General features: G+C 61.4%; 47 protein-coding genes and 1 pseudogene (2 of these 48 cut by a window edge). 24 read left to right on the top strand and 24 right to left on the bottom strand.

Annotated features, from left to right (window positions below; all coding sequences use genetic code 11):
* The 10 genes from LC531_RS05645 to LC531_RS05600 all read left to right on the top strand — a co-directional run.
* A protein-coding gene (locus LC531_RS05645; protein ID WP_223649337.1) for a methylmalonyl-CoA mutase family protein crosses the window boundary here: on the top strand, positions 1–1,535 show its 3' portion. 271 nt of this gene lie to the left of the window's left edge; only the last 1,535 of its 1,806 coding nucleotides appear in the window; its start codon lies beyond the left edge, outside the window; its stop codon occupies positions 1,533–1,535.
* Between the two features lie 25 nt (positions 1,536–1,560).
* Entirely contained in the window at positions 1,561–2,073 is a 513-nt protein-coding gene (locus LC531_RS05640; RefSeq protein ID WP_223649336.1) for a hypothetical protein, read from the top strand.
* Between the two features lie 3 nt (positions 2,074–2,076).
* Complete coding sequence (gene scpA / locus LC531_RS05635; RefSeq protein ID WP_223649335.1) at positions 2,077–4,248, top strand: methylmalonyl-CoA mutase; 2,172 nt, start codon at positions 2,077–2,079, stop codon at positions 4,246–4,248.
* Between the two features lie 35 nt (positions 4,249–4,283).
* Complete coding sequence (locus LC531_RS05630; RefSeq protein ID WP_223649334.1) at positions 4,284–4,664, top strand: hypothetical protein; 381 nt, start codon at positions 4,284–4,286, stop codon at positions 4,662–4,664.
* A 24-nt stretch (positions 4,665–4,688) separates the two neighbouring features.
* Positions 4,689–4,892: a hypothetical protein gene (locus tag LC531_RS05625; protein ID WP_223649333.1), complete on the top strand. Its 204-nt coding sequence runs from the start codon at positions 4,689–4,691 to the stop codon at positions 4,890–4,892.
* On the top strand, positions 4,879–5,241 hold the full coding sequence (locus tag LC531_RS05620; protein WP_223649332.1) for a DUF1304 domain-containing protein: 363 nt from the start codon (positions 4,879–4,881) through the stop codon (positions 5,239–5,241). Before LC531_RS05625 ends, LC531_RS05620 begins: the two co-directional genes overlap by 14 nt.
* Positions 5,242–5,598: 357 nt before the next feature.
* Entirely contained in the window at positions 5,599–6,405 is an 807-nt protein-coding gene (locus LC531_RS05615; RefSeq protein ID WP_223649331.1) for a hypothetical protein, read from the top strand.
* Between the two features lie 294 nt (positions 6,406–6,699).
* Entirely contained in the window at positions 6,700–9,486 is a 2,787-nt protein-coding gene (locus tag LC531_RS05610; protein WP_223649330.1) for a TonB-dependent receptor, read from the top strand.
* Between the two features lie 11 nt (positions 9,487–9,497).
* Positions 9,498–10,661, top strand: a complete 1,164-nt coding sequence (locus LC531_RS05605; RefSeq protein ID WP_223649329.1) for a DUF4249 domain-containing protein — start codon at positions 9,498–9,500, stop codon at positions 10,659–10,661.
* Positions 10,662–10,714: 53 nt separating this feature from the next.
* Positions 10,715–13,147, top strand: coding sequence for a hypothetical protein (locus tag LC531_RS05600; RefSeq protein ID WP_223649328.1), 2,433 nt, complete (start codon positions 10,715–10,717; stop codon positions 13,145–13,147).
* 45 nt (positions 13,148–13,192) lie between these two features.
* Here LC531_RS05600 and LC531_RS05595 read toward each other — a convergent pair whose 3' ends face one another.
* From LC531_RS05595 to LC531_RS05585, 3 genes are all read right to left on the bottom strand, one after another.
* Entirely contained in the window at positions 13,193–13,687 is a 495-nt protein-coding gene (locus LC531_RS05595) for an ankyrin repeat domain-containing protein (protein ID WP_332874845.1), read from the bottom strand.
* 33 nt (positions 13,688–13,720) lie between these two features.
* Positions 13,721–15,184 carry a M20/M25/M40 family metallo-hydrolase gene (locus LC531_RS05590; RefSeq protein ID WP_223649326.1) on the bottom strand — a complete coding sequence of 488 codons (1,464 nt, stop codon included), beginning with the start codon at positions 15,182–15,184 and terminating at the stop codon, positions 13,721–13,723.
* Positions 15,185–15,327: 143 nt separating this feature from the next.
* On the bottom strand, positions 15,328–16,497 hold the full coding sequence (locus tag LC531_RS05585; protein ID WP_223649325.1) for an NAD(P)/FAD-dependent oxidoreductase: 1,170 nt from the start codon (positions 16,495–16,497) through the stop codon (positions 15,328–15,330).
* Between the two features lie 322 nt (positions 16,498–16,819).
* Between LC531_RS05585 and LC531_RS05580 the strand changes: the two genes are divergently transcribed.
* Entirely contained in the window at positions 16,820–18,661 is a 1,842-nt protein-coding gene (locus LC531_RS05580) for a glycoside hydrolase family 2 protein (RefSeq protein WP_223649324.1), read from the top strand.
* Between the two features lie 230 nt (positions 18,662–18,891).
* Here LC531_RS05580 and LC531_RS22860 read toward each other — a convergent pair whose 3' ends face one another.
* From LC531_RS22860 to LC531_RS05570, 3 genes and pseudogenes are all read right to left on the bottom strand, one after another.
* On the bottom strand, positions 18,892–19,059 hold the full coding sequence (locus LC531_RS22860) for a helix-turn-helix domain-containing protein (RefSeq protein ID WP_332874892.1): 168 nt from the start codon (positions 19,057–19,059) through the stop codon (positions 18,892–18,894).
* Positions 19,060–19,074: 15 nt separating this feature from the next.
* Positions 19,075–19,809: a helix-turn-helix domain-containing protein gene (locus tag LC531_RS05575; protein WP_332874846.1), complete on the bottom strand. Its 735-nt coding sequence runs from the start codon at positions 19,807–19,809 to the stop codon at positions 19,075–19,077.
* A 117-nt stretch (positions 19,810–19,926) separates the two neighbouring features.
* Positions 19,927–20,688 (bottom strand): annotated as a pseudogene (locus tag LC531_RS05570) (SDR family NAD(P)-dependent oxidoreductase).
* A 356-nt stretch (positions 20,689–21,044) separates the two neighbouring features.
* Here LC531_RS05570 and LC531_RS05565 point away from each other — a divergent pair.
* From LC531_RS05565 to fahA, 3 genes are all read left to right on the top strand, one after another.
* Positions 21,045–22,151, top strand: coding sequence for an Mrp/NBP35 family ATP-binding protein (locus LC531_RS05565; protein WP_223649323.1), 1,107 nt, complete (start codon positions 21,045–21,047; stop codon positions 22,149–22,151).
* Between the two features lie 102 nt (positions 22,152–22,253).
* A complete protein-coding gene (locus LC531_RS05560; protein WP_223649322.1) occupies positions 22,254–22,481 on the top strand; it encodes a NifU family protein in 228 nt (75 codons plus the stop codon).
* A gap of 156 nt (positions 22,482–22,637) precedes the next feature.
* A complete protein-coding gene (gene fahA / locus LC531_RS05555; protein ID WP_223649321.1) occupies positions 22,638–23,942 on the top strand; it encodes a fumarylacetoacetase in 1,305 nt (434 codons plus the stop codon).
* A 17-nt stretch (positions 23,943–23,959) separates the two neighbouring features.
* Here the strand turns inward: fahA and LC531_RS05550 are convergent, their stop codons facing one another.
* The 10 genes from LC531_RS05550 to LC531_RS05505 all read right to left on the bottom strand — a co-directional run bounded on the left by LC531_RS05550 (position 23,960) and on the right by LC531_RS05505 (position 39,253).
* Entirely contained in the window at positions 23,960–25,072 is a 1,113-nt protein-coding gene (locus LC531_RS05550; RefSeq protein ID WP_223649320.1) for a phytase, read from the bottom strand.
* 156 nt (positions 25,073–25,228) lie between these two features.
* A complete protein-coding gene (locus LC531_RS05545) occupies positions 25,229–26,614 on the bottom strand; it encodes a hypothetical protein (RefSeq protein WP_223649319.1) in 1,386 nt (461 codons plus the stop codon).
* Between the two features lie 190 nt (positions 26,615–26,804).
* Complete coding sequence (locus LC531_RS05540; protein WP_223649318.1) at positions 26,805–29,558, bottom strand: TonB-dependent receptor; 2,754 nt, start codon at positions 29,556–29,558, stop codon at positions 26,805–26,807.
* A gap of 349 nt (positions 29,559–29,907) precedes the next feature.
* A complete protein-coding gene (acs, locus tag LC531_RS05535) occupies positions 29,908–31,821 on the bottom strand; it encodes an acetate--CoA ligase (protein WP_223649317.1) in 1,914 nt (637 codons plus the stop codon).
* A gap of 159 nt (positions 31,822–31,980) precedes the next feature.
* Positions 31,981–32,352, bottom strand: coding sequence for a response regulator transcription factor (locus tag LC531_RS05530; RefSeq protein ID WP_223649316.1), 372 nt, complete (start codon positions 32,350–32,352; stop codon positions 31,981–31,983).
* Between the two features lie 70 nt (positions 32,353–32,422).
* Positions 32,423–35,233 (bottom strand): sensor histidine kinase, encoded by a 2,811-nt coding sequence (locus LC531_RS05525; RefSeq protein WP_223649315.1) that lies wholly within the window; start codon positions 35,231–35,233, stop codon positions 32,423–32,425.
* A gap of 83 nt (positions 35,234–35,316) precedes the next feature.
* Positions 35,317–35,568, bottom strand: a complete 252-nt coding sequence (locus tag LC531_RS05520) for a hypothetical protein (RefSeq protein ID WP_223649314.1) — start codon at positions 35,566–35,568, stop codon at positions 35,317–35,319.
* Between the two features lie 57 nt (positions 35,569–35,625).
* On the bottom strand, positions 35,626–37,113 hold the full coding sequence (locus LC531_RS05515; RefSeq protein ID WP_223649313.1) for an MFS transporter: 1,488 nt from the start codon (positions 37,111–37,113) through the stop codon (positions 35,626–35,628).
* Between the two features lie 69 nt (positions 37,114–37,182).
* Positions 37,183–38,694 carry a hypothetical protein gene (locus LC531_RS05510; RefSeq protein ID WP_223649312.1) on the bottom strand — a complete coding sequence of 504 codons (1,512 nt, stop codon included), beginning with the start codon at positions 38,692–38,694 and terminating at the stop codon, positions 37,183–37,185.
* 139 nt (positions 38,695–38,833) lie between these two features.
* Positions 38,834–39,253, bottom strand: coding sequence for an IS1/IS1595 family N-terminal zinc-binding domain-containing protein (locus LC531_RS05505; RefSeq protein ID WP_223649311.1), 420 nt, complete (start codon positions 39,251–39,253; stop codon positions 38,834–38,836).
* A gap of 251 nt (positions 39,254–39,504) precedes the next feature.
* Between LC531_RS05505 and LC531_RS05500 the strand changes: the two genes are divergently transcribed.
* On the top strand, positions 39,505–40,425 hold the full coding sequence (locus tag LC531_RS05500; protein WP_223649310.1) for a flavin reductase family protein: 921 nt from the start codon (positions 39,505–39,507) through the stop codon (positions 40,423–40,425).
* Between the two features lie 3 nt (positions 40,426–40,428).
* On the opposite strand, the gene LC531_RS22985 is transcribed toward LC531_RS05500, so the two are convergent.
* The 6 genes from LC531_RS22985 to lpxK form a co-directional block, all read right to left on the bottom strand.
* Positions 40,429–40,941, bottom strand: coding sequence for a carboxypeptidase-like regulatory domain-containing protein (locus LC531_RS22985; protein WP_223649309.1), 513 nt, complete (start codon positions 40,939–40,941; stop codon positions 40,429–40,431).
* Between the two features lie 28 nt (positions 40,942–40,969).
* Positions 40,970–42,196: an alanine dehydrogenase gene (locus LC531_RS05490; RefSeq protein ID WP_223649308.1), complete on the bottom strand. Its 1,227-nt coding sequence runs from the start codon at positions 42,194–42,196 to the stop codon at positions 40,970–40,972.
* Between the two features lie 99 nt (positions 42,197–42,295).
* Complete coding sequence (gene tsaE / locus LC531_RS05485; protein ID WP_223649307.1) at positions 42,296–42,748, bottom strand: tRNA (adenosine(37)-N6)-threonylcarbamoyltransferase complex ATPase subunit type 1 TsaE; 453 nt, start codon at positions 42,746–42,748, stop codon at positions 42,296–42,298.
* A gap of 211 nt (positions 42,749–42,959) precedes the next feature.
* Positions 42,960–43,556 carry a MiaE family protein gene (locus LC531_RS05480; protein WP_223649306.1) on the bottom strand — a complete coding sequence of 199 codons (597 nt, stop codon included), beginning with the start codon at positions 43,554–43,556 and terminating at the stop codon, positions 42,960–42,962.
* Positions 43,557–43,806: 250 nt separating this feature from the next.
* Entirely contained in the window at positions 43,807–45,789 is a 1,983-nt protein-coding gene (locus LC531_RS05475) for a putative porin (RefSeq protein WP_223649305.1), read from the bottom strand.
* A 57-nt stretch (positions 45,790–45,846) separates the two neighbouring features.
* Positions 45,847–46,968, bottom strand: a complete 1,122-nt coding sequence (gene lpxK, locus LC531_RS05470; RefSeq protein ID WP_223649304.1) for a tetraacyldisaccharide 4'-kinase — start codon at positions 46,966–46,968, stop codon at positions 45,847–45,849.
* A gap of 160 nt (positions 46,969–47,128) precedes the next feature.
* On the opposite strand from lpxK, the gene LC531_RS05465 reads away from it, so the two are divergent.
* Positions 47,129–47,815 (top strand): uracil-DNA glycosylase family protein, encoded by a 687-nt coding sequence (locus tag LC531_RS05465; protein ID WP_223649303.1) that lies wholly within the window; start codon positions 47,129–47,131, stop codon positions 47,813–47,815.
* Between the two features lie 24 nt (positions 47,816–47,839).
* Here the strand turns inward: LC531_RS05465 and LC531_RS05460 are convergent, their stop codons facing one another.
* On the bottom strand, positions 47,840–49,381 hold the full coding sequence (locus tag LC531_RS05460; RefSeq protein WP_223649302.1) for an FAD-dependent monooxygenase: 1,542 nt from the start codon (positions 49,379–49,381) through the stop codon (positions 47,840–47,842).
* A 27-nt stretch (positions 49,382–49,408) separates the two neighbouring features.
* On the bottom strand, positions 49,409–50,227 hold the full coding sequence (locus LC531_RS05455) for a helix-turn-helix domain-containing protein (protein WP_223649301.1): 819 nt from the start codon (positions 50,225–50,227) through the stop codon (positions 49,409–49,411).
* A 179-nt stretch (positions 50,228–50,406) separates the two neighbouring features.
* Here LC531_RS05455 and LC531_RS05450 point away from each other — a divergent pair, with 179 nt between their 5' ends.
* The 8 genes from LC531_RS05450 to LC531_RS05415 all read left to right on the top strand — a co-directional run.
* The gene (locus tag LC531_RS05450) at positions 50,407–51,516 is read left to right on the top strand and encodes a Nif3-like dinuclear metal center hexameric protein (RefSeq protein ID WP_223649300.1); all 1,110 of its coding nucleotides are present in this window, start codon (positions 50,407–50,409) and stop codon (positions 51,514–51,516) included.
* Entirely contained in the window at positions 51,506–52,279 is a 774-nt protein-coding gene (locus LC531_RS05445) for a zinc ribbon domain-containing protein (RefSeq protein ID WP_223649299.1), read from the top strand. The genes LC531_RS05450 and LC531_RS05445 overlap by 11 nt, the downstream gene beginning before the upstream one ends.
* 64 nt (positions 52,280–52,343) lie before the next feature.
* Positions 52,344–53,885 carry a tetratricopeptide repeat protein gene (locus tag LC531_RS05440; RefSeq protein WP_223649298.1) on the top strand — a complete coding sequence of 514 codons (1,542 nt, stop codon included), beginning with the start codon at positions 52,344–52,346 and terminating at the stop codon, positions 53,883–53,885.
* Positions 53,886–53,895: 10 nt separating this feature from the next.
* Positions 53,896–55,173, top strand: coding sequence for an anthranilate synthase component I family protein (locus tag LC531_RS05435; RefSeq protein ID WP_223649297.1), 1,278 nt, complete (start codon positions 53,896–53,898; stop codon positions 55,171–55,173).
* 141 nt (positions 55,174–55,314) lie between these two features.
* Positions 55,315–56,748, top strand: coding sequence for a tRNA (N6-isopentenyl adenosine(37)-C2)-methylthiotransferase MiaB (gene miaB, locus LC531_RS05430; protein ID WP_223649296.1), 1,434 nt, complete (start codon positions 55,315–55,317; stop codon positions 56,746–56,748).
* Entirely contained in the window at positions 56,745–57,011 is a 267-nt protein-coding gene (locus tag LC531_RS05425; protein ID WP_223649295.1) for a type II toxin-antitoxin system HicA family toxin, read from the top strand. Before miaB ends, LC531_RS05425 begins: the two co-directional genes overlap by 4 nt.
* A 14-nt stretch (positions 57,012–57,025) precedes the next feature.
* Positions 57,026–57,247, top strand: a complete 222-nt coding sequence (locus LC531_RS05420) for a type II toxin-antitoxin system HicB family antitoxin (protein WP_223649294.1) — start codon at positions 57,026–57,028, stop codon at positions 57,245–57,247.
* A 25-nt stretch (positions 57,248–57,272) separates the two neighbouring features.
* A protein-coding gene (locus LC531_RS05415; protein ID WP_223649293.1) for a sigma-54 interaction domain-containing protein crosses the window boundary here: on the top strand, positions 57,273–57,671 show its beginning. The gene runs 927 nt beyond the window's last position; 399 of the gene's 1,326 nt are visible here — the first part of the coding sequence; it begins with the start codon at positions 57,273–57,275; the stop codon falls past the right edge of the window.

The raw sequence follows: 57,671 nt of genomic DNA, 5'->3' as shown, positions 1-57,671 counted from the left end.
GCCGCCTACAAATAGCGCAAGGGGCCGACGCGCTGGCGCGCGGGGCCGATGGGTTGCACTTCATCCTGCACGGCGACTCTACCCCCTTCGGCGTGGCCGACCTGGCTGCGCGCCTACCCCTGGCCGGCACCTGGCTGAGCTACACCGTGGCGCAAGGCCCCGAGCTGCTGCTGGCCCGGCTAGCTACCGCCGCCGAAGGCAATCCGCTGCGGGGTTTTTTGCGCTTCATACCGCCGGCTGGACCCGAGGGGGCCGAGCTGCTGGCCTTTCGGCAGGCGCTGCGCCAGTGCGTGGAGCTGGCGCGGGCGTGGCCAGATTTTTCGGCACTGGCCGTGAACGGGACGTTTTTTGGTAATCGCGGGGGCACGCTGACCCAGCAACTAGCCTTCAGCCTAAGCACCGCCGCCGCTTTGCTTACCGAGCTGCCGGCTGAGAACGGGGCTAGCCCCAGCCTGGCCGACGTGGCGCGAGCCCTGCACCTGGAGGTAGCCGTGGGCCCCAGCTACTTTCCCGAAATAGCCCGGCTGCGGGCCACGCGCCGGCTGTGGGCCACGCTGCTGCACGGCTATGGCCTACCCCCCGCCGGGGCGGCTACGCTACCCATTCACGCCAGCACCAGCACCTGGACCCAAACCACCCTCGACCCGCACACCAACCTGCTGCGCCACACCACCGAGGCCATGAGCGCGGTGCTCGGCGGCGCCGACTCCGTGCAGGTCGCGCCGTTTGATTGTCTCTACCAGGCCCCCAACGAGTTTAGCGCCCGGCTGGCCCGCAACCTGCCGGTGATTTTGCAGGAAGAAGCCCACCTCGACTGGGTAGCCGACCCGGCGGCGGGCTCCTATTTTATCGAGACGCTGACCGACGAGTTGGCCCGCGCCGCCTGGGCCGAGTTTCAGGCCCTGGAGGCGCAGGGCGGCATGGCCATCGCCCGCGGCCGCGCCCTGGAGGCCGTGAGCCAGGCCGGGCTTGATAAGTTTAAGCGCATTGCTACCGGCCAGGACGTGGTAGTGGGTACCAACCGCTTCCAGAATTTCCAGGAGAAATTCGATTTTCAGCCCAAGCAATTGCTGCGCTCGGGCGATTTTGATACGACCCGCGCCACCTACCCCAGCGAGGTGCTGCGCCTGGCCACGGCCCTGCACTTTGAGCGCCGCGCCAACCAGGACAAGCAAGCGACGCTGGTGCTGCTCGGCGATTCCCGCGTGAACGAGGACATCGCCGAGGCGTTCTGGCACTTGCTGCACCCCGGCGCACCGGTCCAGCCACCTATGCCCGATATCGCGCCCGACTCGTATTCCGTGCTGTTTTCCAAGCCCGACGCAGCCACCCTCATGTACGCCCGCCCCGCGCAGTTCGACCAGCTAGCGCGGGTGGTGCAGCAGGTGCCCAGCGGCCACGTTTTCGAGATTCCCTCGCTCATTACCTCTGATTTAGCTACGCTATTAGAGGCCGTGCGGGTATTTGGGTTCCAGGAATTCGTGGTGGAAGGGCACCACACGGAGGAAGTGCTGGCGCGGTTGCAGGGGCGGTAACGTTTAATAATTAGCCGTTTATCCGATGAAAGCAGGTGGCAAAATAATAGTTGGGCTGCTAATGCTACCTCTCGGCCTAGCTTTTATCTATTCATACTCTCAGCGCAAGCCCGAAAAGCTAAGATTTTATTTTGAAGATAATTTAGAATCCGATGTTTGGCGTGTTCCCATTATTGAGCCTTATCAGCTCATCACAACGGATGGCGTTAATAATCATCAAGCTGGTTATAGCAGGTGGACTTTTCAGGAACCAGATTTCCAAGAATACTTTCACCCAGACTCCATTAATTATCAGCCCGGATTCATCACTTTCCACGACACTTCCCAGCACAGCTATGGCTTTTGTGATATCACTCATAAAAGTATCAACTATTGCAACGATTATCAGCAATTTCGGAAGCTTGCGATTACCAAGGGTCTGTCGAAATTTTTATACAGTACTGAAATGGTTTACGAAGGCTGGTCTCAAACCAGACTATTACCCTGGGCGAAGGATATTTTAATGCAGCGGTGGGGCTTAACCAATAAAAACAACTAAATAATGCGTCCCGATTTTTCCACTATTCCCTACGACGCGGCGGCGCTTCCTACCCCACCCAAGCCGGCCGACTACCCCACCAATGGCCCAGCCGTGTACACGGCCGCCGACGTGGCGCACCTGCCGCACCTGGGCTTCGGGGCGGGCATAGCGCCTTATCTGCGAGGGCCTTACGCCAGCATGTACGTGCGCTCGCCCTGGACCGTGCGGCAGTACGCGGGCTTCTCGACGGCCGAGGAGTCGAACGCTTTTTACCGGCGCAACCTGGCCGGCGGGCAGAAAGGGCTGAGCGTGGCCTTCGACCTGGCCACGCACCGGGGCTACGACTCGGACCACCCCCGCGTGGTGGGCGACGTGGGCAAGGCCGGCGTAGCCATTGATACGGTGGAGGATATGAAGATTCTCTTCGACCAGATTCCGCTGGGCGAGATGTCGGTGAGCATGACCATGAACGGGGCGGTGCTGCCCATTCTGGCTTTTTTTATCGTGGCAGCCGAGGAGCAGGGGGTAGGGCCGGAGCAGCTGACGGGCACCATTCAGAACGATATTCTGAAGGAGTTTATGGTGCGCAATACCTACATCTACCCGCCCGCACCGAGTATGCGGCTCATCGCCGACATCTTCGCCTACTCGGCCGAGTTTATGCCCAAGTTTAATAGCATCAGCATCTCGGGCTACCACATGCACGAAGCCGGCGCCACCGCCGAGCTGGAACTGGCCTACACCCTGGCCGACGGCTTGCAATACGTGCGCGCCGGCCTGGCGGCGGGCCTGAAAATCGACGATTTCGCGCCGCGCCTATCCTTCTTCTGGGGCATCGGCATGAACCACTTTCTGGAGATTGCCAAGCTGCGCGCCGGCCGCCTGCTGTGGGCTAAGCTTATTCAGCAATTCAACCCGCAGAGCCCTAAGAGCCTGGCCCTGCGCACCCACTGCCAGACCTCGGGCTACTCGCTCACGGCCCAGGACCCGTTCAACAACGTGGCCCGCACCACCGTGGAGGCCCTGGCCGCTGCCCTCGGCGGCACCCAGAGCCTGCACACGAATGCGCTGGATGAGGCCCTGGCCCTACCCACCGATTTTTCGGCCCGCATCGCCCGCAACACCCAGCTGTACTTGCAGCACGAAACCGACATCACCAAAGTCGTGGACCCCTGGGGCGGCTCGTACTACGTGGAAAGCCTCACCGCCGACCTCGCCAATCAGGCCTGGGCTCTTATGGAAGAGGTCGAAGCCCTCGGCGGCATGGCCGCCGCCATCGAAACCGGCCTGCCCAAGCTCCGCATCGAGGAAGCCGCCGCCCGCAAGCAGTCGCGCATTGATACCGGCCAGGAAGTCATCGTGGGCGTTAATAAATACCTGGCCCCCGAGGGCGAAGCGCTGCTGGACGTGCTGCAAATCGACAACGACGCGGTGCGCGAGAGCCAGGTGGCGCGCCTGAAACAAGTGCGTGCCACGCGCGACAATACGGCCGTGCAAGCCGCGCTAGCGGCCATCACCGCCTGCGCGGTTAGCTACAATCTGCCCTCGGAAAGTATCACGAATGAGCCTGCCCCCACCGCCGACGAGCCAGGCCCTACCCCCCAGGGCAACCTCCTCGCCCTGGCCGTAACCGCCGCCCGCGCCCGCGCTACCCTCGGCGAAATCTCGGACGCGCTCGAAGCGGCCTGGGGCCGCCACCAGGCCACCAGCCGCACCGTGCAGGGCATCTACCAGCAGGGCATGACCGACAACGCCGACTTCGCCCAGGCCCGCCGGGCGGCCGAAGACTTTGCCGCCCGCGAAGGCCGCCGCCCCCGCATGCTGGTGGCCAAAATGGGCCAGGATGGCCACGACCGCGGTGCCAAAATCATCGCCACCAGCTTCGCCGACGTGGGCTTCGACGTGGACCTGGCCCCCCTCTTCCAAACCCCCGCCGAAGTAGCCCACCAGGCCGTCGACAACGACGTGCACGTGGTGGGCGTGAGCAGCCTTGCCGCCGGCCACAACACCCTACTCCCCCAGCTCATCGCCGAACTAAAACAGGAGGGTAGGCCCGATATCCTCGTCATCGCCGGCGGCGTCATTCCGCCCCAGGATTATCAGCAATTATATAACGCAGGCGTGGTTGGGATATATGGGCCGGGCACGGTGATAGCCAAGGCCGCACTGGAGATTTTGGGGAAGCTAGTTTAGGGCAGGCTGATAAGTAATGATTATTACACCTCCACATGGCCCGGCAAGTTTATATATTTCATAAACGGGGTAATTTATTTTACCTGGAAATGTCACTACTAGGCTTTGGCACGGGCTACGCAGCGCTGTTTGGCCTGCACTGGCACTGGCTATGGAGTGGGCTGGCGGCTATCGTTGTGCCACTGGTCGTTGCCTATCTGTTTGTCAGCTATCGGGTAGTCATGTACGTGTTATCGGTTGTCCTTTCTTTGGGCTGGGGGGCGATGGTCTACTACGTGGCGCAGGCGTTTGCTCATGCCAGCACCCTCGTAAGCGGACTATTGGGAGCCCTGACTATTGGGCTTAGTCTGTGGTCACACAAGAGCACGTATAATGCACAGCAGGACAACAGCATAGAAGTGCTAAGAGAACTGTAACTTATGCCCATAGCCCAACAGCTAATGCTCCTCTTTTCCACCCTCGACCGCCTGCGCGCTGACCTCGATACCCTGCGTCCGCTCACGCCCGAACAGGAGGCGCGGGCGCTGCAAAAGTTTCGGCTGGAATGGAATTACAACTTCCGTTATTCGGCGGGCCTAGTTGCTACTCAGTACCTTTCTTTGGAGCAACTCAACCTTGCAGCTTCCTACCATGCACCTGCTTAGCCAGCTACTCATTAGCCTAGTGGCCCTTATCCACGCTTACATCGTGTGGCTGGAAATGTTTGCTTGGACCGCGCGCGGACCGCAGGTATTCAAGTCTTTTCCGGCTGAACTATTTGGGCCGACGAAGGCGATGGCGGGTAATCAGGGGCTGTACAATGGTTTTCTGGTGGCGGGGCTGGTATGGGCGCTGCTCATCACCGACCCGCAGTGGCACCGCCATGTGGGGACGTTTTTTCTGGGCTGCGTGGCGGTAGCGGGCCTCTATGGTGCGGCCACGGCGGGCCGAGGTATTTTACTGGTGCAAACGGTGCCCGCCGCGCTGGCACTGGCGGCGTTGTGGCTGGCATAAGCAGCTGATTGTTCGGCAAAATCAAATTACCTACGCTACTGGCTTGGGGCCGAACTAATTTCCTCATCCCCTACCCTCCTCACAGACCCCGGACTCACGCAGCCGACTACGCTCCTCTACGGGTTCTGCGGCGGGCATTGGTGGCGTGGTGCGCAGTAGGTGAGCTAGCCGCTGCCGCCCGCTTGAGAGCAGGCTGGTAGGGTAGCACGAAGTAAGCTGAAAGCAGGATTTATTAGGGAGTAAGCTGTTGGTGGATGGCTAATTAGCCCGCTACCTATCTACAAGGCAGCAGGTAGTTACTTTGTGGGTTATCCGTTCCTATATTTGAAGCGTTTTGTTAGCTGGAAATTCCTGCGTATGCGCTTCATTTCATCTTTTCTGGCGCGCTGCTCGTGGCCGCTGCGGCTTTGCCTAGCTAGCCTCTGCCTGCTCTTGCTACCCGGCCAGCGCGCGTGGGCCCAGGTGCCCGCTGCCGACTCTAGCCTGGTGGCGGCGGCGATGAGCAGCCTGGGCCAGCACTACGCCCGCGGCCTAGGCGAAGAGTCGCGCCTGTACAGCGGCCCCGAATATGTGAACTACCTACGCCGCGACACCAAGGGCCACCAGTTTTTTGGGACCGAAGAAGCGCAGCCAGCCACCATCGACTACGCGGGCACTACTTACCCCAACGTGCCGCTGCGCTACGACCTGGTGCGTGGGCAGCTCGTGTTGCGGGCGCGGCTGGTGGGCCTGGAGCTGAGCCTGGTGAACGACAACGTGACGCGCTTCCAACTGGGCAGCCACTCGTTTATCCGCCTCGTGGCCGACTCGGCGGGCAGCTCGCCGGTGCATACCGGCTACTACGAACTGCTGGTCGATGGCCCGGTGCGGGTACTCGGGGCCTACGCCAAGCAGTATGAGGAGCGCGCCACGCCCATCGGCCTTGAGAGCGAGGTGAGGGCCAAAAAAGACGAGTACTTCGTGTACCAAGCCGGGCACTACACCCGGATTACCAAGGCCGGCACGCTGCTCGACCTCTTCCCGCAGGACAAGGCGGCGCTCCGCAAATTCAGCAAAGCCAATAAGCTGAAATTCAAGGGTGACCGCCGGGGCGCGGCTATTGCCGCGCTGGTACGCTATCAGGCCAGCCTAGCCCTGCCGGCCCCGGCCGGGCCAGCTCGCTAGCTTAGCGCAGCTTCGGCATCGATGGGCCTTTTTAAGGCGAATTCAAAACGAAAAGCTACACACCTTCTAAAGTGTCGTTATAAGTAGGCGTTTAAAAATGAATGAGTTATTAGCTGTTCGTTATTATCTGTTAGTCAGCATTTTATCTCCATGCTAACAAATGATAATGAACAGCTGACAACCAATGACTGACGGCTTGACTCTTCACTTTTAACTCACCATTCCTGCGCGAAAACTGCGCTGGAGCCAACGCTATTTTCAAAATTTTCTGCCTACCCCCCCTCCCGCCTTTATATGAAGCTACTCTACCGGATGGTGCTGCTACTACTGCTGGGCGTGGGCGGCAGCCTGCGCGGCTACGCCCAGGGCGCGGCTCCGCTCATCACGGGGCGCTTCGAGCACCTGAGCCTGGAGCAGTTTGCGCGGCAGTTGAGGGCGCAGGTGCCCTACCGCTTCTACTTCGACACGGCCGCCGTGCGGGGCCTCACCGTGACGGTGCAGGCGCAGGCGCAGCCGCTGGCCAGCGTGCTGCAGCAGGCGCTGGCCCCGGCGGGCTTGCAGTTTGCGATAGATGAGGAGCGCAACGTATTCTTTTTTAAAAGCGGCAGTTTGTCTACGGCGCTGCCCAGCGACTTCTTTCAACCGGCCGGGCTAGCCAGCGGCGCGGCCCCGCCAGCTAGCCCGGCCACGGGCACGGCGGCGGGACTGGCCGGTGGAGCCGCGCCGCCAGCCCGCGCGGCCAGCCCTAGCCAGGTGTACGAGATTGGTACGGCGCGGGCGGGTGCCAGGCGGGCCACGGTGTCGGGCATTATTCGGGAGGCAAAGTCGGGCGAGCCGGTGCTGGGGGCTTCGGTCTACGTGGAGGCACCCGCTGTGGGCACGACCACCGACCAGTTTGGCTACTACGTACTTACGCTACCGTTAGGGCCGCACGTGCTGCACGTGCGGGGCATTGGCATTAAAAATACCCAGCGCCGGATAGTGCTGAACGGCGATGGCAAGCTCGACCTGGCAATAGCCGAAGACTTCGCCAATCTGAAGGAAGTGCTGATAGAAGCCGAGAAGGATAAGAACGTGACCAGCCTGCAGATGGGCGTCGAAAAGCTCGACATCAAAACCATGAAGCAGGTGCCCACGGTGTTTGGCGAAACCGATATTTTGCGGGTCGTGATGACGCTGCCGGGCGTTAAAACCATCGGCGAGGGCAGCACCAATATCAGCGTGCGCGGCGGCGGCACCGGCCAAAACCTGATACTTTTCAACGACGCGGTGGTGTACAGCCCCTCACATTTGTTCGGCTTCTTTTCGGCCTTCAACTCCGACATGCTGAAGACGGTGGAGCTGTACAAAAGTGCCATTCCGGCGCGCTACGGCGGGCGGCTGGCCTCGGTGCTCGACATCACAACCCGCGACGGTAACAACAAGAAGCTGGCCGGGGCGGGCGGCATTGGGCCGCTCACCAGCCGCCTCACCCTGGAGGGGCCAATTATTAAGGATAAAAGCTCGTTTATCATCGGCGGGCGCGTCTCGTACTCCGACTGGCTGCTGCACGCGCTGCCCGACCGCAGCCTGAAGCAGAGCGCGGCCTCGTTTTATGACGTGAGCGCGCACATCACCCACCAGTTCGACGATAACAATACGCTCTACGCCACCGCCTACCTGAGCCACGACCATTTTAAGCTCTCGGCCGACACCTCGTATACGTATCGCAACACGGCCGCCAGCCTCAAGTGGAAGCACACCTTCGGCCCCAAGCTCTACGGCGTGCTCACGGGCACGGGCAGCCAGTATACGTACCAGATTGCGAGCGAGCGCAACTCCGTAACTGCCTCTAGCTTAGCGTTTGGCATTACGCAGTTTGGCGGGCAGGCCGATTTTAGCTACTTCCACAGCGCGGCGCACACCCTCGACTTTGGCGTGAGCAGCCTGCGCTACCGCACCGCGCCGGGCAGCCTGGCCCCGCTGGGCAGCGAGTCGCTGATAACGCCCAATGCCCTACCTGCCGAGCAGGCCCAGGAAAGCGCCCTCTACCTGGCCGACCAGTGGACCCCTACCCCCCGACTGGGGCTGTCGCTGGGCTTGCGCTACTCGCTGTTTAATGCGCTGGGTCCGCGCGACGTGAACGAGTACCAGCCGGGCGTGCCGCGCACGGAGAGCGGCATTATCGGCATCACGCACTACGGGGCGGGGGCCAACGTGGCGACCTACCACGGCCCCGAATACCGGGCTTCGGTGAAGTACTCGCTCACCGATAACTCGTCGGTGAAGGCGAGCTACAACCGCACCCGCCAGTACGTGCATCAGCTCTCGAACACGGCCTCGGTGTCGCCGGCCGATACCTGGAAGCTGAGCGACGCCTACGTGCGGCCGCAGGTGGGCGACCAGGTGTCGGTGGGCTACTACCGCAACTTTCGCAACAACACCATCGAAACGTCGGTCGAAACTTATTATAAGAAGCTGCGCGACTTTGTGGACTACACGAGCGGGGCCGTGCTGCTGCTCAACCACCACCTCGAAACCGACCTCGTGAATGCCCAGGGCCGGGCCTACGGCGTGGAGTTTTCCATCCGCAAAGCCACGGGCAAGATAAATGGCTGGCTGAGCTACACCTACTCGCGCTCCCTGGTACGCGTGCCGCCCGGCGCTACCCCCGAACTCATCAACGGCGGCAATTACTACCCCAGCAATTTCGACAAGCCCCACGACGTGAGCCTGGTGGGCAACTACCGCTTTAGCCGGCGCTTTAGCACTTCGCTCAATTTCAACTACAGCACCGGCCGGCCCATCACGCTGCCGCTGGCTTTGTACGATATCGGCGGCACGGCGCGGGTGGTGTACTCCGACCGCAACGCCTACCGGATACCCGACTATTACCGCGTCGATATCGGGCTCAACATCGAGGGTAGCCACAAGGTGCAGAAGCTGGCCCACAGCTCCTGGACGGTGGGCGTGTACAACCTCACTGGCCGGCGCAACCCCTACTCGGTCTATTTTAAGTCGCAGGATGGTAAAATCATGGGCTACCAGCTTTCGATTTTTGGCCAGCCCATTCCCACGGTTACCTACAATTTCAAGTTTTAAGCCCCGGCCCTATGACCCGCTGGAACCCTTACGCGGCGGCTAGCTGGCTGCTAGCCAGCCTGGCCCTACTGCTGGCCGGTTGCGTTGACCGCTACCTGCCCCCGGTCATCAGCAGCCCACAGACCTACCTCGTGGTGGATGGCTTCATCAACCTGCGCGGCGTGACCACGGTGCGGCTCTCGCGCAGCCGCAGCCTGAGCACGCCTACCTCGCCCGTCGAAATCAATGCCAGCGTGAGCATTCGGGATGAAACCGGGACCAGCTACCCCCTCTTCGAGCAGGGCGGCGGCATCAGCACCGGCACTGGCACTTACATCTCGGACTACCTCACGCTAAGCCCTACCCACCAGTACCAGCTGCGGCTGCGCACGGCGGCGGGCCGCGAATATGCCTCCGACCTGGTGGCCGGCAAGCTCACGCCCGCCATCGACCAGCTCTCGTGGGCCTCCGAACTCAATGGCGTGCAGGTGTATCTCGATGCCCACGACCCGGCCGGGGCCACGGGCTACTACCGCTGGACCTACCAGGAAACCTGGGCATTCCACTCCGAGTACCAGTCGGGCTACGAGTACGTGAACAATCAGGTACAGCTGCGCTACGAGGACATTTACCACTGCTGGCGTTCCGAAAACTCGACTGCCATCAAGCTGAGCACCACCACCGGGCTGAGCCAGGACGTGGTGGCTAAGTTTCCGCTCACCCTGCTGCCGGGCAACTCTGAGAAGCTGGGCACCCGGTACAGCATCCTGGTGCAGCAGTACGCCCAAACCCCGGAGGAATACGCGTACTGGGATAACCTGCGCAAGAACACCGAAAGCCTGGGCACGCTTTTCGACCCGCTGCCCAGCCAGCTTTCGGGCAACGTGCACGGCCTGACCGATGCCAGCGAGCTGGTGCTGGGCTACGTGGGAGCCACCTCCGTCACCGAGCGGCGGCTGTTCATCGACCGCAGCGAATTGCCGGCGGCCAACCATTTTTTGACGGGCTACGAAAACTGCCTGCCGCTCGACACGGTGCTTCTCAAGAACGTGCCATTTTACTTCTCCTTCCAGGGCTCGCTGCCCGTCTATGCCATTTATGGTATAGGCGGCGGGCTGCTAGGCTACACGGGGGGGGCGACCGACTGCGTGGACTGCCGCAGCCGGGGCACCAATGTGCGGCCCAGCTTCTGGTAGCAGCCGGCCCGTTGGCTCTCTTTTCATCCCTGCTTTTCCTTACCGTTTTGCGCATGTTTCGTCGCTGCTTGCTACCCGTTGGCCTACCCGGCCGCTTGCTTCGGAAGGCCGCCTGGCTGGGGCTGGCCGCGCTGCTGGGGCCGGGCGCGGCCCGCGGGCAAAGCGCCGACTCGCTCGCGGGCATCGGCCGGCGCTTTGCCCAGTATAGCCAGCGCGTGCCCACCGAGAAGCTCTTTGTGCACCTCGACCGGCCGTGCTACCTGAGCGGCGAAAGCCTGTGGTTTAAGCTCTACGCCGTGGAGGGTACCACCCAGCGCCCGCTGGCCGCCAGCAGCGTGGCCTACGTGGAGGTGCTCGACCCGGCGCAGGTGCCGGTATTGCAAGTCAAAGTCAAAATGGCGCACGCCACCGGCCAGGGCTCGCTGGTGCTACCCCCCGAATTACCCTCGGGCCGCTACACGGTGCGGGCCTACACCAGCTGGATGCAGAATTTTGGGCCGGAATACTTCTTCCAGCGCGTCATTACCGTCGTGAATACCCGCGCGCCGCTGCCGCTGGCTGGCCCGGCGGCCCGCCCGGCACCGGCCTACGACCCGCAGTTTTTCCCCGAAGGCGGCTACCTGGTGCAGGGGCTAGCCAGCAAAGTCGGCTTCAAGCTAACGGATAGGACCGGCCGGGGCGTAGCCGCCGAGGGCCGCGTGCTCGACCAGACCGGCGCTACCGTGGCCCGGTTTAAGACGCTGCGCTTTGGCCTGGGCAGCTTCGATTTCACCCCGGCCCAGGCCGGCGCGGCCTACAAGGCCGTTATGGAAATAGCTGACCAACCGCCAATTACCTGCGCTCTACCGGCCGTGCGCGAGCAAGGCTACGTGCTGCGCCTCGAAGACCTTGGCCCCGAGCAGCTGCGCGTAGTGGTGCAAGCGCGCGGCGCGGCGCTCGCCGCCGAAAACCTGTATTTGCTGGGCCACGCCGGGCAGCGGGTGGCCGTGGCGGCCAGCGCGCAGCTGCAAGCGGGCCAGGCGGTGTTTGTGGTGCCCAAGCAGCAGCTGGCCGCGGGGGTGTCGCATTTCACGCTCTTCAACAGCCGCCGGCAGCCGGTATGCGAGCGGCTGTATTTTCGGCCGCCCCCGACTACGCTGGCCCTCCGCGCGCAGGCTGATAAGCGCCAGTACGCCGCCCGCGAGAAGGTAACCTTGCAGCTGGGCAGCGGGCCGCAGCCCGCCAACCTGTCGGTGGCGGTATACCAGCTCGATTCGCTGGCGGCCGGCGGCGAACCCGGCATCACGAGCTACCTCTGGCTGGCCGCCGACCTGAAGGGCCAAGTCGAAAACCCCGATTACTATCTGGCCAGCCCTACCCCCGAAACCCAGGCCGCCACCGACAACCTGATGCTGACGCAGGGCTGGAGCCGCTTTAGCTGGGCGCAGGTGCTGGCCGAGCACCCCGATTCGCTGGCGTACCTGCCCGAGCTAAATGGCCCCGTGCTGCGCGGCCGCGTGGTAAGCACCCGCACGGGCGCCCCGGTGACTGGCGTGGGCACTTACCTGGCCAGCCCCAGCCGGCGCATTCAGTTCTTCAATTCGTTTAGCAAAAAAGATGGCAGCATCCAGTTTGAGCTGCCCGATTTTTACGGAACGCGCCAGCTCATCGTTCAGCCCAACTCCCAAAGAGACAGCCTATGTACGGTAGAGCTATTCAGCCCTTTCTCGCCGCGCTATGCAGCCAACCCGCCAGCGCCGCTTACGCTCGCGGAGGGCGTGGCGGCCAGCCTGCTGCGGCGGCACGTGCAGGCCGAGGTGCAGCAGCAGTTCAGCGATGGCCACCCGGCCCGCTACCTCGCGCCGCTGCTCGATAGCACGGCTTTTTATGGCAAGCCCAGCGAGCAGTATTTCCTCGATAAATACACCCGCTTTAAGGTGATGGAGGAGGTGATGCGCGAGTACGTGCCGGGCGTGCTGGTGCGCATTCGCAAAGACGGCTTTCACTTTTTGGTGCCCGACGACAACAGCCGGGAAATGCTGGAAAGCCCGCTGGTATTGCTCGACGGGGTGCCGGTTTTCAATACCAACCGCATCATGGCCTTCGACCCGTTGAAGGTGCAAAAGCTCGATGTGCTAACGTCCCGGTACTCGATGGGCCAATTTCTCTACGAGGGCGTGGTGAGCTACACCACCTACAAGGGCGACTTGGCCGGCCTGGAACCCGACCCGCGCGCCCTGCTGCAAGCCTACGAGGGCTTGCAGGGCCAGCGCGCGTTTTACGCGCCCCGCTATGAAACGCCCGCCGCCGCGCAAAGCCGCCTGCCCGACTTTCGCAACCTCTTGTACTGGAACCCTGAACTCCTCAGCCCGCCCGGCGGCGGTACCCAGACGAGCTTCTACACCTCCGACCAGGTTGGCAGCTACCGGGTGGTCGTGCAGGGCCTCTCCCCCACCGGGCTGACCGGCAGCACCAGCTTCACTTTTGAAGTGAAGGCCGCGTTATAAATAAAGCAAGCCTGGTGGCCTACCCCCCCATTGCCAGCCAAGTAGTTAGCTCTCGTTTTCCGCCTCGCCGCCGAGCAGCTTCCAGGCCTCTTCATTGCCTTGCTGGCCGGCGAGGTGCAGGGCGGTAAGGCCGCGAAAGTCGCGCAGGGATGCATCGGCCCCGGCTTCGAGCAGGATTTTGACCAGCTCATTGCGGCCGAAGAGGGTCGCAAACATGAGGGCCGTGCCGCCGTTGCCGTTGGTGAGGTCGAGAGCCGCGCCGCGCGCAAGGAGCAGGCGGGCGCTATCGGCGTAGCCCTTGAAGCTGACGCCCATCAGGGCCGAATTGCCGCTGGCGTCCTGCACGTTGGGGTCGGCCCCAGCATCGAGCAGGGCGCGGGCGGCGTCGAGGTGGTCGTCGTAAGTAGCCAGGATGAGGGCGGTGTAGCCCTTACCATTTTGGGCATTGAGGGCGAGCTGCGGGTCTTGCAGCAGCTGCCTGATGGCGGGCACGTCGCCGCGCCGGGCGGCATCGTGGAGCAAGTCTAGGGAGGAGGACATAGCCATTTTTTGAGCCTTACTACGAAAGGGGGCCTACCCCATGTTGCGAATCAGGGCGGCGTAGAACCGAATTAAAGTTAAGTAGGCGGCCGGGCGCAGCCGCTCATTGGTGCCGTGCAGGCTTTCGATAGCGGCCTGGTCCATCAGCACCGGCATGAAGCGGTAGGTGGCCTGCGGGCAGAGGGCGGCGTAGGCGCGGGCATCGGTAGCGCCCACCACCACGTAGGGCGCTACCAGCGCCGCCGGAAACACGCTTTTAATGGTGCGATGCAGGGCCGCAAACGCCGCGTTGTCGGTGCCCGACACGGGCGAGGCGGCGCGGTCCTCGCCGAGCGTTGTTACTTGAATCTGGGGGTCGTTGATAATTTCCCGGACCCGCCGCAGCACCGCGCCCACCGAGTCGCCGGGCAGCAGCCGAAAGTTGACGGTGGCCGTGGCGAGGGCCGGCAGCACGTTGTCTTTATCCCCGCCCCGCATGATGGTGGGCGCGGTGGTAGTGCGCAGGGCGGCGTTGCCGGAGGGGGTAGCAGCCAGCGACTTTTTAATTAAACTACCAAACAGCCACTGATTGGCAAAAACCAGGCGCTTGCCAAACGGCACGGTCGGGGCCAGGTAGGCCAGCAGGCCGCTCACGCCGCCATCGAGGCGGGCCGGAAACGGCTGAGCCTCCAGCCGGGCCACGGCGGCGGCCACCCGGCCCACGCTGGTGAGCGCGGGCGGCATCGACGAGTGGCCGCCTGCCCCGGTGGCCGTCAGCTCCAGGCTGAGGTAGCCTTTTTCACTCACGCCCACCAGCGCCACGGGCTGCGCGAGGCCCGCTACTCCGTCGCTTTTGACGAGGCCGCCTTCATCAAGCACCATTTCTAGGCGGGGGTAGCGTTTCTGGATGAGCGCGGCTAGGGCGGCGGCCCCGCGCCGGCCCTGGGTTTCTTCATCGTGCCCGAAGGCCAGCAGCACCGTGCGGCGGGGCTGGTAGCCGGTACGCAGCAGCGCCTCCACGGCTTCGAGCTGGCCCAAAAGGTTGAGCTTATCGTCGAGCGCACCGCGGCCGTAGAGGTAGCCGCCCGCCTGCTGCCCGGCGAAGGGCGGCCGCGCCCACTGGCCCGCGGTGCCGGGCAGCACGGGCACCACATCCTGGTGGGCCAGCAGTAGCAGCGGTTTCAGCGAGGAATCGGTGCCGGGCCACTCGTAGAGCCGGGCGTAGTGATTAACGGTCTGCAATTTAAGCCGCTGATGCACCAGCGGGAACGTGCGCTGCAAATACGCCGCCAGCTGGTCGAAGGGTAGGGAATCCGTTTCGGCGTACACCGTGCGCGACACGGTAGCGATGCGCAGCGCGCTCGCCAGGTGCGCCGTCATCGAGTCGGGTACGAGGGGTAGGGCCGGGGCGGGCGGCACCGCGGCTAGCTGGTGATTGGGCAGGCGCAGAGTATTGGCGAGTAGCACGGCCGCCAGACCAAGGGCTACAAACAGCAGCAGTAGTAGAAAACGGCGCATAGGCTAGCGTTTTTGCGTTTGCAAGAACGTCAGGAAAATAGAATGCTAGTAGAACCCATTTATCCTTGCCGCGCTGCGCTCGCAAGGATAAATGGGTTCTACGCAATTCCTAATTCTTCCTTCAAATTCTAAATTTAAAGCCCCTACCCCACCAGCCGCTGCGCCCAGCGGCCCAGGCCGGGTAGCCGGGCCAGGCTCACCCCTACATTCATCAGCCAGGGCCGGGTGCCCAGTAGCCGCATGAGGCGGTAGCTACGCGCCAGTTGCGGCCCCAGCTGCTGCTGCAAATCCGCGTCATATCGCGCCATGAACTCAGCGCTAAAATCTTGTTTTTCAAGACAAAGGCTCACCTGCCCGGCCGCCAGAATACCGCTGCGAATGGCCAAATCTATGCCGTGGCCCTGCAAGGGGTCGATGAGCGAGGCAGCGTCGCCGCACAGCAGGAAGCGCGCGCCGCTGGCCGGCCGCTGCCGCCCGCCCCCAATGGGCAGCCCGAAGCCGCGCACCGGCCCCAGCTGCCGCGCCCCGGCAAAGCGGCCAGCCAGCGCGGGGTGGGTAGCAAGATTGTCGAGCAGCAGTTGGCGCAGGTCAATCTTGTGCTGCGAAACCAGCTCTGACAGCATGCCCAGGCCCACGTTGTAGCGGCCCGCGCCCACCGGAAACAGCCACAGGTAACCCGCCAGGTGGCTGCGGCTGAAGAAAAACTCGGTGGTACCGGATTCGCTACCCCCCACGTTTTCAAAGTAGGCGCGCACGCCGGCGCAGTGGTGGGCGCGGGCCAGGCGCGGCTCGGGCAGCAGCCGGCGGCCCACCACCGACTGCGCGCCGTCGCAGCCCACGACCAGGCGGCTGGTAAGTTGGCGGCCGTCAGCCAGCATCAGGCGGGCACAATCGGCGGTGATTTCTACATTTTTGAGGGCCGCGTTTTCCCGAACTTCGGTGGTCGTGTGCTGGCGCACCAGAGCCAGTAATGCCGCGTCGAAGTTGAGGCGGGGGCTGTTGAAGGTGGGCAGCTTCCAGTGCAGGTAGAGACTGCCGCCACCGGGGGCCACCAGGCGGCTGCGCCGCACGTCGTCGCGCGGGTGCAGCTGCCAGAGGGCCTCCATATAAGCTGGGTCGAGCTGGCGTAGGGCCTTAAGGGCGGGGCCGGGGATGGCATCACCGCAGATTTTATCCCTTGGAAAAATCGCTTTGTCGAGCAAAATAACCCGATAGCCGCGGCCGCGCAGGGCCAACGCGCAGGCCGTGCCGGCCGGTCCCGCGCCCACGATGGCCACGTCGTATTCAGGCAAGAAAGTTGCAGGAGGCAGCACGGAGCAAAGGTAGGTTACTGCTGGTTGGGGGGGGTAGGGACTAGGGATTACGCAAAACTGCTCATCATTGCGAACAACGCGAAGCAATCGCACCAGAACGAAATCGTTTGGTTGTCGTGCCGATGCGATTGCTTCGCATTGCTCGCAATGACAAACGGATTTTACGCAGATTCCATACCGCTCGCTTCCAGCTTTTCAAGTCCGCCGAAGCTACATTTGGCCCACCCCAAACTCAACTGTATTCCTTATTACCGCGTATTTTTTTTCCTTCTTATCCTGGCTGGCACCCCCGATACCCCCGGCCGGCCGTTATCCTTATCCAATGGACGATTTCACCCCCGCCAACTACGGCCTTTCGGCAACCCCCGAAGCCGAATTAGCCCAGGAAACTAACAACGAGCTGCCCCGCGCCGTGCTGCGGCCGGGCCATCACTTCTTGCTCGACGGCACCTGGCGCTTCGCCATCGACCTCGACGATATTGGCCTGACCGAAGACTGGGAGCAAGGCTACGACTACCGCCTCAGCGCGCAGTGGCCCGGCTCGATTGAGGAGCACTTGGTGGCCGCCCACGCCGGCGGCCCCACGGCCTGGCAAGACAAGATAGTGGCCTGGTATGAACGCGAATTTACCCTGCCCGAGGTGGCCGAGAATAAGGACCGGACGCTCTTCCAGCTCACGTTCGGGGCCTGTGGCTACGAAACACGGGTCTGGCTCAATGGCCAGCTGCTCACCACCATTGAGGGCGAGGCCGTGCACTACGGCGAGTACACGTCCTTCACCTACGAGCTGCCCGAGGAGCACCTGCGCGCCACTAACCGCCTTACGGTGCGCATTGCCGATACAATGGACGCCGAAACGACCCGCGGCAAGCAGGAATCGCACGTGTACAAGCGCGGCGGCATCTGGTACCAGACGCAATCGGGGGCCGTGCGCTCGGTGTGGCTCGAAACCGTGGAGCGCAACCGCCTGCGCTCGCGGGTGGGGGTAGTAAGCACGATTGAGGACTGTCTGGTGCGCTTCAACCTGACGCTGCGCATCCACGATGCGGGCGACTACCTAGTGCGCCTGCAGGTATTCGGGACCGATGGCGCGGCCGCCACCGCGCCGCTGGCAGTTTCCGATTTTCCCCTACCCCTGGCCGAGGGTCAGCACGAGCAGCGCCTGAGCCTGGAAGTGCCGGGGGCCGAAGTCTGGTGCCCCGAACACCCGCACCGCTACCGCCTAGTGGCCCAATTGATTGACAACACCGGCTATGCGGCCCAGATTGAGGCGCGCTTCGGGCTGCGCAAAATCGAGTCACGCGGCCGCAAGGTGTACCTCAACAACGAGCCGATTTACCTCGACGGCATCCTCTACCAGCCCGGCACGGCCACCTACGCCGAGATGCGCCGCCACATGCATGCCATGAAGGCGCTGGGCTGCAACCTGGTGCGGGTGCACATTGCCGGCATCGACCCGCGCATCTACAACCTGGCCGACGAGCTGGGCCTGCTGCTGTGGGTAGAAGTGCCCAGCCCGCACAGCAGCACGCCCCGCAGCCGCGAAAACCACCGCGCCGAGCTGCTACGCATGCTGAGCCTGATGGAAACCCACCCCAGCATCGTCATCTGGAGCCTCTACAACGAGGACTGGGGTGCCCAGGACATTGCCACTAACCCGGCCACCCGGCGCTACATCGTGCAGATGTACCACTACATGCAACTGTCGCACCCGCAGTTTCTGGTGATTGACAACGACGGCTGGCACCACATCTCCCACCAGGGCCAGTTGAAATCGGACCTGCTCACGGCCCACCTCTACACCCCCGACCTGGGCCGCTGGCGCGAACTGCTCGACCGCCTCATCCACGGCGAAATGCAGGGCACGGCCGCCTTCCCGCTCGTGGTCGGCGACCCCTACTTCTACCGCGGCCAGCGTCCGCTATTGGTGAGCGAATGGGGCGGCTTCGGCTTCTCGGACTATGGCGGCCCGCAGGATGCCGAGGCCCGCACCAACAGCATCCGCGACTTCAAGCGCGAGCTGCGCGCCCGCCCCATCGCGGGCGATGTGTACACCCAAGCCACCAACATTGAGGACGAGCGCAACGGGCTAATTGGCTTCCACTCGGGCGAGTTGGAGGTGCCGGCGGGGCTGCTGCACTCGGAGCCGGGGCAGCCGGGGTAGCGATTGGCAGCAGGGAGTAATAAAAGAAACGCCGTAGTACCTGCTACGGCGTTTCTTTTGTTAGTGAAATTGTGGGCTAATGCTTTGTATGAATATGGAAATCAGGAAACGTCCGCTCAGCCAGTGTTAAAAAGCAAATTAAAAACTCACGAAGAGTGAGACTTCGTTCATCAGTCCGCTATAATACAAAGCTAACAATAGCAGTGGTAATTTTATCCATACGCTATCTGTTAATTGAAAGATTGTCTAAATTCCAGCGGTGAAAGCTTCGTTTTTGCTTTAAATAATCTACTAAAAGACTGCGAATATTCAAAGCCTAACTGGTAGGCAATTTCAGCAACAGTTAATTCGGTGGTAGATAATTTTTCTTTTGCTTTTTCAATAAGTCTATTGTGTATGTGCTGCTGGGCATTTTACCCCGTAAGAGAACGCAGCATATCACTTAAATAGCTTGGCGACATATTCAATTGTTCAGAAAGATATTGGACGGTTAGCAGCCCCGGAACTGATGCGTTTTTATTATTAAAATAAATATTCAGAATTTCTTCCAGTTTTTGTAACAGGTCATTATTCAATACTTTTCGTGTGATAAATTGTCGCTTATAGAAACGATTAGAGTAATTTAATAATAATTCGATTTGCGAAACAACTACGTCTTGGCTAAAATCATCAATTCTACTTAGCAATTCAGTATTCATTATTTTAAAAATTGAAATAATTATTTTCTTTTCACCATCCGATAGATGCAACGCTTCGTTAGCAGAATAAGAAAAGAACCCAAATTGCTTGATTTTCTTTGCTAAAGGATAGCTAATAAAAAAGTCGGGATGAACGAACAAAGTATAGCCCGAATGATTTCCATTATCGGTATCACTTGCTACTAGTTGATTGGGGGAAACAAAAAATAATCCTCCTTCATCAAAATCATAAAAATTTTGACCATATCTAACTGTTCCTTGAAAATCAGGCTTATACGAAATTTTGTAGAAAATAGAAACAAGTGTAGTGGGTAGCTTACTTGTTTCTATTTTATTATCGGTATTATCTATCAAACTTATCATCGGGTGCAAAGGCTTTGGTAAGCCCAGCACCCGATGTAAATGGGATAAGGATTCAAACTTATAAGGAATATTTTCTTCCTTTTTCATTTTTCAATTTGATAGGTATCGTCGTTTGTGAATAGTATAATAATCCGCATGACGACCTGCAATTACTAATTTTACTATTCACGAACAACGCTGTCAACTATTCCTACTGATGCTACCTTACCAAGGGATTATTTTATTTTCCCACATGGTGAACGTACCTGAAGGTGCGTCCGGACCAAGCAACGCAACACGCACCACTTCGCGAGAACCCTCCTCAAGAGGCTCCGTACCCTCGTACCCATTAAGGTTCGTTTTGGTGAAGGCTGGCGAAACCAAGTTGATTTTAATGGCCGTTGACTCTAATTCAACCATCATAGCCAACGTTATCGCGTTGAGCGCCGTTTTGGAGGCAGGGTACACAACACCATAGTAGGCGTGATATGGGTAGGTCGGGTCTGCATTCACGGTCAGCGAACCAACGCCGCTCGACACGTTGACGATTCGGGCATCTGACGAGTGGCGCAGGAGTGGCAACATCGCTTGATAAACAGCAAGCACGCCGAATACGTTGGTTTCCCACACCGCACGCACTTCATCAAGCGATGCGTTGCTCGCTAGGGTTATTTTAGCGTACTCTAGTAAGGACAGGCCAAGCTGTTGCTTTCTCGTATTTGAGATGGCCGCGTTGTTGACCAGCAAGTCGAGGCGACCAAACTCTGCGCGGATGCGCTCTGCCGCTGCTGCAACTGAAGCTCTATCCGTCACGTCGAGTTAAATGGCGATGGCACCCTCCCCTATTTCTTCGGCCGCTGCCTTGCCTCGTTCAAAGTTGCGAGACCCGACTAGCACGGTGAGTCCGTTTGCCACAAGTTCCTTGGCTACTTGAAACCCTACCCCTTGGTTAGCCCCAGTAATGAGAGCAATACGTTCATTCTTCATTTTGGCCATTGCGTTTGCTGTTAAATTAAAGACGCAACAAAGGTCACGGGGCGCGCTTTATCAGAAGTAGCCTAATTGCGGAATTGTGTAACTGAAATGAGGGTGGCAGGTAATGATAAACAGCAACTTTGCCTTCTTATTTAACACGCTAAGACTAAAGAAAGGGTAAATTTCGTTGACCCACTTTCACCCCTACTATAATCTTCGTTAATCGTTTATACAGTAGTTGCGTTAACAAAAATCAGATAGACCGTAGCGTGCAGTTAGCTGACCGGCCACTCCGTCATCTTTCCCGAAACTCCTACCCCCCTGCCTGGGTTATCTTTGCAGCTACGCCCCTGGTGGCGCACTTGCTTATGCCTGAAATCACGATAGATGCCGTCCGCCACGCCCTGAGCTTCGTGGAAGAGCCCGATTTGGGCCAGGACCTGATTACGCTCAACATGGTGGAAGACATTAAAGTAGAGGGCCGCACGGTGTCCTTTACCGTGGTGCTTACTACCCCCGCCTGCCCGCTCCGGCAGCTCATCCACGATGCCTGCGAGCGGGCCGTGCACACGATGGTGGATAAAGATGCGCAGGTAGTTATCACGATGACTTCGCGCGTGACGACCATGCGCAACAATAACACCATCCTGCCCGGCGTGAAGAACATCATCGCCGTGGCCTCGGGCAAAGGGGGGGTAGGAAAAAGCACCGTGGCCGCCAACCTAGCCGTGGCCCTGGCCGCCACCGGTGCCAAGGTGGGCCTGGTCGATGCCGACATTTCGGGGCCGAGCATGCCCACGATGTTCGGGGTGGAAGATGCCCGGCCGCACGTGTTTCAGTCGCCCGAGGGCAAAAACCTCATCCAGCCCATCATCAAGTACGGGGTGAAGCTGATGAGTATCGGCTTCCTGGCACCGAGCGAAAACGCCATTGTGTGGCGCGGGCCGATGGCCTCGTCGGCGCTCAAGCAGTTTATTACGGAGGTGGAATGGGGTGAGCTCGATTATCTGCTGCTCGACCTGCCACCCGGCACGTCCGACATTCACCTCACGCTGGTGCAGACCGTGCCCGTGACCGGTGCCATCATCGTGACCACGCCGCAGGCCGTGGCGCTGATGGACGCCCAGAAGGGCCTCCAGATGTTCCGGCAGCCGCAAATCAACGTGCCGGTGCTGGGCATTATCGAAAACATGGCTTGGTTTACGCCGGCTGAATTACCTGATAACAAGTATTATATTTTCGGCGAAGGCGGCGGGCAGCGCCTGGCCACCAAGCACGACGTGCCGCTGCTGGGCCAGCTGCCGCTGATACAAGCCGTGCGCGAGGCCGGCGACGACGGCCAGCCGGCCGTGATTCAGGACGTAAATTCGCCCCAGGCTGCCATTTTCCGCGACCTGGCCGAGAGCCTGGCCCGGCAGGTGAGCATCCGCAACAACGTGGCCCCCAAGACCTCAGTAGTTACCATGAACCGCTAGCAGCGCGCAGTGCCCTGGTGGCTGCCTAAAGCTGCTGGCGCATGGCACATTCTGCCGCCCAAAGCTGTTCATTGTTCCTTATTACCTGTTAATTGATTGAAGATGGATTCTGTTCTAACCCGCGTGGAAGCTGCCCTTGACTCGCTGCGGCCCTACCTGGCTACCGATGGCGGCAACGTGCGCGTGGCCGAAATCACCGATGCCGGCGTGCTGAAGCTGGAGTGGGAAGGCGCCTGCGGGGCCTGCCCCATGTCGCCGATGACGCGCGCCGGCCTCGAGGACTCGGTGCGCAAGGCCGTGCCCGAAATCACGGCCGTGGAGGCGCGCTAGGCACAACGCGTTACTACCTATTACACAGCACGTCATGCTGAGCAAAGTGAAGCATCTCGCTCGCATCGCCAGGAGTACTAATCCGGCGATGCGAGCGAGATGCTTCACTTTGCTCAGCATGACGTGCTTTAGTTAAGCTGTTCTCACACAACCTGTATGCCTACTTCGCCTGCCAACGACCCTACCCTGCGCTCCTGGATTGACATTCGCCCCGGCGACGATTTTCCGATTCAGAACCTGCCCTTTGGCGTGATGGACGTGCCCGCGTGGGGCCCGCGCCTGGCGGTGGCCATCGGCGGCTATGCCCTCGATTTGTATGCCTGCGCGCAGCTGGGCTATTTTGAGGCCATTGGCAACGACGTACCCGAGCTGGGCGCGGCATTGCCCAAGGTGTTTCGGCGGCGCTCGCTGAATGCGTTTTTGCGGCTGGGGCCGGCCGCGTGGCGGGCCGTGCGCGAGTGCGTGAGTGAGCTGCTGCGCCACGACAACCCCGCCCTGCGCGACAACGAGCTGGCCATGCGCACCTGCCTGCTGCGCCAGCGTGACGTGACCCTCCTGCGCCCGGTGAAGCCCACTAACTACGTCGATTTTTACAGCAGCCTGGAGCACGCTACCAACGTGGGCGCTATGTTCCGGCCCGATAACCCACTGCTGCCCAACTGGCGGCACCTGCCCATTGCCTACCACGGCCGGGCCAATTCCATCGTAGTGAGCGGCACCGACGTGCGCCGGCCCCAGGGCCAGTACCGCCCTGCCGGGCAGGAAACACCGGTTTTCGGCCCCACCCAGCAGCTTGATTTTGAGCTGGAAACGGCTTTTGTCGTGGGCCAGGGCACGCAACAGGGCGGCACGGTGCCCATTGCTGAAGCCGAGAGCCATATTTTCGGCCTCGTGCTGTTTAATGATTGGAGCGCCCGCGACATTCAGAGCTGGGAGTACCAGCCGCTGGGGCCATTTTTGGGCAAGAATTTCGCCAGCAGCGTGTCGCCCTGGGTGGTCACGCTCGATGCGCTGGAGCCCTTTCGGGTGGCCGGCCCCGCGCAGGACCCTACCCCCCTTCCCTACCTGCAAGCCGAGGGCGCGCACCATTTCAATATTGAGTTGGAGGTGCTGGTGCAGCCGGCCGGGGCCACGGCCGCCCCGCTGGTCATCAGCTGCACCAATATGCGGCATTTATACTGGAGCATGGCCCAGCAGCTGGCCCACCACGCCAGCAACGGCTGCCCACTAGAGGCCGGCGACCTCTACGCCTCGGGCACCATCAGCGGCCCTACTCCCGGTTCGCTTGGCTCGCTGCTGGAGCTGACGCGGCGCGGCACCGCGCCGCTGAACCTACCGGACGGCCTGCAGCTGGGTTTCCTGCGCGACGGCGATACGATTATCCTGCGCGGCTTCGCCGAGCGGGAGGGCCTGCGCATCGGGCTGGGCGAAGTCAGCGGGACGGTGGTAGGCAATGGGTAAGTACCTACTGCCCATTCTTACTTACCCATTGCCAACTGCCCCAGCATGTCTTCCCAGCGGTAATACTGAAAGGTTTTGTTATCCGACATGGCCACGAACATACCGTGGGGAAACTGCGCGTTGAGCGGCACGTTGGTCACGTCGGAGCCGTCGCTGAAGTGGGCGGCTACTTTTACCACGCGCAGTTCGGGGTGAGCGTTGGGGTCGGCAGCGGTGCCTTGGCGCGGGAAAAAGCGAAACTGGCTCGCGCCTTGGTCCGATACCAGCAGGTAGCCGGTGCGGGGGCCGGTTTTGTAGATGGAGATGCCCTCGTGGTCCTCGGCGAAGCCGGTGCGGGCAAATAGCGCCAGCTCGGTATCGCCCTGCTTGGGGTCGGCGGCGTACTTGCGCACCCCTACCCCCTCATCGGAGTAGTAGATGAAGCCCAGCTCGTCGTCCACGGCTACGGACTCAATTTCTTTCTTGCCGCTCCAGGTACCAAACTTGCGCACGAGCGTCATGTTGAACTGCCCCTGGCCGTCGTCAGTTAGTTGATACTGCGCCAGGTAGCCTTGTTTGGGGCCGGTTTTACGGCTCACCACCGCGAACGTCGCGTGGTCGGTGGGGCGGGTGTAGATGGCGATGCCCATCGGCAGGCGCTCGCCGGCCGCGTCGCCCTCGAATACGGCCAGGTTGCCGTGGTCGAGGGGCATCATATCGGGCAGGCGAAAGGCGCGCAACAGGCCCGTTTCGCGCTCCGTAACGAGGGCAAAATCGGTAGGCCGCCCGCCCAGCGGGAAGCCGTAGCCGATGTCCACGTTGTTGGGTCGCTTCAGGCCGTGCACGGTTTTACCCGGCACCTCTTTGCCTTGTAAATCAAACACGTAGAGCCCGCCATCCGAGTCTTTATCGGTGCCAACAACCAGGCTTTGGGCGGGGTTGGCGCGGTTCACCCAGATGGCGGGGTCGTCGGTGTCGTAGCGCACGGGGCTGGTTGTCACTACCGGCTGCACCACGCCCGGACCGGTATTAGTGCCGGCGGCTGTCGTCTCCACGGCCTGGGCCGCGGGCGTGCACTGGGTACTTGACAGGACCGTGGCGGCAAGCAGGGCTACTAAGGCCGAAAAGCGAAAGACAGGTATTAAGGGCATGGGAAACTATTGAAGCGTTTTCTACCGAAAAATTCATACAAAAAGCTTGTCATGGCGAGTCGGCGAAGCAATCGTACCAAAACGACAATCAAGCATCATCATTTGGGTGCGCTTGCTTCGCTTTGCTCGCCATGACAGATTTCAATCCCTACCCCCCTACTGCTGGTTACCGGTGCCATCGGCCTGGTAGGCCCCGGCATCGGAGCCGGGCGCGGTGATGGTGGGCGTAAAAAGGCCACCCACCGCGAGACTGCTCACGGCGCTGAAGGGCGGGAACGTGGTGAAGCCTTTGCCAAGGGCGGGCGAGGTGCCCATGAGCTTCAACCCGCCGCTGCCTTTCAGGAAGTTGGTCCACTGGATGGTGGTGGTGGGGGCGGCCGTGGTGCCGGCGGGCACGGCCACGTCGGCGGCTACGAAGCGGGGGTCGTTGGCGGCGGCCGCGCCGCGGGTGTCGTGGGGCTGGTTGGCGGTGACCGAGCCAGCGGTAGCGGCGTTGAACTCGGCCACCTGGTAGCTGGTGCCGCCGTAGTAGTACTGGTTGTCGTACTTGATTTTGCTCAGGTCGGGCTGGTCGTCAGAGCGCATGCGCAGGCCGAACCGGCAGTTGACAATCAGGTTATTATACACCAGCCCGGCCGCCTGCACCTCGTAGTTGATGGAGCCGCCGCGGCCGGCCTTGGTCTGGCGGTAGCCGCAGTTGAGGTAGGTATTGTTGTAGGTATTTACGTTGGCCTGCACGGGCGCGGCGGCGGCCGAGGCCACTTTCGAGCCATTGGTAGCGGCCCCCACGAAGGTGTTGTAGGCCACGTCGCCGAGGCTGCCGGATTTTATATTGATACTTTCGCCGCCGGCCTTACCGGTTTTCTCAAAGCGGTTGCGCATGACGCTGAGCCGGCAGCTTTGCAGCCGAATACCGTCGTCCACGGTGCCGTGCAGGTAGGAATCCTCCATTACGAACTGCGCATTGGCTTTTTGAGCCAGCATCGAGACGCCGTATTTGGCGTCGCCGGCTGAATAGCCGGTGGGCGCGTTGGCCCCGTAAGGCCCGCCCACGTAGCCGATTTCGGTCCAGCGCAGCACCAGCAGGTCGGCCCCGTCGGCGTTGATGCCGCCCCAGTAGCCCTTAAAGGCGGGGTCGGTAGCGGCACTCACCACGGCCGTGGGGTCGCCCTTCAGCTCGTCGCGGATGGTCATGACCACCGGCGCGGCTTTGGTACCCAGGCTCAGGAGCACGCCATTGACTACGAAGCCGGGATTATTGGTGGCCTGCCCAAAGGTGGCCGTTGATTTGGGCTTACCGATGACCAGGATTTTCACCCCGGCCTGAATTAGTAGCGTATCGCCCTCATTCACTACCACATCCGCAATCATGTAGTACGGGTTCGTGCGGCCCGCGATGGTGCCCTTGATGGGACTGCGCAGCGTGTCGCCGGTGAAGCTCTGGCCCACCGTGCTCACGGGCGCGGCCACGTAGATGAGCTGCTTGCACGAGGAAAGCAACCCTACCCCCAGGGCAAGCGCCAGGGCAATGGAGGGGAGCAAGAAGCGCTTGAATTGCATTATATTCGTTTAAGGACTTGTGCAGCAATAAGCTGGTAATAAAAGCCCGTCATGCAGAGCGCAGCGAAGCAGCTCGCGTGGGGTAGTAACTCAATCGTTCAATGACTGCGAGCGAGCTGCTTTCCTTCGGTCTGCATGACGTTCTGCTTACTGTCGCCCAGCATAACAGAACCTACAACCGGAAGCGCAGGCCCGCCAGGTAGTAGGCCCGGTAGGTTTGGTTGACGACGCTCACGCGGTCGGCGCGGTCCTGAAAGGGGTAGCTGGCCACGGCGGGGGCACCGGGCAGGGCCGGCGCGCCGGGGGCCCGAATATCCACCTGGTAGGGCGTATTGAGCAGGTTCTGCACCTTCACGTAGGCCGTGAGCTGGAAGCGCTTATCAGACTTGTTGAGGCGCTTTTCGGCCGAAAAGTCGAGCTGCGACTGCGCCCGCTGCCAGTAATCGAGGCCCAGGAACTGGCCCACCTGGATGATGCGCGCCCCGGTGTAGACGTAGGCGAGCTGCACCTCAATGCCCGTGTGCGGGTCGTTGTAGAGCAGTGAGGCGTTGGCGACGTGCTTCGACTGGCCTTGCAGGGGGCGCTTCTGGGCCACGAGTACGCGGGGGTCTTCGGCGGTAGCGCTGCGGCCCTTGTTGGTGGTGATGCTGGACGAGGTGAAGGTATAGTTGGTGGACAAGCCGAACGGCCCGAAGAACTTCACCCCGACCCACTCGAAGCCGAAGTTGGTGGCCGCGCCCGTGCTCGGGTTGATGGGCTGGTACACCGTCACGGTGGTGTTGGGCAGCGTGACGAGGCCGTACTCAATCGGGTTTTTGATGTTTTTATAGAACGCGCCCACCATCACCTGGTCGCGGCCGGCCCCGAAAAACTCGTAGCGCAAGTCGAGGTTCCGGGCCTGGGTGTGCAGCAGGTAGGGGTTGCCGGCCTCGGCGTAGATGTTGCTCTCGCTCACGCTACCCGAGTTGTTGTGGGGCGTCAGCTCAAAAAAGCTGGGCCGGCTGATGCTGGAAAAGTACGAGGCCCGCAGGTTCTGGCGGCCGTCGAGGGCGTAGCGCAGGTGCAGGCTGGGCAGCACGTCGAGGTACTTCTGGCCGCCGCGGTTGGCCGCTTCGGTGAGGGGTAGACTCGTGATATACTGCTGGTTGGTATACTCGGTGCGCACGCCGCCCAGCACCTCCCAGGGGCCGCGCACCAGCCGTGCCTGGCCGTAGGTGGCGGTCACTTTCTCGGTGGCCGTGTAGTTGTTATTCCCCACGTAAATACCCAGCGGGTTGAACACCGTGTAGGGCTCCGAGTTGATATTACCCTCATCCGTAGCGGGTTGGCCCGAGGGGCGCAGCTGGTAAGCGAGGTAGTGGTTAGCGCGGTCCTTATCGCGGTAGAGGCCGCCGGCGCTCACTTCCAGGCCCTCGGCCAGCAGGTACTTCAGGTTGAGGTAGGCGGCTTTGTCCTGGTCGGTATTATCGAGCCAAGTGTGGGTCGCGTTCTGGTAATAATCACCCGAGGCGGTGAGCTTGATGTCCTGCTCGCTCACGTCGGGCACGTTGTTAGTAGCCCGCGAATACACCAAGGACCAGCTGGCCGAGAGGCGGCTCGTGAGCTGGTGCTCGCCCTGCAAGGTGGTGTTGGCGATGCCCTGGCGCTGGTAGCGGGCGCGCAGCAGGCGGTCCACGTCGGGGCGGGCGGTGCCCTTGTAGGTAGTATCAGTTTCGGCGCGGGCCTGGGCTTCTTCCAGCTGCAAATACACGCCGTAGAAGCGCAGCGTATTGCGCGAATCGAGGCGGTAGTCGAGTTTGGCATTGAGGCCCAGGCGCTGCTGCTGGGTCGAATATTCCTGCACGTGCAGCGTGCGCAGGGCCGGGTCGTTATTCTGAGTGATACCCGTTTCGTAGAAGTAGCCGTTCGAGCCGCGGGTCTGGGCCTGGTACGAGCCGGCCACCAGCACGCCCAGGCGCTGCTCCTTACCGTAGCGACTACCAAAAGTCAGGTTACCCAGCAGGTTGGGAGCCGGACTTTTGTGCGTGAAGCTGGGCCAGGGAAAGTCGCTAATCGGAGCCTGGTAATCGGGGCCATTGCGTGCGCCCGGCGACTTTTTATTGATAGCACCCCGGTCGAAACCCAGGAACGAGCGGTCCGCAAACAGCTGGCCGTAGCCCGTGCCGAGCTGGCCGCTGAGGGTGCGCTCGGCGGGCGCGTCCTTCATCACCATATTCACTACCCCGCCAATGGCGTCGCCTTCCATGTTGGGCGTCAGGGCTTTAGTCACTTCGAGGCGCTGCAGCAGGTCGGCCGGGAAGATGTCGAGCGGCACGTAGCGATTGTAGGGGTCGGGGCTGGGTATTTTGATGCCGTTGACCAGCGTGTAGTTGTAGCGCTTGTCCATGCCCCGCACCAGGGCGTAGCGGCCGTCGCCGTTGGTGCTGCGCTCCAGCGTCACGCCCGACACCCGCTGCAGCACGTTGGCCACCTGGATATCGGGCGATACCTGGATGGCCTGGGCCGACACCACGTTGACGATGCTGGGCGCCACCTGCTCAATGCGCTGGGCCGATACCTCGCCCTCGGGGTCGCGGCGGCCCTGCACGGTTACTTCGTCGAGGGCGTTGTTTTTGTCGCTCAGCCGCAGGTTCAGCACCTGGTCGGGCTGGGTGGCGGTAAGACTAACGTGCTGGTTTTTTGCCTCGTAGCTAATGTACTGGCTCACCAGCTCGTACTCGCCGGTGGGCACGTTGCGCAGCACAAACGTGCCGTCGAGCTGCACCTGCCCGTTGTAGCTGGTGCCTTGCAAAAACACCACCGCGCCCACCAGCGGCTCACCCGTGCGGGCATCAGTCACGCGGCCCTTAATGGTGCCCGCCCAGCTCGCCAGCGGCAAAACCAGCGCGCAAACCAGTAGTCGTAGGGGTAAAAAGGGGCCACTCATTTAACGCGGGGTAAGGGACAGCAATTTTGCTGGTGCAAAGGTCCCCTACCCCCCTCCGGCCGCCAAGCCGAGCGTATTACCAAACTGTTGCGCCTAGCTGAAAAGACGAACTTAATCTTTCTTGATTATCATTTTTTTACTAAAATTTTCCATTTAAGGGCGTTTTTATAGAATTTTGACGAGTCGTTTACCATTTCATTACTCAGCATTTTGATTAGTAACGCAGGGATAATATGCGGGCGCTAAAACGGCCCGCGAAGAAGTATTCGCGGGCCGTCCAGAGCAGAGAACTTTCTATATCAACTTCACCACCCCCCGGCTAGCCAGGGGGTAAGCCACGCAATACTTCTCACTTCCTACCCCCCAAAATCTCGTCTACCACCTGCGGGTCGAGCAGCGTGGTCACATCACCGAGGTTAGTAGTTTCGCCCTCGGCCACCTTGCGCAATATCCGGCGCATGATTTTACCGGAGCGGGTTTTGGGCAAGCCGCTCACCAGCTGAATCTTATCGGGCTTGGCGATGCGGCCGATGGCGGCTACCACGGCCTCGATAATGCTGGCTTCGGCCTTCTGCGTTTCCAGGTCGGTGGTGGGCAAGCCATGGCGGCAGATGACGTAGGCGTAGATGCCCTGGCCCTTCACGTCGTGGGGGTAGCCCACCACGGCGCTTTCCACCACGTAGTCGCTCTGGTTGATGGCGTTCTCAATTTCGGCGGTACCGAAGCGGTGGCCGCTCACGTTTATCACGTCATCCACGCGGCCCACGATGCGATAGAGGCCCTGCGCATCGCGGCGCGCCCCGTCGCCGGTGAAGTAATAGCCGGGGTAGGGCTGGAAGTACGTCTGGCGGGCGCGCTCGTGGTCGCCCCAGGTAGTGCGAATCACGCCCGGCCAGCTCGCTTTTATGGCCAGGTAGCCTTCCTGGTTGTTGCCCTCGATTTCGGTGCCGTCCTGATTCAACAGCACGGGCTGCACGCCGGGCAGGGGTAAGCCAGCGCGGGCGGGCACGCTGAGCGTGATGCCGGCCAGGGCCGAAATCATGATGCCGCCGGTTTCGGTCTGCCACCAGGTGTCCACGATGGGGCAGCGGCCCTTACCCACGTGCTGGTCGTACCAGTACCAGGCTTCTTCATTTATCGGCTCGCCCACCGAGCCCAGCACCCGCAGGCTGTGGAGCGAATAGGCCAGCACGTGGTCCACGGAATGGGCCATAAGCGAGCGAATGGCCGTGGGCGCGGTGTAGAAAACCGAGACGTGGTGCTTGTCAATCACCTCCCAAAACCGGCCAGGGGAGGGGTAGGTGGGCACGCCCTCAAACAAGAGCGTGGTGCCGCCGGCCAGCAGCGGGCCGTACAGACCGTAGGTGTGGCCCGTGACCCAGCCAATGTCGGCGGTGCACCAGAACACGTCGTTTTCCTCAATTTGGAACACGTTGCGGAAGGTGTAGTCGGCCCACACCATGTAGCCGGCCTGGGTGTGCACCACGCCCTTGGGCTTGCCGGTGCTGCCGCTGGTGTAGAGGATGAACAGCGGGTCTTCGGCCGCCATCACTTCGGCGGGGCAGTCCTTGTCCACGTCCGCCACTTCTTCGTGGTACCACGCATCCCTACCCCCCTGCATCTCGACGGGCCAGCCGGTGTGCTCCACCACGATGACGCGCCGCACGCTGGGGCAAGTTTCGAGGGCCTCGTCCACCACGCTTTTCACCGGAATCTGCTTGGCCCCGCGGTTCAGGCCATCGGCCGTGAGGATGCAGGTAGCCTGCGCGTCGTTCACGCGGTCGGCAATGGCCGAGGCCGAGAAGCCCGCGAATATGACCCCGTGCACCGCCCCGATGCGGGCGCAGGCCAGCACGGCTACGGCTAGCTCGGGTATCATGGGCATGTAGAGCACCACGCGGTCGCCCTTGCCCACCCCGTTCTTTTTCAATACGTTGGCAAACTGGCACACCCGCGCGTGCAGCTCGCGGTAGGTGAGGCGCAGGTGGCGCACCTTGGGGTCATTGGGCTCGTAAATGATGGCCAGCTTGTTGGCGCGCTGCTCCAGGTGGCGGTCCAGGCAGTTCTCGGTCAGGTTGAGGGTAGCGCCCGCGTACCAGGTGCTGGTGCCGGCCGGCGAAAACTCGCCGCCGCGCACGGTATCCCACTTCCGATGCCAGGTAAACGGCTCGGCCACGGCGGCCCAGAAGGCATCGGGGTCTTCTACGCTGTGCTGATAATCAGCGTGGTACTCTTCCAGGGTGCGGGTGCGAATGGCGGACATTGTTGGGAGAAATTAATTGTGTAAAAAGAAGAGTTGGGGTGCAGTTGTCATTGCGAGCCTGCGAAGCAATCGCATCAGAACGATAAATGAACGACTAGCGTGGATATCGTGCGGGTGCGATTGCTTCGCAGGCTCGCAATGACAGACGATTTTACTCACTTACCGCCCTAGTAGCTCACGCACTTTTTGCATGAGTTGGCGGGTGCTGAAAGGCTTGGGCATGTAGAGGTCGGCCCCGGCGTCGTAGCCTTTTTGTACGTCGGCGGGCTGGCTTTTGGCCGAGAGAAAGATGACTTTGGTGGCGGCGCGGTCGGGGCGCTGGCGCAGCTGGCGGCACACCTGGTAGCCATCCACGTCGGGCATCATCACGTCGAGCAGCACCAGGTCATAGGCCGTGCGGTCGAGGGCTGCGAGGGCCTCGGTGCCATTGCGCGCAATGCCTACCTGATAGCCGTTCTTACGCATCAGAAACTCCAATGACATGACGATAGTGGGCTCATCATCAACTAATAAGACGTGCGGAGTTTTCATATTTTTCACAAGTTCCTGGTCCCTGGCTCCTGGTTCCTGGTTGTCATTCTAACCAAGAACTTATAAAAAATTAAGAACCCGGCAGCTCCACGAAAAAGCGCGCGCCCTGGCCGGGCGCGCTTTCTACCCAGAGGCGGCCGTGGTGCAGCTCCACGATTTTCTTACTGATAGCCAGCCCCAAACCCGTGCCGGCGGGCTTGCGCATGGTCTGGTTGGGGGCCTGAAAAAACTTGTCAAAAATGAGGTGCTGCTCGGGCAGCGCAATGCCGTGGCCGTTGTCTTCCACGCACAGCAGCAGGGCGTCGGCGGCGGGCCAGGCCAGTACCGCAATGCGGCCGGTGCCATCGGCCGGGCAGGCCTTCACGGCATTCGAGAGCAGGTTGATGAGCACCTGCATGAGGCGGTCGTGGTCGGCGGGCAGGGGGGGTAGGGAGGCCGGCACGTCGAGCCGCAGCACGATGCCGCGCTCGCGGGCCAGCTGCGCCACGGCCTCAGTAGCTTCGCGGGCCACGTCGGCCAGGGCCAGCGGCACACGGTAGAGGGTCGCCTGGCCGCTCTCGTACTTTTCGAGGTCTAAAACCAAGGTAATAAGGCGGGTAAGGCGCTCGGCCTCGCGGCCAATGGTGTGGTGAAAGCGCTGCTGCTCCTCTGGTTCTAAATCCGGATTATCGGCCAGGATTTCGGCCAGCGCCCGGATGCTGGTGAGCGGCGTGCGCAGCTCGTGCGTGACAGTGCAGAGGAACTCATCCTTCTGCATATCCAGCACCTGAAGCTGGTCGTAGGCCTGGCGCAGCTCATCGGTGAGGCGCTGCAGCTGGCGGCGCTGCTTTTGCAGCTCGCGGTTGGCCTCCAGCAGCTGCTGACTTTCCTTCAGAATACCCACCACCCGGTCGTAGCTCACCTCCTCCGCCCCCACCACCGAAGCCAGCAGCAGGCGGGCCGAAGCCGGTCCAAGGGTGCCGGCCAGCAGCTTTTCGGCGTAGAGCAGCAGGCGCGGGTCGGCAGGTTCGGGGGTTCGGAGTTCTGGTTCCTGGTTTTGGCTTAAAAGGCTGGTAGCGTCTGACTGATACTTGATACTTGATGACTGATACTTGTTAACTGCGAAGGCGTCGGGGAAGCGCTCGGCGAAGGCGCGCAGGGCCTGGTTGGTGCGCTTTTTACCCAGGAAGCCCAGCAGCAGGGCGTGCACATCGGGCAGCGGCGCGCGGCCCGGCCAGCTGGTTACTTCCTCGGCCAGGCTGCGGCGGCGAAACACATCCACGAACACATCGGCCTGGCGCAGCTCAAGGGGGGTAGGCGGCACGGCCAGCGACAGCCCCACGTAGCCGCCAATATTGAAAAACCAGCTCCAGAATAAGCTGTGCGAGAGTGAGTCGAACCCTTCGAGCCCGAACAGCGCGCCCGGCCGCAGCCAGGCCACGCCCCCTACCCCCCCCGTGAGCAGCGACGCTGGCAGGCGGCCCGGCCCCACCAGCGTAGGCAGCACCAGCGTAAAAAGCCACACCCCAAAGCCCGCCAGCAGCCCCAGCGTGGCCCCGCGCCGGGTGCCGCCCTTCCAGTAGAGGCCGCCCAGCATCACGGGCAGCAGCTGCGCCACCGCCGCAAACGACACCAGCCCGGTATTCACCAGCGGCAGCTGCCGGCCCACCACGGCGTAGTAGCCATAGGCCAGGGCCAGCACCGCCACCACCGCCAGCCGCCGGCTCTGGAGGGCAATGCGGCTGAGGTAGGCAAACCAGCGCCGCTGCGCCGCGGGCCGGGTGGCCGGCACCCGCACCAGCCAGGGCATGAGCAGGTGGTTGCTAAGCATCACGCTCAGGGCAATGGTTTCGACGATAATCATGCTGCTGGCCGCCGACAAGCCCCCCACGTAGGTGAGCAGCGCCAGCCACGGGTGCCCCGCCGCCAGCGGCAGCGCCAGCACAAACGTATCGGCATCGAAGCGCCCGCCCAGCTTCAGCATCCCGCCGAAGGCAATGGGCAGCACGAGCAGGTTGATAAGGAGCAGGTAGAGCGGAAACAGCCACATGGCTTTGCGCAGGTGGTCCTCGTTGGTATTTTCTACCACGGCCACCTGAAACTGGCGCGGCAGCAGCAGCACCGCCGCCATGCTGAGTACCAGCAGCGTGAGCCATTCGGTGCTGCTCGTGCCGGCCCCTTTCAGGGTGAAAAGCTGGCGCAGCGCCGGCACCGCCGCCGCCTGGTCAAACACGTCGGCGAAGCCGCCAAACAGCCCGAACGTCACGAACAAGCCCACCAGCAAGAAGGCCAGCAGCTTCACCAGGCTCTCCAGGGCCACGGCCAGCACGATGCCCTCGTGCCGCTCGGTGGCCTCTACCGAGCGCACCCCAAACAAGATGGTAAACACCGCCAGCGTGCCGGCCGCAAACAGCGCCGGCCCGCTGGCCCGGCCGGCCGCGCTCCCTACCCCCCCCGGCCCGGCCGTCAGCACCACGTAGGAGTTGGCAATAGCCTTGATTTGCAGCGCGATGTAGGGCACCACGCCCAGTACGCACACCACCGTAACCAGCGCGCCCAGCGCCGTGCTCTTGCCGTAGCGGGCCGAAATAAAGTCGGCGATAGAGCTGAGCCGCTGCTGCCGACACACCCGGATAATTTTGCGCAGCACCAGCCACCACGCCGGGGCCAGCAGCGCCGGCCCCAGGTAAATGCCCACGAAGCTGAGCCCCTGGTGTGCCGCTCGCCCCACCGAGCCGTAGTAGGCCCAGGCCGTGCAGTACACGGCCATGCTCAGCGCGTATACGTAGGGGTTGGCTACCAGGCTCTTGCGCGCCGCCGACCGGCGCTCGGCCGCGTATGCTACGCCGAAAAGCAGGGCCAGGTAGCCGAAGGAAAAAAATAAGACCAGAAACTTATTCAATGGATGAATGAGTGAATGGGTGAGTAAGTGAAGGGTGCGCGCAGCGTGAAGCGGGTATAACGTCCATTGACCCATCCACCCACTTACTCATTGCCCTGCCGGGCCAGCCAGCCGGTGAGGGCGATGAGGGCCAGCCAGGCCAGCAGCACGTAGAGGTAGATGGTGGGGATGCCCGCCACCCGCCCGGCCCGGTCGAACGCCGCCAGCAGCGGATAATTGAGCAGCACCGCAAACAGCACCGCCACGAACAGCAACTGCTGGCCGCGCCGCGGCGGGCGTTCGGAGGGGGGGTAGGGCGTGGGCATGGCGTGCTGAGTTGGAGGGCGGGTTTTCACTTAAAAACCCGCCGGGCAGGCTGCCTGGCGGGTTTTTAAGTGAAAACCAGGTGGCTATTAGCTGTCTATCAGCTTTACGTTGCGGGTGTCCTTCATCAGGGCCATGCCCACGAAGAAGCAGATGAGCGCGATAACCACCGGATAGACGAGGCCCAGCAGGCTGCTGTGGTCCTTGGCAAACGTACCGGCCGGCTGCTTGGCGGCCCACACGCCAATGGCGGTAGCGATGAGCGGCACGAAACCGCCGAATACCCCATTCCCAATGTGATACGGCACCGAGAGCGAGGTGTAGCGCACGCTGGTCGGGAACAGCTCGACGAGGTAGGCGGCGATGGGGCCGTACACCATCGTCACAAACAGCACCAGGATAAAAGTGAGCACCGTCATCATAAACACGTTGGGTGCCAGGGCTTTCATCACAGCCGGTACGGCTTTGCCGGCGGCATCCACGGTGGCGGGCGTAATTTCGGTAAGCGGTCCGGCGTAGGCCTTAATACCGTAGAAAAGCGGGATGGTGAATAGCGCCCCGCAAATCATGCCCGTCATGATGATGCGCTTGCGCCCGATGCGGTCCGATAGCGAGCCAAAATACACAAACAGGGGGGTAGCCAGCACCATCGCAATCACCAGAATGGTACTCGAATCGATGATGTCGAGCTTGAGCGTGCTGTTCATAAACGAATAAGCCTGAAACTGCGAGGTGTAGAAAATCACGCCCTGACCCATCGTCACGCCAAACAAGGCAATGAGCACCAGCCGGCGGTTTACGGGGTTCACGAAGGAGTCGCGCAGCGGGTTCTTGCTGGTGGTGCCGGTGGCCTTGGCCCTGGCAAAAAGCGGCGACTCGTGCAGGCGCTTGCGGATGTAGTACGAGGCAATGACCAGCAGGCCCGAGAGCAGGAACGGAATGCGCCAGCCCCAGTCCTTAAAGGCGGCCTCACCCATAAACTTGCGGGTGAGCACCAGCACGGTAATACTGACGATGAAGCCCCCGGTGGCCGTAATCTGGATGAAGCTGGTGTAGTAGCCGCGCTTTTTGTCGGGGGCATACTCGGCCACGTAGGTAGCCGCACCACCATATTCGCCGCCCAGCGCCAGGCCCTGCAACAAGCGCAGAATCACGACGATAATAGGGGCCGCGATGCCGATGGTGTCGTAGCTCGGGATAAGGCCCGTGACGAACGTAGCCCCGCCCATGAGCAGCAGCGTCACCATGAACGTGTACTTACGCCCAATCATGTCGCCGATGCGGCCGAAGAACATCGCCCCAAACGGCCGCACCACGAAGCCGGCTCCAAACACGGCCAGCGCCCCCAGCAACGTATCCTCAATCTTACCCGCGTGCCCAAACAGCACTGGCCCAATAATGGCCGCCAGCGAGCCGAAGATGTAGAAGTCGTACCACTCGATGACCGTACCCACCGACGAGGCGGTAATTACCTGCCAGATGGTTTTGGAATCAACCTGGTTGTTGTCGTGCGCCGCCGGCGCGTCGGGGTCGTTGCGGTAAGCCGCCGCTGCCGTGGGGTTTAAACTTTGTTCCATAAAAAGAGGGGGGGGGAAAGCAGGTAACTCCTGGAAAACGAGGGGTAGGGCCAGGCCAGCCCTCGATGACTACAGGTAGACCTGCGTTTGCAGCGTTACCTCGGGGCGATACCGGATGCTGTTGACCGTGGCGGCTCCGTTGTTGGCGGGCAGGAAGGTCTGGTCGCTGAAATCGGGACGGAAGCGATAATTAAGGGTAATCTTGGCGTTGTGCCCGTCGAGGTAGAAGTTCATGCCCGCGTCATATACGTTCACCCCTTTGATATTGCCGTTTGTATCAAGCAGGCCGTTGAGGCTATTGTGCAGGTAGGCCACGTAGGGCTGCAACTTTACCTTGGGCCCAAGCAAGTCTTTGGGTAGCAGCACCCCTAGCTGCGCATAATAGCTCTGGCCCGTGCCAATGAGCGGCACCGCATTGCCTACCAGGCCGGCCGAGGTAGTAGCACCCGGTGCCAGCCCGTTGCCAGGGTTCATCAGGCCCACGTTGCGCACGTAGTTGGGGCCGAAGTTGTAGTTATAATACACGCCGTAGAAGGTAACGGCCGTATTAGAGGCCGTATCAACCGGCGCATCGTAAAACACGTCCACCCCATACAGGCGCACATCATGGGTAGTCGTGGTCGCGAACGGGTCAGCGGGTGCCGTGGTCGGGTAGGCCGCTGGCCGCGAGTACGTTCCTTTGGGATTATAGTGAAAACCGGCCCCGATGTTAAGCACCTTCTTGGTGCCCAGGTAAGTACCCGTCTGGTAAGGCAGTAGGTTGGCTTCTTTATCAAAAAACTCGTAGTCGAAATAACCCTGGTATATCTTATTGGTGTTGTGCGGGTTAAAGGCGGCCACGTTGGTGCGCAGACCGGCCGGCGTGGCCGTAGCCGCCGTCTGGCTGGTCACAAAGGGGTCATCGATGGCCACGCGGTAGTCGAAGCCCCCAATCCGACCCTTCGCGTACGCCCCCATAAAGAAGCCAAACTGGTCGGTCTGGTCCAGGGTAGGATAATTGACGATGGGCAAATCATAGGTCAGCATGTTCAGGGTGCTCGCCTGCGTCATGCGCGAAATACCAACCTGGTAGTTCAGGCCGGCTCCCAAACTCAAATACTTATTGATGCGAAACTCGCCCGTGGCATTATGCACGTAAAACGGTGCCCGCTTGCCCGGCCCGTTGGGGTCATTGGGGGTGCCGCCGCTGATGGTAGTCTGGTTTTCCATGCCCAGGTCGAGCAGGAACAAGAAGCGGGGGTTAAGCTGCGCCAATGTAATGAGGCGGGTGCGCCGCAGCCCAAAGGCTACCTGGTCAGACTTAGGCACCCCGTCGCGTAAGGTATTGGAATTGTTCTCGTTGTACTGCGCCCAAAACTGCGTCCAGGCAATAAAGCGCAAGTATTTCGAGCCGTCGGGCGAGAGGTTTACCTTCATGCCGGCCCCGTAGGGTACCGATTTGGCCGGCGTGGGCACAGCGGGCGGCGCGGCGGGCGCGGCCGGCGGCGGCGATGCGCCGGTAGCAGGTGGGGTAACCTGGCCGAGGGCGTTGCCGGCCAGCAGCAAGCTACTCAGCGCAAGAACGTAGCGGGTAGATTTCATGTAGCAATGAATAAGGGGTAGGGAAGCGTAGTACCCAAAGCCGTCGTTCCGGACCCAGGGTTTTGTGGCTGCCAAGTAGCAACCCGATTCCTACCCCTGCTAGCGTCTTGCTATCGTTTTGCTAAGTACTATAGCCCGGCTACTGCCGAAATCGCTCCCAGCGTATCATCATGTACTTATCGCCCAGCTCCGTCACGACCAGGCCGGCGCTTTTCAGGTTCTCGGGCTTCTGAAAGAACTCCGCCAGTTCCTTCTGATTGAGGATTTTATAGGTAGGATGATAGTCTGTTTGGCGGGGGGCTTTTACGCCGTATTTCTTTACCCAGTTCATCACGCTCACGTGGCTCACCCCTAGCAATCGCTCAATTTCGCGGTAGCTCACGCCCTCAATGTAGAGCTGCAACGCCTTCACCACGTAGTAGGGGTTCACCTCGCGGCCCACCTTGGCTACGGTATAGTGGTAGCCGCAGTTTTTGCAGCGAAAGCGCTGGCGCTCATTAATTACGCCACTCTTGGTCGCTTCCTTCGAGTCGCACTTGGGGCAGATGGGAGCATTCATGGCGCGGGTAGTAAATATGAAGTTTAGCGAAAACTATAGCTAGTTAGCAAATGTATACTGCTTTAGCAAGAAAACACCTCGCGCGGAAATTTTCCGTAAATTGCTTGGATATTGATACTGAGCAGAAAGCCTGGCTCGCAGCCCGGCCTTTCGCTGGCCGAGGGGGGTAGGCGGCAGCCAAATCGGCAGCTCCGGCGGCTACCCAGGCCCCGGCGGTAGCTTTGCCGGGCCATTGCCCCCGCTCCTACCCCATGCCTACCCCCGCCCACCGCACCATCGCACCCGCCGATTTATCGCCCGCCGATTTTTACCAGTACCTCATCGGCGCGGTGGCCCCGCGGCCCATTGCGTTCGCCAGCACTATCTCGGCGGCGGGCCTCGTGAACCTGAGTCCGTACAGCTTTTTCAACGTGATGAGCATGGACCCGCCCATCCTGGTGTTTTCGCCCACCAGCCGGGGGCGCGACAACTCGGCGAAAGACACGCTGCAAAACGTGCGCGAGGTGCCTGAAGTCGTCATCCACATCTGCGACTACGCGCTGGTGGAGCAGCTGTCGCTGGCCAGCGCCGAATACCCGGCCGGCGTCAACGAGTTCGTCAAGGCCGGCCTCACCGAAGCTACGTCAAACCAGGTGCGGCCGCCGCGCGTGGCCGAGTGCCCGGCGGCATTTGAGTGCGTAGTGGAGCAAATTATTGAGTTGGGCGACGCGCCCGGCCACGGCAACCTGGTAATATGCCGGGTGGTGCGGGCGCACTTTCGGGAGGATATTCTGCTGGCCGGCAAGCCCGGCGTAGACCCGCTTAAATTTGAGGCAGTGTCGCGGCTGGGCGGCGACTGGTATAGCCGCCTACGGCCCGAAAATCTCTTCACCGTGGCCCGCCCCAACCGCCAGTTGGGCATTGGCTTCGACGGCCTACCCCCCCATATCCGCGAGAGCAACATCCTGACTGGCAATGACCTGGCCCGCCTCGCCAACGTGGAGCGCGAAGCCCTCCCTACCCCCGCCCAAATCGCGGCAGCCCGCACCGAGCCACTAGTGGCCTACCTGCTAAACAAGCACCGCGCCGACCCTGCCGAGCAGCAAAAACAACTGGCCCTGCTGGCCCAGCAGTGGCTGGCCGAGGGCCGGGTGCAGGAGGCGTGGCGGGTGCTGCTGATTGACTTGTCTTAAAGCTTATAACTCCCGCTTATGCGTCAGGCAGTAATAGTACGGGTCACAACCCGTTAGCTGGCAACCGCCCAAGTACAGCTTGCCGGCTTTGGCTTTGGCCATCACTTTCGCCGAAGGCAAACCATAGAAAATAGGAATCACGTGGTCAGTGTGACTATTAAGGCAGGCGGGCGTCCGGCCGTGGGCAGGAGCGTAGGGACAGAAGCCAGGCATCAAAATACGCAAGGGTGCCAAGTTGACTACTCCTCCCGTAAGTCGCACATTTTTGGTACGGTAGCCCAGGGAGCTTACTTCAATAGAGCAGTCTCTAGCTGCTGGCCTCTTCAGTCGAAAGCTACCAGCCTGATTGGTAACACAACCAGCCAGCGTTGCTGTGTCCGCTTTCAGCAGTACGGTAACGCCCGGTATCCCCTCATCGGAATGACTGTCAATTACTCGGCCCGATAAAAAATACGTTTGCGCCACGCTAGTATTTGCGCAGAAAAACCCGGTTAATAAGAGTAACAACCGACTCATTTTGAAGCGCAGAAAACGTGTTTGCAAACTAATTCCGCACCGCAATAAGCAGCCCCAACTCTTTATACCGCATGTTAAATCGCTTAGCAATGGCGGCGTTGGTGAGCGAGCCTTTGTAGACGTAGACGCCGCTACGGAAGTGTTCGTTGGTGAAAAGCGCCTCGTTGATGCCGCCCTGTTGGCTGATGTCTTGCAGAATGGGCGTAAAAATGTTGCTGAGCGCGTTGGTGGCAGTGCGGGGCACGCGCGAGGCGATGTTGGGCACGCAGTAGTGCACCACATCATACTTGCGAAAGACGGGCTTACTGTGGCTGGTCAGCTCGCTGGTTTCGAAGCAGCCGCCCTGGTCGATACTGATGTCGATGATGATGGAGCCGGCCGCCATGCTAGCCACCATCTGCTCGGGCACCATAAACGGGATGCGCCCCTCCTCCACGGCAAGCGCGCCGATTACCACGTCGGCGCGCCGAATCTGCTGGCTCAGGGCGAAGGTATCGAGGGTGCTAGTGTAGAGCTGCGCACCCAGGTTGTGCTTGAGGCGGCGCAACTTATACAGGTGATTATCAAATACCTTGACTTCCGCACCCAGGCCCAGCGCGGCGCGGGCGGCGTATTCGGCCACCGTACCCGCACCCAGAATCACGACCTGCGACGGCGGCACGCCCGTAATGCCGCCCAGGATGATGCCCTTGCCCTCGTTGGAGCGGGCCAGGTACTCGGCCGCCACCAGCATCACGGTCGAGCCCGCGATTTCGCTCATGGCGCGCACTACGGGCCGCGCCCCGCTGGGGTCTTTTATTAGCTCGAAGCCAATGGCATTCACCTTTTTACGCGCCAGGGCGTTAATAAACTCGGGCGTCATCGTGCCCATTTGCAGGGCCGAGATGAGCGTTTGGCCGGGGCGCATCAGCTCGATTTCATCGAGCATGGGCGGGGCCACTTTCAGGATAATATCGGCCTTGTAGACTTCCTCGGTAGAGTAGGCGATGGTGGCACCGGCCTCAGAATAGTCGTGGTCGGAGTATTTGCTGGGCTCGCCGGCCCCGCTTTCGAGCATTACCTCGTGGCCCTCGCTCACGAGGTGCTGCACAGCTTCGGGGGTAAGGCCCAGGCGGTTTTCCTGCAAGGAAATTTCCTTGGGTAGGCCAATGAAGAGCTTGCGCTTGCGCGTTTCCACCGCCAGCATCGACTCCTGGGTGAAGTAGGCGCGGCCCGTGGCCAGCGCGCCAAAGCCGGTGGGTAGCTGTTCGGCCATAATTTTTTCAAGTATCAATCATCAAGGAACAAGTATCAGCTAGGGAGCGAGCGGGTTGGCGAGCACTATTTCTCCTTCTTCTGATTACCTACTCACCACTCAAACTGATAATTGTTGATTGATAATTGATAAGTGAATTTCTCTCGATTCGGGGCCGGTGACGGTCAGCTCTACCAGCAGATAAGTAGGGGGTAGCAGGCCGGCCACGCGGGTGGGCCACTCTACCAAGCAAAGATACCCCGAATCGAAGTACTCAGCTACGCCCAGGCGGGCCGCTTCCGCCTCAGAATCTACGCGGTAAAAGTCGAAGTGATAAATGGGGTCGCCCCAGGCATTGCGGTACTCGTTGACCAGGGCAAATGTGGGGCTGCTTACGTCATCCCTCACCCCCAACTCGGGGCACAGCGCCCGGATAAGGGTAGTTTTGCCTGCCCCCATCTCGCCCTCAAAAGCGACCAGCGAACACTCCGACTGGGCAATGGAAACGGCCAGCTGCCAGGCCACGGTGGGTAGGGCGGCCAAGCTGGGAATGTTGAGACTAAAATCAGGCATAAGAGTGATTTTCAATATTTTACCGCCTGCCATACTTATGAATCAGGACTTACGCAACGCGGTCAGGCAGCTATTATCGCCGAGGTTCGCGGAGGGCGCAAGCCTGTGAATAAAGCATCCTGTCACTACTAAACAAGTCGTTCGGCGGCGATAAGATGCTTCCCCACGAATAGTCAGATGAGCATGACAAATGAAGTTTAACAGCTAGAGATTAATGCATCCGGTCGTCGCGCACGGGCAGGCTCACTACAATTTCGCCCTCAATCTGGAGTAGCTCCTGCAAGCGGGCGTCTACCTCGGCGGGGTCGCAGTATTCCTTGGCTAGGTCTACGTAGCTCACGAAATGGCCGGCCTCGCTGGCCATCAATTCATAATAAAACTGGCTCAGCTCGGGGTCACGGTCTTGCAGGTGCAGCCAGAGCAGCTTGAAGCGCTCGCAGGAGCGCGCCTCGATGAGCGACGACACCAAGAGCTGGTCCAGGAGTTGGCGCTCGCGGGGGCCGCCCTTGCGGATGTGGGCCATGAGCTGCACCACGTATTCGTCGCGCCGGGGGCGGCCCAGCGGCAGGTTGCGCTTGCGCAGCTCCTTCACTACCCGGTCAAAATGTTCCCACTCTTCGGCTACCAGGGCGGTCAACTCATCTACCAGGCGTTCCTTTTCGGGGTAGTGCACGATGAGCGAGATGCCGGTACTGGCCGCTTTTTGCTCGCAATAAGCATGGTCTACCAGAATTTCTTCGAGGTTTTTGCTGGCCAGGTCGGCCCAGCGTGGGTCGGAGTTGAGCTTAAGCTTGAGAATAGTCTTCATCGCAGATTCAAACGGATTTAACGGATTTCGCAGATACGCCGCGGCGCGGCTGGCTATGCGGCAGGGATAGGGAAGGGAGATGGGTTATTATTGTGGGATAAGCGGTGAATGGGCAGGGCTCTTCAAACGCATTCTTAAAAACTTATATTTAACCCCTAATCACAATTTCTTAACAAGCAGCGCGAAGCGCGCGCCCGCCACGTAGCCAGCCGCGACGCGGCGCATCTGCGAAATCCGTTTGAATCTGCGGTCAGCTGAAAAATCGCCAGCGCACGCCGAAAATAATCCGCCGGGGGTAGCCCGTGTAGTAGGGGGTAGTGAAATAGCCATCGCGGTACAACCCCTGGTTGAGATAGGCTACTTTGATGAAGAGGGAAGCCGAGCCAATGTCGGCTGCCACGAAGGCATTGGCCACGGCGTAGTTGCCAATGGTGAAGTTGTTTTGCACATAAAACTGCTGGGTGCTGGGCGCGTAGCTATAACCCTTAAAATCAGACTGATAATACAGCTCGCCCCCAACCTGCGCAAACAGCGCGTGGCCAAATACCAGGCGCTGGTAATACACCCGCGACTCGGTGACGAGCGCGGGCACGCGCAGGCCGGGGTTAGTGGGGCCAGATACGCGGGTGTAAGTGCCCTGATTATCAAAAAACACGTTGCCGACCCGCACCCGGTGGCGCGCAAACCCGATGAGCAGCTGCTGGTTGCCCGTTAGCTGCTGGGGCGTGCCATCGGGGCCGTAGTACACGAGGTTGGTGAGGTTGACGACCGCCGCGCTGGCCTCAATGCTGTGCTCGGCCAGGAAGGGTAGGCGCTGCTTGAGGCGCACCGTGAGTTGGTTAGCCTTGGTATTGACGAAGGGCGAATTACTCGGGTTATCATCCTTGCCGCCCGACACGTGGTGCCACTCGTAGCTATTGCCGATAAAGAGCTGCTGCGTGAGCGTGGGCGAGTAGGAAGCCGTGAGCAGCTCGGCCGAAAGCGGGCCGGTGCGAATGCGCCCGCGCAGCCAGTATTCGTCGAATACCTTGTACTCGCCGGCCACATCCACGGCGTAGATAGTGCGGTAGTTGAAAGCCGCCGTGCCACCCAGAAACAACTGGTTGTACCCATCACGAGCTACATTAGAGAGCGGCACGCCGGGGCCCGACAGGCCCAGCCTAGTGCTTTGGGCCGTCAGCTCGGCGTTGCGCGCGCGGCCGTACAGGTTGTATTCCACGCGGTCGGTGCGGCCCAGCAGGCCCACCGTGTTCTCGACCTGCCGAAACAGCGCGCGGTCGTTGGTGGCCGTGGTATTGCGCAGCGTGCCGCGGGTGCCCGTGATAGCATTGAGCGGATAAAATAGCAGCGTGCCCGTCGCGTCGCGGGGTAGGGCATCGTCGTTGTAGCCGTTATACTGCCGGCTGGCATCGAAGATATGGTAGGCCGTGAGGCCGCGCCCCAGCAGGCGGTACGACTGAAAAACGTGCACCTGGTCGCGGTCATCGATGTTGATGCCCGGCGTAAGGTATACCTGCTCGTCACCATATTTGAAGAAGCTGCCCGGCCCCTTCAACGTATCCAGGCCTTCGCTAGCGGTGGGCCGGATGCCGCCCAGCTCGCGGGTTTGCTGACGGCTGGCCGAGTAGTTGGCTAGTAGGTGGTAGCGGCCGTCTTCGGTTTGGTAGCGGGTAAAGATGGTGAAGTTGTTGTGCTCGGTCTGGTACTGCGTGCCGCCGGTATTCAGTACCTGATTACCGGCAATACGCTCGTAATCAACGCCCACGCTAAAATTCTTCTTAAAGGAGCGGCTGTAGCTGATTTCAAATACCTGTTCGCCCTGCGAGCCCTGCACATAGCGAAAAAACGAGTAGGGCGAGCGGCTGTCGTAGTACGGCACCTGGTTGCCGGCGCGGGTCTGGCGGTCGAAAGCGTTGCGCCCGAAGCGCGCGCCGAGCTGGTAGTTGGGCTGGTAGAGCAACGGCCGCGAGGCCGAAGCCAGCACGCCCAGGTCTTGCTGAAACGTACTATCGTGCGCCCAGAACCGCGCCTGCGGCCACTGCGTGAGGCTGGTATCGATGGGCGTGCCGCCCGTAGAGTCGCGCAGCAGCTCGGCTTCGTAGATGACGCGGGTCGTTTTAGGACCGTACACCGTCTTGGTCGAGTCATCAATAATCTGGGCGCGGGCGGCCAGGGGGCCGCCCAGCACCAGGGTCAGCAGCAGCCAACGGACGGCTTTAGTAAAAAAAACCATGCAGAGAATAAACACGCCACGAAAGAGCCCACCGGCGCGGCTCAACGGGCAAAGGTACTAGCGCCCGGCCGGCCCGGTGGCCGCGGCCACCGCCGCTGCCAGCCGCGCCGCGCCGCCCTCCAGCAACGCTACCCGCACCGGAATCGTGTACACGGACAGGCCAGCGAGCGCGGGGGCCAGCGCGGGGGCCTGCAGGCGGGCGGCATCTTTTTCGGTGGTGAAAATAACCTGGCCCTGCGGCCCGCCCGCCCGCACTGCCACCAGGTCGGCCAGCGTGAAGGCGTGGTGGTCGGCAAAAGCGTACTCGGCCGCCAGCTGGTAGCCCTGCGCTTGCAGGTGCACCCGCAGCGGCCCCGGCTGCGCAATGCCCGTGAGCAGCCCCACCGGGCCATCGGGGGGGGGTAGGCCCCGCGCCCGCGCCGCCGCTGTGAATGGCTCCGGCGCGCCGTAGGCATAGGCCGAAAAAAGCACCGGCACTTCGGGCCGGGCGTAGCGCCGCACCTCCGCTTCGGCGATGGCCTGGGCGGCGGCGGGCAGGTCGGGTGGGCACTTAGTAATGATAACCAGGTCGGCGCGGGCGGCCCCGGCGCGGGTTTCGCGCAGGCGGCCGGCGGGCAGCACGTAGTCGTGGTAAAACGGCCGCGCCAGCTCGGTGAGCAGAATATGGAGGGTAGGGCGCACGCGGCGGTGCTGAAAGGCATCGTCGAGCACCACGCACGTCAGGTCGGAGTGATATTGACGCAGTAAATCCAGGCCAAGCTGGCGATTTTCGGCCACGGCCACGGGCACGCCCCGCCCGCCAAATTCCTGAAAATACTGCCAGGGCTCATCGCCCACCGTGGCGGCCGAGTCGGCGGCCGTGGCTAGGCGCGGGCCGCGCGTTTGGCGGCCGTAGCCCCGGCTCAGAATAGCCGGGCGCTGGCCCTGGCGCAGCAATTCTTCGACCAGCCAGGCCACGTGGGGCGTTTTGCCGGTGCCGCCCACCCGCAGGTTGCCTACCCCCAGCAGCGGCACCCAACCGGGGGCCGAGCGCCACCAGCCGCGGTCGTAGAGCCAGTTGCGCACCGCCAGCACCGCCGCGTAGAGCCACGAGGCCGGCAGCAGCAGCCAGCTTTTGGCCGAGGTTCCGGGTTCCGGGTTCCGGGTTGCGGGTTGCGGGCCGCTTATTTTGATGGGCATAAAGCAAAGGTCGTTTTTTTCCTTATTTCTACACAGAAACGGTTGTCCTTGCGAGCGTAGCGCGGCAATCGCACCCGAACGAAATCGTTCGAGCATCGTTCTGAGGCGATTACCGCGCTGCGCTCGCAAGGACAAACATTCTCCATCAGAAACCCACCTTATGCCCAATTTTGCCGACCGCCAGCTGACGCTGCTCACTAACTTTCCCCTACCCCCCCTACCCCTGCCGGGCGGGGCCGAGGTGCGCAACTCCTACCTGGAGCCCGAGGTGCAGGTCATCGTGCGGGCATTTGCCAGGAAATTTTACGTGGCCGAGGCGGCGCGGGTGGGCATTTTCGGCATCAATCCCGGTCGCTTTGGCGGCGGGCGCACCGGCGTGGCCTTCACCGACCCGGTGGCGCTGAGCACGCTCTGCGGCATTGGCCACGCACTGCCCCGGCAGCGCCGCGAGCTGTCGAGCGAGTTCGTGTACCGGTTTATTGAGGCGCTGGGTGGCCCGGCCGAGTTCTACCAGCACTTTTATATTAACTCGGTGTACCCGCTGGAACTGACGCGCGAAGGTAAAAACTATAATTATTACGACGCGCCCGCCCTCATTAAAGCCTTATGGCCCGATATGCGCCGCTCCCTCAGCGAGCAAACCGACCAGCTTACTCTGCGCCGTGACGTGGCCGTGAGCCTAGGCCGCCGCAACGGCGACTTCCTGCGCCGGCTCAACGACGAGCTGGGGTTGTTCAAGCGAATTGAAGTGCTTGACCACCCGCGCTTTCTGATGCAGTATAAGCGTAAGGCGCTGGCCGACAACGTGGCTAGGTACGTGGACGTGCTGGGCGGACTACTAAAATAGCGCTACGCTGACCTTGCGTTTTTTTTACTGCTCGATTTCGGCCTTCGCGACAAACCAGCGCGCGGCTGCCTGTTGGAGGGCGCGGCCATCCAGGTCGTGGTCTGCGGCCCAGGCGACAACCCCATCCGGGCGTATCAGCATCGCACTCAAGCCTAATGAGTCTTTCGCCCGGCCCGACACGTAGCTCATTTGGTCGCCGTAGGCACTCGCCAACGTTTTGAAGAAAGCATTCCCCTCGAAATCAAGCAGGATGCCCCGGCCATCGTGCAGCAGCTCCCCCATCATCGTGCCGCCTGCCAGCTCAAAGTTGGGCACGCTGTGGCCCACCAGCGGGTGGTCGCCCCCGAGCGGGTAGTGCGTAGCAATACCCCATATTCGGCCGGCAAAGTAGGTGGCCCCGTCGCGCGTGTGCAGCAGGTCGCGGATGATGGCTTGCAGCGCGGGGGCCTGCGGGCCGGGGCGCATGACGGCGACCTGCGCGCGTGACCAATCCAGTACCTGCGCCCCGAGGGGGTAGCGCTCGGCGTAATAGCTATCCAGCAAGCCGGCCGGCGCTTGCCCGTGGATGGTGGCGGCGAGCTTCCAACCCAGATTCAGGGCATCGCCCAGCCCCAGGTTGAGCCCCTGGCCGCCCAGCGGCGCGTGAATGTGCGCGGCATCGCCGGCCAGCAGCACCCGCCCGCTGCGGTAGGCAGTGGCCTGCCGCGACCGGTCGGTCCAGGTGGTGGCCAGGTGCAGGGCGCTGATAGTCACATCGGTGTCCGAGACGCGGCGCAGCACCGCTTGCATGTGGGCCAGCGTGAGGGGTGCTCCTGAACTGTGAAATACGCCCTTATCAAAATACTGGATTATCAGGTAGCCTGGCTGCGATTGCAGGTACATGCCGGTGGTGGTAAGGTTGCGGCCGGAGCGAAGCTGCTCCGGGTCGGCCAGGTCCACCTGCGCCGTGTAGCCGGTAAATTCCGGCTCCGTCCCGGCGAAGTCAAACCCGCCGGCCTTGCGCACCACGCTCCGGCCGCCATCGCAGCCCACCAGCCATTGTCCTTCAAAGAATTGGCCGCCGGCCCGCACCGTTACCCCCGCCGCGGTTTGCTGAAAGTCCGTAATGGCCAGCCCGCGCCTGATTGCTACCCCCAGGGCTTCGGCGCGGCGGGTCAGCACCATTTCCAGTTCTTCCAACTCAGAAATCAAACTGGTTTCGGTCGAGCCGGGCAGGCGATACTTCCACTGGGAGGTGTCAATATCGCCTTCATAAAAGGGAATGCCGGCGAAGTGCCCAGCCTGGCGACGTGCCCCTTGGCCGGCGTTTTGGTGGGGGTTTTTCAGGCGTTTAGGCACTTCCAGCTCCTGGAGCAACCCCCGGCGGTAAAGCGCTTCCACGGAAGGCGCGTTGAGCCCCCGGAGCCCGAAAGGCAGCTGCTTCAGGGGCGAGTGCGGGTTCTGCGACTTTTCCAGGAGCAGGACGGAACAGTGGGCCAGGGCCAGCTCGCAGGCGAGAAATAGCCCTACCGGCCCCGCGCCGGCAATCATGACGTCGTAATTAACCGGATTTTTGGTGGATTTCATCCCGCAAAATTCCGCCGGGTGCCCGCGTCAGGCTTGTATAAACGCGACAAAATTGGTGCTCACCACCTGTTGCCGGCTCCTGGCTTTGCGGGCGAAGGCCGCGGGCGTCGTGCCGCTATAGCGCTTGAATTCCCGGCTGAGGTGGGCTTGGTCCGCGTAGCCCAGCTCCTGCGCCAGGCCGGCCAGGTTGGCCGCCGGCTGACGCCACAAGTGGTTGCGGACCTGCTCAAAGCGCATCAGCCCGGACACGTCTTTCACCGTGTGGCCCGCTGCTTGCTTGAACTTCCGCTCCAGGGTTCGCACCGTGGCGTGCGCCGCCGCCGCTACCTGGCTCACCGGCAGGGTGCCGCCGGCGGCCCGCATCGCCCCGCCCGCTTTGCCCAGCAACCCGTCAGTCGCCATTCGCGACCGGGCCTGCCCAAAATAGTGAGTCAGCAGCACCAGCGCCGCCGCCAGCCGGCCCACCCGCATATGCGCAGCCAGCGGCGCTTGCAGCTGGGCAAGGGGATGCTCCAGCAGACGCGCGCCGTCTTTACCGGCCGGTAGGCCCAGCACCTCGAACACGGTCCAGGGAAAGCACCGGATACCGATAATTTCCAACTTATTTTTCGCGTGAAAAAGCACCGGCTGATTGAGCAGCCCCACCAGAAACGGGGAGGGTAAGGGCTGCCAGCCGCCCCGCGCGGCAGGACTAACGAGACTGCCAAAGTGAAAAATTATTTCCGCATAGCCATCCGGTACCACCTCAAAGCTCGCGGGCTGGTCGCCGAAGTCCTGGCTGAGGTACCAAAAGCACTTCATAATATCCTGCAGCTCTTGCGGCGGCTCAAATTCTTGGGGCGGCATGATAAAAGGTATCTTTGACCAGGACTTCCGGGGGGCGGGCAAAAGCGCTGGGTTGCCCCGCGAGTCTCCCGCTTTCGCGGGAGTCTTCCGGGTTGGGCCTACCCCCGCCTGTTTCCTGAATGGGCCCCGCGACAGCACAACGTTAGCGAGTAGCCCGCAAATAACCAACCAGTACCAAAGTGCCCACCGTTCAAGACCTGGCCCAGCTCATCGAAGCCGCCGCGCCCCTCGCCTACCAGGAAAGCTATGACAATGCCGGCCTGCAATGCGGCTTGCCGGAAGCGGAGATTACGGGCGTCCTCCTCGCCCTCGACTGCACGCCGGCCGTAGTGGCCGAGGCGGCGCGGCGCGGCTGCAACGTGGTGCTGTGCCATCACCCGGTTATTTTTCGGCCGCTTAAGCGTCTCACGGGCAAGGGCTTGGTGGAACAAACCATCATGGCCGCCCTCAAGACCGACGTAGCCATCTATGCCGCCCATACCAACCTCGACAACGTGCGCCAGGGCGTGAACGCCCGACTGGCCGCCAAGCTGGGCTTACTTAATACCCGCATTCTGGCCCCGCAAACCGGCACCCTGGCCCGCCTCACCACCTACGTGCCCGACCAGCCCGATGACCCTGCGGGCCGGGTACTGGCTGCACTCTACGCCGCCGGCGCGGGCCAAGTGGGTAATTATACCGATTGCAGCTTTCAGAGCCAGGGCACCGGCACCTTCACGCCGGGCGCAGGCACCCGGCCGGCCATCGGGACCGAAAACCAGCCGGCCCGCGTGGCCGAAACCCGCCTCGACGTGCTCCTACCCTTGCACCGGCAGGCGGCCGTGCTGGCTGCCCTGCGCCAGGCTCACCCCTACGAAGAAGTAGCTTACGAGCTGGTGAAGCTCGAAAACCAGCACCAGGACGTGGGCGCAGGCCTGGTGGGCGAGCTACCGCAGGCCCTACCCCCCGCCGAATTTCGGAAGCACCTAAAGACCGCGCTGGGCGTGCCCGTGGTGCGCCACACGGCGTTTGAAAAAGAGATTAAAAAAGTGGCGCTGTGCGGCGGCGCGGGCAGTTTTCTGACCGGCGCGGCAGTGGCGACGGGAGCCGATGCCTACGTGACCGGCGACGTGAAGTACCACGAGTTTTTCGTGCCCGAGGGCCAGCTCATGCTCTGCGACGTGGGCCACTTTGAGAGCGAGCAGTTTACGGGCGAGATTTTTCGCGATTTGTTGCTGGCGGCGTTCGGTCGTACTTTTGCGGTCTTATTCGCCGATACTCCCACGAATCCCGTTCAGTATGACTGCTAATTCCGCCGCCGTGGCAAATCCGGCCGACGCGCCCGTTTCCGCCAAGCTTGAAGCGCTTCTTAATCTGCAACACATTGATTCGCAGCTTGATGAAATTCGGCGTGTGCGCGGCGACCTACCCGAAGAAGTGCGCGACCTCGAAGACGAGATTGCCGGCTACGAAGCCCGCGTGAAGCGCTTCGATGACGAAATCAGCGGCTTGCAGGACCAAATCAAGCAGCGCAAAGCCGCGACCAAGGAAGCCGAGGGCCTCATTAAGCGCTATGAGGAGCAGCAAACCAACGTGCGCAACAACCGCGAGTACGAGGCCATTGCCAAAGAAGTGGAGCTGCAACGCCTGGAAATTCAGATTTCCGACAAGAAAATCAAGGAGGCGCAGTACCTCATCGACCAGCGCAACACCGAGGCCAACGTGACTCGCCAGCGCCTCGACGAGCGCCGCAAGGACCTCGACAACAAAAAGAGTGAGCTGGACACCATCGTGGCTGAAAACGAAGCCGAAGAAAAGCAGCTGGTGACCGAGCGCGAAACCGCCGTGCAGCCCGTGGAGCAGCGCCTGCTGACGGCCTACGACCGCATCCGGGGCAACATGCGCAACCGCCTGGCGGTGGTGCTGGTGCGCCGCGACGCCTGCGGCGGCTGCTTCAACACGGTGCCCCCGCAGCGCCAGGCCGATATCATCTCGCACAAGAAAATCATCGTGTGTGAGCACTGCGGCCGTATCTTGGCCGACGTGGAAGGCCGCGAGGCGCTGAATGCGTAGTCCCCTGAGGCTTTTTGAAACAAAAGGAACGGCCCCTTGGTCGTTCCTTTTTTTATAGCTCGTTGTGAAATTTCTCGCTGAGGTTCGCCAAGGTATTCGCCGTGGCACGCTGAGCGCGGTAGTGGGGCTGTTGGCTACTTCCGCGAGCCTCAGCGCGAGCCGCCCCGAGCCGCCCCGAGAAATTACCCCCGTCCCGGAAGCGTCGGAGGCCCTACCCCCCGTGGCCCGCCGCGCCTACGCCGAGCTGCTGAAGCTGAAGGTGAGCGCCTGCCGCCAGCTGCTGGCTGCCGCGCCACCCAGCGCGCCCGGCACCCTGCTAGTAGCCGACTGCGTCGATTTTACCGAGCTGATTATCAGTCAGGATGCGGGCCTTTACGAGGCTGGCTTGGCGGCGCAGGAGGCCCGGCTAGCGGCCCTGGAGCGCACCCCGGCCGGCGCGCTACGCGACTATGCGCAGTCCGAAATCCGGCTGCACCAAGCCCTGGCGCAGATAGTATTTCACCACGAGGTGCGCGGGGCCTGGAACCTGCGCCAGGCCGTGCTGCTGACGCAGGCGGTAGCGCAACGCTACCCTACGTTTTTACCCGCGCGCAAGTCCTTGGGCTTAAGCCAGTTCGGTATCGGCTCGCTGCCCGAGGGCTACCACTGGTTTTTGCGGCTGCTGGGCTTGAGCGGCAGCGTGGAGGAGGGCTTGCGCAACCTGAGCTTAGCGGCGGCGCAGCCTAATGATTTTCAGACCGAAAGCCAGGTTTTACAAGCGCTTATTCGGGAGGCGTATTACAACAAAGGCGACGAGAGCCTGGCACTGACCGGCCGCCTGGCCCGCGAGCAGCCCGACAATCTGCTGTTCAGCTACCTGGTTATCAGCCTGAATAAGCGCCAGCACCACGGCGACGAAGCGCTGGCCGCCTACCGCGTCCGGCCCCTCGGCCCGGCCTACCTACCCCTACCCCTCCTCGACCACTTGGCGGGCGACCTGTTTCTTTATCGGGGCGAATATGAGAGCTGCATCGCTGAAAACCAGCGGTTTCTGCATGAATACCGGGGCGAGTACTACCGCAAGGACGCGGCATTTAAGCTCTACCTGGCGGCCTGGCTTAGTGGCGCGCCGGCCGCCACTACCGAAGCCTACCGCCAACTCATAAACCTGGCTGGCCCGCTCACCATCGAGGAAGATGCCTACGCCCAGCGCTTCTACCACGACGCCCAGCCGCTAAACCCCGTTCTGACCCGCGCCCGCCTGCAAACGGATGGCGGCTACTACGTGCAGGCCCTGAGCACCTTGCAGCTGTTTCGACCCACGGCTGCCATGTCGGGGCGCGACCAGCTCGAAGCGCCCTACCGCCGGGCGCGGGTGTGGCAGGGCCTGGGCCGCCTCGATTCGGCCCGCGCCGACTACCTGCGCGCGCTACGCCGCTCGGCGGCGCTGGGCAAGCCGCCCTATTATTTCGCGCCGCAGGCGGCTTTGCAACTCGGCTACCTGGCCCAGGCCGCCGGCCAGCGCGCGGCGGCCAAGGTGTATTTTGAGCAGGCAATAGCTTACCCCCGGCACGAGTACAAAAACAGCACCGACCAGAAAGCCAAGCTGGCTCTGCGCGGGTTGTAAGGGGGATTTTATGCTAACCATTCCGATAGCCGACCTGCCCGCCGACTTCCGCGCCCGCGCCCTGCAATGGGCCAGCGCTTTTTCGCATTGTGCTTATTATGAGCCTAATGACTTACAGGCAAAGGCCGCCAGTTCGTTTACCCGAATGCTGGGGGTAGCGACCGTAACCGCCCCTACCCCCCCCACCTTGGCCGAGCTGGCTACCTGCCTGAGCGACCCGGCCGCGCCGCTGCCGTGGTGCGGCTTCGTGACGTATGATGTGAAAAACGAGCTGGAAGCGCTGAGCAGCCAGAATTTTTCGGGGTTTGACTGGCCGGCGCTACATTTTTTTCAGCCCGAAACCTGCCTGCGCTGGCAAGCCGACGCACTGGAAATCTGGGGCCAGACGGCGGGCGTGCTGGCCGCGATTCTGGCTACGGCAGTGCCAGCCGCCCTACCCCCCACCGGACCGCCCATGTGCCCCCGAATGTCCCGCGCCGACTACCTGCGGGCGGTAGAAAACGTGCGCGAAGACATTTTGAATGGAGAGGTTTATGAATTAACTCTTTGCCAGGAATTCTACGCCGAAAACGTGCGCCTGGACCCCGTGGCTACGTTTTGGCGGCTCAATGAGGTAGCGCCCGCGCCCTACGCGGGCTTTTTGCGCCACCACGACCATTATTTGCTCTGCGCTTCACCCGAGTGCTTTATTACTGGTAATCAAGAGCTTGTTACCTCGCAACCCATTAAAGGCACCCGGCGGCGCGGCCCTACCCCCGCCCAGGACGAGCAGCAGCGCCTGGCCCTGCTGCACGACGAAAAGGAGCGCGCCGAAAACCTGATGATAGTGGACCTGGTGCGCAACGACCTGGCCCGCGTGGCCCGCACCGGCACCGTACGCGTACCTGAACTATTTGGCACTTATGGCTTTAAACACATCTGGCAACTGATTTCGACCGTCACGGCCGAGATAAGGCCAGGCCTGAGCCTGACCGATATATTGCGTGCTACTTTCCCGATGGGCTCGATGACGGGCGCGCCCAAAATCCGGGCTATGCAGCTCATTGAGCAGTATGAGGCCAGCCGGCGCGGCCTCTACAGTGGCAGCTTCGGCTTCGTGCGGCCCGACGGCGAATTTGAGTTTAACGTGGTGATTCGCAGCCTCCAATACCGCGCTGATACGGGCTACCTCAGCCTGCAAGTCGGCTCGGCCATCACCTACGACTCGGTGCCCGAGCAGGAATACGCCGAGTGCCTGCTAAAAGCACAAGGGATGCTGGAAGCGCTTTATACAGTGATTAACGAGTAGCGGGTAGTGATTAGTGTTGTTCAAAGCCAGAACGACACTAATCACTACCCGCTACTCGTTAATCACTATTTCCTGCCATTCTGTCACTGGGTTTGTATCTTTGTTACCGGCCCGGCGGCTAGCCCGGCCACTTTGCTTGCTATGTCTCAACCGCTCATTACGTTAGATTTTCTCGACAAAGCGCTCGTTGCCGAGGCTGTCCTACCCACCGAGGTGCGCGTGAGTGCCGCCAACGGCACCGGCGGTGCCCGCAAGCTCTACATAGAGAGCTACGGCTGCCAGATGAATTTCTCGGATTCTGAAATCGTGTCGAGCATTCTGGCCGGTGAGGGCTTCGATACCACCGAGGACCTGGCCACGGCCGACCTGGTGCTACTCAACACCTGCTCCATCCGCGAAAAGGCCGAGCAGACGGTGCGCATGCGCCTCAAGCAGATTAACTCGCACAAAAAGCGCCGGCCCGGCATGCTGGTGGGCGTGCTCGGCTGCATGGCCGAGCGCCTGAAAAGCAAGTTTTTGGAGGAAGAAAAAATCGTGGACCTCGTGGTGGGCCCCGATGCCTACCGCGACCTGCCGCAGCTAATTGCCCAAGTTGATGGCGGCCAGAAGGCGGTGAACGTGCTGCTGAGCCGCGAGGAAACCTACGCCGACATCACGCCCGTGCGCCTGAACTCGAACGGCGTATCGGCCTTTATTAGCATCATGCGGGGCTGCGACAACATGTGCTCGTTTTGCGTGGTGCCCTTCACCCGTGGCCGCGAGCGCAGCCGCGATGCCGTTAGCATTGTGCAGGAAGCCCGTGACCTAGTAGCCGCTGGCTACAAAGAAGTTACGCTGCTAGGCCAGAACGTGGACTCCTACAAGTGGGGTAGCGAAGATGGCACCGAGCGCGTAAACTTCGCGCAGCTTCTGGAGCGCGTGGCGCTAGTGAGTCCCGCGCTGCGGGTGCGCTTTTCGACTTCGCACCCCAAGGATATTACCGACGAGGTGCTGCACACGATGGCGCGCCACGATAATATTTGCAAATACCTGCATCTGCCCGCCCAAAGCGGCAACTCGCGCGTGCTGGAGCTCATGAACCGCACCTACGACCGCGCCTGGTACGAGGACCGCGTGGCGGCCGTGCGCCGCATTCTGGGCGACGACTGCGCCATCTCGACCGATATGATTGCCGGCTTCTGCTCCGAAACCGAGGAGGAGCACCAGGACACGCTGAGCCTCCTCGACCACGTGCGGTACGACATGGCCTACATGTTCTTCTACTCGGAGCGCCCCGGCACGCTGGCCGCCCGCAAGCTCGCCGATGATATCCCGCTGGAAACCAAGAAGCGCCGCCTCCAGGAAATTATCGACCGCCAGCAGGCCCACAGCCGCTTGCGCTACGAGCGGGGGGTAGGGCGCGTGCACCAGGTGCTGGTCGAGAACTTCTCGAAGCGCTCGAAGGACGACCTCAGCGGCCGCAACAGCCAGAATCAGGTGGTCATTTTCCCCAAGGGTAATTTTCAGAAGGGTGACTACGTTAACGTGCTGGTACACACCAATACGGGCGGTTCGCTGATTGGCGAGACGGTATGAGCCGAAAGCAAAAGTTTTTAGACCAATTGCTCTCTGGCCAGCACGACCATACCATTGATTTTGCGGCGCTTTGTACGCTACTCATAAGTCTTGGCTTTGAGCAACGCATCCGGGGTAGCCATCATATTTTGGGACGGATTGGCGTGGTGGAAATTATCAATTTACAGCCCGGTTCCAACGGCGCAGCAAAGCCCTACCAGGTCAAACAAGTTCGTAGTCTGCTGCTTACTTACCAGGACTTATTAAACCTTTCCATTGGCTAAATAACCTTTATCTCATGTATAATCCAGCTCATTATCCGGTTGTTATGTATTGGAGTGAGGAAGACCAGGCCTATTTAGTAGAGGTACCCGACTTACCGGGCTGCCTGGCTGATGGCCCAACCCAGGCCGAAGCTATTGCTAACTCCCGCGTCATTATTCAAGAGTGGCTTGCCTTTGCGCAAGAGACGGGCCGCATCATTCCAGCGCCTAGCGAACGGCTACGGATGGCAGCTTGAGCATAGGTAAAAAAATTGACTTCCATTGACAAATCAAGAAATTCAATCCATCAAGCAGCGCTTCGGCATTATCGGTAATGCGCCGGCGCTGAACTACGCCATTCAGGTGGCGGCGCAGGTTGCGCCGACTGATATGACGGTGCTCATCACCGGCGAAAGCGGGTCAGGCAAAGAGTCGTTTTCCAAGATTATCCACGCGCTGTCGCCGCGCAAGCATGGGCAGTTCATTGCTATCAACTGCGGCGCTATTCCCGAAGGCACCATTGACTCGGAGCTGTTTGGCCACGAGAAAGGTGCATTTACAGGGGCCAACGAGGCGCGCAAGGGCTATTTTGAGGTCACCGACGGCGGCACCATTTTCCTGGATGAAATTGCCGAGATGCCGCTCGGCACCCAGGCCCGCCTTTTGCGCGTGCTGGAAAAC

It is taken from the genome of Hymenobacter psoromatis, assembly GCF_020012125.1.
Taxonomy (GTDB): domain Bacteria; phylum Bacteroidota; class Bacteroidia; order Cytophagales; family Hymenobacteraceae; genus Hymenobacter; species Hymenobacter psoromatis.
This window is presented reverse-complemented; position numbering and strand designations above follow the sequence as displayed.

What these genes read in the sequence shown, in the direction of transcription:
- LC531_RS05615 (WP_223649331.1), top strand. Translation starts at nt 5,599, where the DNA reads ATGCGCTTCATTTCATCTTTTCTGGCGCGCTGCTCGTGGCCGCTGCGG.
- LC531_RS05475 (WP_223649305.1), bottom strand. Translation starts at nt 45,789, where the DNA reads ATGGTTTTTTTTACTAAAGCCGTCCGTTGGCTGCTGCTGACCCTGGTG.
- LC531_RS05580 (WP_223649324.1), top strand. Translation starts at nt 16,820, where the DNA reads ATGGACGATTTCACCCCCGCCAACTACGGCCTTTCGGCAACCCCCGAA.
- LC531_RS05605 (WP_223649329.1), top strand. Translation starts at nt 9,498, where the DNA reads ATGACCCGCTGGAACCCTTACGCGGCGGCTAGCTGGCTGCTAGCCAGC.
- LC531_RS05445 (WP_223649299.1), top strand. Translation starts at nt 51,506, where the DNA reads ATGACTGCTAATTCCGCCGCCGTGGCAAATCCGGCCGACGCGCCCGTT.
- LC531_RS05530 (WP_223649316.1), bottom strand. Translation starts at nt 32,352, where the DNA reads ATGAAAACTCCGCACGTCTTATTAGTTGATGATGAGCCCACTATCGTC.
- LC531_RS05505 (WP_223649311.1), bottom strand. Translation starts at nt 39,253, where the DNA reads ATGAATGCTCCCATCTGCCCCAAGTGCGACTCGAAGGAAGCGACCAAG.
- LC531_RS05550 (WP_223649320.1), bottom strand. Translation starts at nt 25,072, where the DNA reads ATGCCCTTAATACCTGTCTTTCGCTTTTCGGCCTTAGTAGCCCTGCTT.
- LC531_RS05490 (WP_223649308.1), bottom strand. Translation starts at nt 42,196, where the DNA reads ATGGCCGAACAGCTACCCACCGGCTTTGGCGCGCTGGCCACGGGCCGC.
- LC531_RS05620 (WP_223649332.1), top strand. Translation starts at nt 4,879, where the DNA reads ATGCACCTGCTTAGCCAGCTACTCATTAGCCTAGTGGCCCTTATCCAC.
- LC531_RS05560 (WP_223649322.1), top strand. Translation starts at nt 22,254, where the DNA reads ATGGATTCTGTTCTAACCCGCGTGGAAGCTGCCCTTGACTCGCTGCGG.
- LC531_RS05480 (WP_223649306.1), bottom strand. Translation starts at nt 43,556, where the DNA reads ATGAAGACTATTCTCAAGCTTAAGCTCAACTCCGACCCACGCTGGGCC.
- LC531_RS05540 (WP_223649318.1), bottom strand. Translation starts at nt 29,558, where the DNA reads ATGAGTGGCCCCTTTTTACCCCTACGACTACTGGTTTGCGCGCTGGTT.
- LC531_RS05595 (WP_332874845.1), bottom strand. Translation starts at nt 13,687, where the DNA reads ATGTCCTCCTCCCTAGACTTGCTCCACGATGCCGCCCGGCGCGGCGAC.
- LC531_RS05455 (WP_223649301.1), bottom strand. Translation starts at nt 50,227, where the DNA reads ATGCCGCCCCAAGAATTTGAGCCGCCGCAAGAGCTGCAGGATATTATG.
- fahA (WP_223649321.1), top strand. Translation starts at nt 22,638, where the DNA reads ATGCCTACTTCGCCTGCCAACGACCCTACCCTGCGCTCCTGGATTGAC.
- LC531_RS05565 (WP_223649323.1), top strand. Translation starts at nt 21,045, where the DNA reads ATGCCTGAAATCACGATAGATGCCGTCCGCCACGCCCTGAGCTTCGTG.
- miaB (WP_223649296.1), top strand. Translation starts at nt 55,315, where the DNA reads ATGTCTCAACCGCTCATTACGTTAGATTTTCTCGACAAAGCGCTCGTT.
- LC531_RS05625 (WP_223649333.1), top strand. Translation starts at nt 4,689, where the DNA reads ATGCTCCTCTTTTCCACCCTCGACCGCCTGCGCGCTGACCTCGATACC.
- LC531_RS05590 (WP_223649326.1), bottom strand. Translation starts at nt 15,184, where the DNA reads ATGCGCCGTTTTCTACTACTGCTGCTGTTTGTAGCCCTTGGTCTGGCG.
- LC531_RS05515 (WP_223649313.1), bottom strand. Translation starts at nt 37,113, where the DNA reads ATGGAACAAAGTTTAAACCCCACGGCAGCGGCGGCTTACCGCAACGAC.
- LC531_RS05500 (WP_223649310.1), top strand. Translation starts at nt 39,505, where the DNA reads ATGCCTACCCCCGCCCACCGCACCATCGCACCCGCCGATTTATCGCCC.
- LC531_RS05465 (WP_223649303.1), top strand. Translation starts at nt 47,129, where the DNA reads ATGCCCAATTTTGCCGACCGCCAGCTGACGCTGCTCACTAACTTTCCC.
- LC531_RS05575 (WP_332874846.1), bottom strand. Translation starts at nt 19,809, where the DNA reads ATGAAAAAGGAAGAAAATATTCCTTATAAGTTTGAATCCTTATCCCAT.
- LC531_RS22985 (WP_223649309.1), bottom strand. Translation starts at nt 40,941, where the DNA reads ATGAGTCGGTTGTTACTCTTATTAACCGGGTTTTTCTGCGCAAATACT.
- LC531_RS05460 (WP_223649302.1), bottom strand. Translation starts at nt 49,381, where the DNA reads ATGAAATCCACCAAAAATCCGGTTAATTACGACGTCATGATTGCCGGC.
- LC531_RS05610 (WP_223649330.1), top strand. Translation starts at nt 6,700, where the DNA reads ATGAAGCTACTCTACCGGATGGTGCTGCTACTACTGCTGGGCGTGGGC.
- LC531_RS05630 (WP_223649334.1), top strand. Translation starts at nt 4,284, where the DNA reads ATGGCCCGGCAAGTTTATATATTTCATAAACGGGGTAATTTATTTTAC.
- acs (WP_223649317.1), bottom strand. Translation starts at nt 31,821, where the DNA reads ATGTCCGCCATTCGCACCCGCACCCTGGAAGAGTACCACGCTGATTAT.
- LC531_RS05640 (WP_223649336.1), top strand. Translation starts at nt 1,561, where the DNA reads ATGAAAGCAGGTGGCAAAATAATAGTTGGGCTGCTAATGCTACCTCTC.
- tsaE (WP_223649307.1), bottom strand. Translation starts at nt 42,748, where the DNA reads ATGCCTGATTTTAGTCTCAACATTCCCAGCTTGGCCGCCCTACCCACC.
- LC531_RS05600 (WP_223649328.1), top strand. Translation starts at nt 10,715, where the DNA reads ATGTTTCGTCGCTGCTTGCTACCCGTTGGCCTACCCGGCCGCTTGCTT.
- LC531_RS05425 (WP_223649295.1), top strand. Translation starts at nt 56,745, where the DNA reads ATGAGCCGAAAGCAAAAGTTTTTAGACCAATTGCTCTCTGGCCAGCAC.
- LC531_RS05510 (WP_223649312.1), bottom strand. Translation starts at nt 38,694, where the DNA reads ATGAAATCTACCCGCTACGTTCTTGCGCTGAGTAGCTTGCTGCTGGCC.
- lpxK (WP_223649304.1), bottom strand. Translation starts at nt 46,968, where the DNA reads ATGCCCATCAAAATAAGCGGCCCGCAACCCGCAACCCGGAACCCGGAA.
- LC531_RS05435 (WP_223649297.1), top strand. Translation starts at nt 53,896, where the DNA reads ATGCTAACCATTCCGATAGCCGACCTGCCCGCCGACTTCCGCGCCCGC.
- LC531_RS05420 (WP_223649294.1), top strand. Translation starts at nt 57,026, where the DNA reads ATGTATAATCCAGCTCATTATCCGGTTGTTATGTATTGGAGTGAGGAA.
- scpA (WP_223649335.1), top strand. Translation starts at nt 2,077, where the DNA reads ATGCGTCCCGATTTTTCCACTATTCCCTACGACGCGGCGGCGCTTCCT.